Origin of the sequence: Corynebacterium sp. MSK047 (assembly GCF_030232285.1) — a bacterium.
GTDB classification, from domain to species: Bacteria; Actinomycetota; Actinomycetes; order Mycobacteriales; family Mycobacteriaceae; genus Corynebacterium; species Corynebacterium jeikeium_D.
Map to the genome: position 1 here is coordinate 57,672 of NZ_JASPJI010000010.1, position 40,495 is coordinate 98,166.

Below are 40,495 nucleotides of genomic sequence, written 5' to 3' on the forward strand. Positions count from 1 at the left end.
GCTGGCCACGGTCGGTGACGACAAGAAGTACTCGGATTTCGCAGACCCGACCGCCACTATCAAGGGCACAACTAACCGCGACATGGAGTGGCTCATCAAGGAGCTGCCGGAAAACCCGGAGCACTCGCTGATTCCCGGCAAGTAGTCACTAGGCCACGCTTCAGGACACGCCCCGAATCGACTTCACCGTCGGCGTCCCTTTCCCCGCCCGCCCGAACAACCGCGTAACGGTTCCCTTCGGTCGGGCGGTTTTTTGTTGCTTTTCGACGCCCGCCGCCACCTCCCTCTCCTTAACTTCGCGTGCTTTACGACGCTCCTCCAAACCCTGCAATTCTTTCTGTGCCCTCTGTATCGCCGTATCGAACTCCTGCCTAGTCATTGCAGCAGCGTCGTAATAGGCCTGCCCAATCCGGTCATATTTCGCGGCATGCTTACTCCCCATTACCACTCACCTGCCGTTGGCGAATTGACCGCGCCCACAAGCTCCTGGACGTTGGGCTGCTCAGGGGGCTCGGGCACAGCTGAAGCAGATTCCTGCACTGATGCTGCCGAATCCTGGGCTGGTGCTGGCTGCGGCTCTGCTTGTGGTTCTGGCTGCGGTTCCGCTCGCTGTTCTGCTTGCGGTTCCTGTGGCAGCTCGATTCCCAAGTGCTTTAGTTTCTCAGCTGGAGGAGGCGGTTCAGGAACATTTTCAGGTTCGGGCTCGGGTTCAGGTTCGGGCTCGGGTTCAGGTTCGGGCTTGGGTTCTGGTTCGGGCTTGGGTTCTGGTTCGGGCTTGGGTTCTGGTTCGGGTTCCGGCACACAGTCCTCCGGCGCAGGAGCTGGTGCTGGTGCTGGTGCTGGCGCAGGTGCCTGTTCGCACACTGGCTCTTCCGTCTCCGTGCACATGTCTAAGTTGAGCAGTGAGGACGCGACACTGCCTGCAACCCCGACAGCTCCCGCAATTCCAGCGATACTGGCCGCCCCGGCAGCGCCAATGGCACCTCCAACGGATATTCCAGCAGCAACGCCTGCCTCTATCCCAATATCAACGTTGGCAACGACCTCAATTCCACCAGCGGTAGCACCGTTGCCACCGGTTACAGTAGCTCCTTCGCCACTCCCAGACTCAGCCACCTCTGCACAGGCCGCCGAGGTAGCACCCGAACTGGCAGGGACAGTAGGAGGCTGCGGCGGGGTGGCGACCACCGCGGCCTCAGTGTCACACGCTGCCTGCTCAAGACACTGCTCGATGCAACTATTACGCGCATCGTAGAGCTGACCAGTGGAGTCGACGAGACTGTTACACACCTGCTGGGCGACTTGTGCGGCTTCGGCGCCGACCTCCGGATCGTCGACAAGCGCTTCGCACTGAGAGAGGACGCCGTCGGTTTGCTCAGCCATATCTTCGGCCTGCTTTTCGCAATCCTCCAGGACCTCGTCGACTTTCTTGCCGCACTCGCCGACGCTCTGCGCGCCATTGGCGGACTGCTCATCCTGATTCGCACAGTCCTGCGCGGCTTTATCACAGCGTTCCTTGGCGGCGTCGGCGGCATCGCCTTTCAAACCGCCCCAATCGAAAGCCATAGCAATAGTTATCGCGGAGGCTATCAACCCCACGGAGTTGGAGAACTTGGATAGGGCGCTACCTTTCCAGCCGTCAGCGCGTCGCACCTTATCCAAGACTTTGGGCAGATTCTTGCCGATGCCGCCGACCCCGCGCTTGGCTCCAATACGGCTTCCACGGCCAATAACACGCACCAATATCGGAAGAATTCGAGCTACCCATGGCATCAGTCCGCTACCTCAATTCCCCCGAGGTCCGCACTCCCGTCGCTGTCACAGCCTGCAAAGACACGCCACTGTTCCCGCACTGCCGGAGCATGATTGCCAAGTCCCGCGTACATCGATTGCCCGTGCTTACGCAGCCGCGCTGCCGCCTGCTGCAGACGACGCCCCTGGGCGGCAAAACCCTGGCCACAGTCTGCCGCGGAAATATCGGGAGCGCTTCCCCACCGCTCATGGCCGTCACGGCCGCGCTGCTCGATCTCTCGGGCAGCAGCTGTCACTGCATCTTCCGAAAAGTGCAGCAAGCCTCCGCCACTGCCTCCAGTAAAACGTGCGGACACGAAAAATCCCCTTCCCCGCGAAAAACAGTTCTTATTACTGTTAGGCGCGAAAAAAGGGGATTCGGTTCCGTTGTGGTACTAGCGCGGGTGCCCCCGGGGGCTAACGAGCGCGGTAGATGCGCTTACACCCCTCAACACCGGTGAAGCTGAATGGACCGGTGCCAATCAGAGCGTCGTCTCCCAGGTTGGAGTACTCACCCGGATCTTCATGCGTCACCTGAGCGTGGCGGTAGTAGGTCGGATCATCGAGCTTCACGCGTTCAGCCAGTTCACGCGCATTATCTGCGGCGCGCAGCTGGGACTCGTAGCCCTCGACCACATTGCCGGTGAGGAACTCAGCAACCGAGCCGGAACCGTAGGAGACAACAGCGACCTTTTTACCAGCCAGGTCCTTCTCGGTGTCCAGCAGCGAGAGCAGGCCGAAGTAGGCCGATGCTGTGTAGGAGTTACCGATGATGCGGTTGTACTCAGTGGTTGGGCCGAGCTGGCGGGCCTCGTCCTCCGCGGTGAGCTCCACACCGTTATTGGCCGAAAGCTGCCGGTGCGCCTTGTAGGCCATCTTGGTAAACGGCTGGTGGTAGCTGAAGTAGTCAATCTCGCTGAAGTCCACGCCGCCGCGGGCACGGTAGTCCTCGTAAGCGCCCTGAACAGCGTCGATGTAAGCGCTAATAGAGAGCTTGCCCTCCACCAACGCCTGGCTGCGGTGGTTCGGACGCCAGAAGTCCATAACTTCGCGGGTGAAGACGCCCGAAGCCGCATCGATAGCCAGGATGCGCGGATTAGCGGTCACCAGCATGGCTACAGCACCTGCACCCTGGGTCGGCTCCGCAGCGGAGTCCAGGTCATAGCGGGCAATGTCGGAGGCGACAACGATGACCTTCTCCTCCGGATTGCGGGCCACCAGAGCGCACGCGAACTGCAGCGCCGCGGTACCGGAGTAGCAGGCCTGCTTCAGCTCGACAGAGCGCGCATGCGGGTCAAGACCGACCAACTCATGCACATAGACAGCAGCGGCCTTCGACTGGTCAATACCGGTCTCAGTGGCGAACATGATGGTGCGCACGCCGTCGATACCGTGGCGGTCGACGAGCTTCTTCACCGCGGTCGCGGCCATCGTCACCGGATCTTCATCAGAGGCAACCACGCTGGAGCGTTCCTGCCCCAGGCCCTTGTGGTACTTTGCCGGTTCCGCTCCGAGTCGGGGCGCAATATCGGCGAGGTCAATGCAGTACGAACCCGTCGCAAAGGCGATGTCATCAATACCGATCGGGGTCACATTGCTTGTTGTCATCAAAACCGTGCCTTCACTACCTCTACAGATTTTTAAGAAATAACGGGCAACGAAACATCCCTATGTCATCAGAACGGCCATCAGAGCAGTCATCAGACCACGGGATATTTTGCCCACAAAATGTTAATTGCCTACTACAGAAATCTAGCGCGTTTACCTGAGATTTGTCTTAGGTTTTGCGAATTGTCGCAAACGACTATTCACAAAGCACTACTTCGCACGCTCGATAGAAACGTGCGCCTCCATCAGCTCACCCGGGTTCGTCTGTGCCGCGAGCAGGGAAAGCTCACCACACCAGACGATTGCCGCGCAGCACGCTGCTAGACGACGGGCATTCTCGCCCGGCTCACGGTCCTCCTTGCAGCCCAGCGCTGTGAGATTCTTCTCCACGAAGTCCAAGCCCTTGCCGTTGCCCACGGAACCGACGATCAAATGTGGCAGGGTGCAGCTAAAGCGCACGGAGCCGTCGTCAAGCGCCTCTACCTGCGTCAGCCCCTGCGAGCCTTCGACGATATTCGCAGCGTCCTGACCGGTAGCGAGGTAAAAGCCCAGCAGCATATTGGCGTAGTGCGCATTACCGCTGCGCAGTGAGCCCGCCATGATGGAGCCGACGAGGTTCTTGCGTTCGTTGAGCTCAGCCAGGCGCTTGGCGGTAGTGCGCAGACGCTCGCGGACAACCGGCTCCGGAATGACGGCCTCGGCGATCACGTACTTACCGCGGCCCAGAATGCCATTGACGGCGGAGGTCTTCTTATCGGTGCAGTAGTTGCCCGAGATGGAGCCATAGCCCAACTCTGGCATCTGCTCCATCAGGTAGGACATCAAACGCTCAGACGCCAGCGTGGCCATGTTGTGGCCCGAGGCGTCACCGGAGAAGAAGTCAAAGCGGACAAAGAGCAGACGCGATGCGATCTGGAAGTGAATATCTACCAGCTTGGCAAAACGCGAGGAGGACTCCACGACCTTCTTCAGCTCGTCATAACGAGACAGGATGTTGTCGCGCGCAACGACGGCATCAGCTGCCGAGTCGAGAGAGAAAACCACCGAGCGAGTCATCTTCTCGCCGACGAAAGTACAGGTAATACCACCTTCGATCATGCGGGAGACCTTCGCACCGCGACCACAAGACGGCCACAGCGGGGTCTCGTAAGTCGCCAGCGGAATCTTCACCTCGTCATTCATGACGTTGCCACTAATGCGCACCGGACCAATCCAGCTCAGTGGTACGTGTGCATATTCCAGGTCGTGCGAGCTCTTTTCAGCCATTGTCCTAAGCGACCCTTTCTAGCTGCATGCAGCTTCGGTTCCCAGCTTCTGTAAATTTCAGCTGTCTTAAATTCTACGGTCAAAAAACTGTGGTCAAAGTTGAGCGGCCAGCTTCAGCGGCAACGGCCGGATGCCAGCTGCTTGCCAGCGCGCGGTGATGTCCGCGGCAGTCTCCTCGGCATCGACACCATCTGAGACTCCCACCAGCGCGATTCCGCAGTCACCACCACCGGAGCCGCTGCTCTTGCCCGCGGCCCCCGCGCCATCGGCGATGTCGGCGAGCGCTTTCAGTTTCTCCGTCTCGATGCACACAGCACGCTCACGCTCATAGTCCTGCAGCAGCGTCCGATTCTCACGCAGGCAGGCAAACGCCGCGGTGTGGTCGCCGTCGGCAAGCGCCTGCCAGAGTCTTTCGCTTATCGACGAGACCCCGCGCACAAAATCACGGTCTGCGCCACCGGCCTTCTTCAACTGCGAGTCCGTCTTCACCGGACTGCCCGTCCAGCCGACCAACAGTTGTAGCCCACCGAGGTCGGCACGGGCGTCAATGCGAAGATTCGGCCACGGTGCCGCCACGGCAGCGACAGGATCAGCCGCCACGAGCTCTGCGAGCGCCGTCGGATTCGGCCGGCGATAGAGCACCACCCCGCCGTGCGCGGAGCACGCGATATCGCCGCCGGAACCAGCTGCACCAGCCAGAAGCGTGGCCACCATCGCAATCTTGTACACATCCAGCGAATCCAGCTCCAGACCTAGGTGCGTCCCCAGCGCACGAGTCACAGCCACAGCGACAGCCCCGGAGGACCCCAGGCCATACTTCGCACCGCTGTCGGCGTCATCGAGGTCTGATTCAATGACGATATTTATGGGACGCTCTGGGGTGTTTTCCAGCTCGCCCGCAGCAATGCGATAGACCAGGGAAATCGTATGGGTAGCGATGTCATCTGGTGCATCGATATCAATGACGCGCCCCTGCGGACCGTAATAGCTGGAGTACACGCGAGAGACCGGCTGCGATGGGTCGGCACCGTGGCACCGAACCGTCACATAGCGGTTAACTCCTGCGATGACGGCCAGCCCCTCGACATCCATCACCGCATACTCACCGGTGAGGTACAGCTTGCCGCAGCCACGGCCGATGGACCCACCTTCGATAGGTCCGCCTTTAGCGTTGCTCAACTACTCCCCCAGCTACACCAGGTATGCGCCAGGGCCGGAGCCGGAAACCAGCACGTCAATATCCTCGAACTCTGCGCGGAAACGATCCGCGATGGTCTCGGCATCGCCGCTGCGGCACAGCACCTTCACGTTCGGGCCGGCATCCATGGTCGCGTAGCACTCGGTGCCCTCGTCACGCAGCGTAGCGACGAGATCGAGAGCCGCCACCGAATCCGGATTCCAGTACCGCACCGGAGGAAGAGCCCCCAGCATAGTGGCGTGCATGCGCATGGCATTGGCCTCGGCAAGCTCGCCGACCGCAGTGAAGTCCGCAGCGGCAATGGCGGCCTTCATGTCCTCGATATCACGGGGCACCTGCTCCACCCAGGCCGGGAAGAACGGTGATGTCTCGACCGTGCGACGCATGGCGGCACGGCTGTCAATCTTCTTGCGCCCCGGGGCCAAAACCGCCACGACCAGGGAGAGGTCCAGGCCGGAATCCGGCAGAGCCACTGCGTGGCTGGAAGCATCGTCATCGCCGGGCAGCCACTCAACGAGGCCGCCGAAAATAGAGCGACAGGCCGAGCCCGAACCGCGACGGGCCAGAGCCGAGAGCTGTTCCGGGGTGTAGTCCAGGCCGTAGGCCTTCGCCGCGGCCAGCGCGAGAGCGCCAAAACCCGACGCGGACGAAGCCAGACCCGCACCCGTCGGAATCTCGTTGGTGCTGGTCACCTCTGCGAAGCTAGTGCTGCCCGCACGCTCGCGGACCAAATCCAAAAACTTCTGGACACGGGAGAGGTCCTTGCCCACCATCTCCTGGCCGTTCAGAGTGCCCGAGTCGGCGGTGACGCTGGGATCGTCGATAAGCGACACCGTGGTCGTCGTCGGAGCGATGCCCAGAGTAAGGGACAGCGAACCTGTGGCCGGTAGCTGCACGGCCTCATCGCGCTTGCCCCAGTATTTAATCAGGGCGATGTTGGGATGAGCGACGGCGGTAGCGGTCGTGGTCACGAGGGATTTACCTCCACAGTCCAAGTAGCAACGGCATTGGCGCCCATCATGGCATGGCTAATCAGTTCCGCGTGATCGGCGGACTCTGCCAGCGCCATCACACAGCCACCGCAACCGGCACCAGTGAGCTTTGCCCCGTGGGCACCTGCCAGACGCGCGGCAGTGACGAGATCGGTGATGGACTCATGCCCAACACCTAGTTCCTCTAGCGCTTCCTGCGCCGAGTCCATGCGATGTCCCAGTCGGGCAAAATCGCCCTTGGCCAGGTTGTGCACCGCGCCATCGGCCAGCTGCCCCAAGTGGTCCAACAACTCTTGGCCGTGGACTCGATGGGAATCGACGAAACCACGCACGCGGGCAACGGCCAGCGACGTCGAACCACGCACACCGGTATCCCCCAGCACCAGCCACATCTTCTTGGCCACCTTCAGCGGATGGAACTCACCCTGCTTGAAGTAAACCGGACGCGATGCGCGGGCAACCGTGGCATCCAGGCCAGAGGGGTTACCGTGCGCCAGACGCTCAGCTTCCTGCACCAGGTCAAAGCGCTGACGCTCGGTCAGAGTGCCATCGGCGAGGTCACGCACTGCGTCGATAAGCGCATGTGCCACTGCGGCAGAACCACCCAGCCCTGCGGCGGGCGGGATACCAGAGCGGAGACGAACCAGCAGGTCGCGTTCGGGAATACCGAAGGTGCGCAGGCCAGCGCGGAGTGCAGCGGCGATAGAGGCAAAGCGCTCCGGCAGCTCATCGATGTCAATGACCTCGCCGTCCATGGAAAACAGGACTGGAGAATCCTCCACGCGGTCAATCCACGCCATCGTGCGCAGCGACGTCACCGGCAGTGCGATAGCCGGCTTGCCGTAGACGACAGAGTGCTCGCCCAACAAAATCGACTTGGCATGGCCTTCACCGAATGCGGCACCCTGTTCATTGGCCAGGGCATAGAACTCCCCGGTCTCCAATTCCTCGGACTTGTCGAGGCCGAAGTCGTCGACGCTGGCGTTTTCTACGCTGGTCACGAAGCTACACATCCTTTTCCGAAACCGACTGCGCGGCAGCCTGCGCCTCCGCTGGGCCATGGATACCCGGCACACCCGCAATGTCGAAACCGTACTTGGAGAACTTCTCCGCCCCAACACCCCAGACGTGGTTAAACCACTCCGTCATCGGTTCGTTCGCACGACGTTCTGCGAGTTCCTGCGGAGTCACGTACACCACTTCATCGACCTCATCGGGGTTGATATCCACCGACTTCGGATCGACGATGCCGGCGTACACGTGGTTGTACTCGTGCTCCGCCAGTCCCGAACGATCATCGATGACCTGGTAGATAACGATGCCGATTTCCTCCAACTGAGAGACATCCGCACCGAGCTCTTCCTTCGCACGACGCTCAACGGCATCGGCCACCGGCTCTCCCGGCAGCGGGTGCGAGCAGGTCGCATTCGTCAGCAGCAGTGGTGAGTGATACTTCGACTCCGCACGGCGCTGCAGCAGCATGCGTCCCTGCTCATCGAAGAGGAAAAGAGAAAAAGCACGGTGCAAAATTCCCGGTGGAACGTGTGCTTCAAGCTTGCCGACGGTACCGAGAACCCGACCGTCACGATCGACTACCTCTACCTGGATGTCGGCTTCACCCGGGGCAAAGCGGGCTTTAATGTCCTCTGGCGCATCATTCATTTCCACACTCCTGACTCTAGACTGCGGCCACAACCGCAGCTAACTCCCCGGCAATCTTGCGGGCCGATTCCGCATCGGCGGCCTCCACCATGACGCGGAAGAGCTCCTCGGTGCCGGACGGGCGCAACAACACGCGACCGGTGGAACCCAGCTTCTCCTCGGCTGCATCGATGGCGGCCTTGACCTCATCAGACTCCAGAATTGCGGCCTTGTTGGACACCGGCACGTTGATAAGAGTCTGCGGCAGCACCTTCATTACGGAGGCCAGCTCAGCCAGAGACTTACCGGTGCGTGCCATCCGCGCCATGAGGTACAGACCCGTGAGGGTGCCGTCACCAGTGGTGGCATGATCCGGAATAACCACGTGCCCCGACTGCTCACCGCCGAGCGAGTAACCGCCAGCGTTCAAATCAGCCAGCACATAGCGGTCGCCGACCTTGGTGGTACGCAGGGCGATATCGTTTTCCTCCATCGCCAGCTTGAGGCCGAGGTTACTCATCACAGTGGCCACCAGCGTGTTGTGGTGCAGTAGCCCCTCTTCCTTCATGGCGACGGCCAGGATGGCCATGATTTGGTCACCATCGACGATGTTGCCCTGCGAGTCCACAGCCAGGCAGCGGTCGGCATCGCCATCGTGAGCCAGACCCAGATCCGCGCCGTGCTCCAGCACTGCCGCGCGCAAAACCTCAATGTGGGTGGAACCGCAGTTGTCGTTGATGTTGTAGGAGTTCGGCTTGTCGTGAATAGCGACGACGTCGGCACCGGCGGCCGCGTACGCCATCGGGGCGGCCTGCGAAGCAGCACCATTTGCACAATCCACCACGACACGAATGCCGTCGAGCTTGGTGCTGACCGCACGGGAGAGGTGGAACAGGTAGCGGTCGAGCCCGTCTGGGGCCTCCTCGATGACACGACCCACTCCGGTGCCCGTGGGGCCGGTCTCCGGCAGGTTGTGGAGAGCGTGTTCGATTTCCTTCTCCACCGCGTCGTCAAGCTTGGTGCCGCCCGCGGCGAAGAACTTGATGCCGTTGTCCGGCATGGGGTTGTGAGAAGCCGAAATCATCACACCCATGTCGGCACCGTAGTCGTCGGTGAGGAAAGCGACAGCCGGAGTGGGCAGCACGCCGACACGCAAAACGTCGACGCCCTGGGAAGCCATGCCGGCAGACAGCGCTGCGGCGAGCATCTCACCGGAGACACGCGGATCGCGGCCAACAATGGCCAGGGGACGACGCCCCGACGGATTCGTACCGCTAGTCAGCACAGTGGCCGCAGCAGCACCCAGCCGCATTGCCAGCGGTGCGGTCAGAGTCTTATTCGCCAAACCGCGGACGCCATCAGTTCCGAAAAGACGTGCCATTGTTGCTAGACCACTCCTTGGGGGTTTTATGAGTTTTGGTATCGCGGACTATTGCATTGTCAATGCTGTATTACTTTAGCCGGTCGCGCAGGCGAATCCAGACTAGCCACAGGACACAATTGGCTGCGGGTCATAAACCGTAGTCTGAGTTTCACGCGAAATTTCCGCGCCCGAGAGGTCCCGAATGACGCGTGTATCGGAAGTGGTGAAGCCCTGCGCACCCGACGACGGCTGGCAAGAGCTGCCACTGACCTGCATACGCTGTGGTTGCGTGTATGCCCAACGGCCACCATTGATGGACTCAACGTTGACCTTCTTCACACCCTTGATGCGCACAGTGACGTCGGAACCAGTAGTAACGGCCTCGATGAGAATCGGAGTGTCGGAACTGTTCTTAAACGCTAGGTCGATTGCGCCCTCGTACACCGTCGCCTCACGGCCGGCCGGGTAACGCGAAATGTAGTAACTGTGCGGGGTGTGCGCGACATCCTCCATGCCCGCAAAGTACGAAGCATTGTACAAAGTGGTGGCGAACTGGCTAATGCCACCGCCGACAGCCTTATCCGCATGGCCGTTGAGGATGATGCCCGACTCGACAAAACCCTGCGCAGTACCGCGCGGACCCGTGTAGCCGTTCAGGCTGAATGTATCGCCCGGCGCCACGAATGCGCCGTTGACCATCTGCGACACCAGGGCAATGTTTGTGCCCGATGCCGAGCTGAAGCCACCGGTGGTGAACTCACCAATGACATCATCGAAGGTGGCACTTTCCGCTTGTTCGGTGGTGTAGGTGGCGGGCTTGTCCTCGTAGACCGCATCGAACTCGCGCTTATCCGTCGAAGTCACACGCTCGGCGAAGTCCTTCATAGTTTCATCCCACTTCACGGCTACGCCATCAACCGAGGGGACCACTTCACGCGAACCACCGCTGAAGCGTATCGACGCATTGCGCTTATCAACCTCGGAAGCAGCCAGCCCCTCCTCGAGGATCTCGCGTGCGCGGTCGACATTAATATCGGCGGCCAATCCACCGTCGCGCGGCACAAAGCTGATGATTTCAGCCATGCGCTCCGGCGGAATTACACCATCTTTGCCATCACGGCCCTTGGCAACAATGGGGCCCGACACCGCATCGGCTGCCTCTCCCTCAGCTGCCTCACGAACCTGATCCTCACCAATAGCCGGGTCGTGCGCGGTGGTCTCCACATCGATACCCTCCGGCGACAACCACTTAGCGGCCAAATCCCCGCTGACCGCATTGCGGTCGACATCTTGGCCGATGACCGGTGGAGTTGTTTCCACGCGGCCGTCGACAAGCTTGACCTCACCATCGACGGGAGCAATAGTCAGTTCGCCGACGAGACGGTCGACCTGCGGCTCGAACTTAGAGTTATCGACATCGCTGACCAAATCCAGCTCACGGGTAGTAAAGAAACTGCGCACCCAGGTAACTGGGTTTGCCGTCTGCTTGCCCGCCTGCGCGACAGTCTTCTCCCAGTCGATGCTCAGCCCCGCCTCCTCGGGCAGAACCTCCGCCGTGCGTTCGCCGGCACGAAACGCCACTGGATGAGTGGAAAGATCACCGAGCTGCTCTTCGAGCTTCGCCTCAGCGTGATTCGCGCTCAGCGTGCTGATGTCAATCCCCGCAACGGTAGACCCGCGCGGGACATGGTCCTTGTTCAGCACGTAATCGACAGCGTAAAACACACCGAAGAGCGCGAAGATACCGAGGACGATGCCGAGGAAAATCTTTAATCCACGGTGACTGGAGGAAGACTTTTGTTTGGCCACAGCCACTTACTTTACCGTGGAAACACTACTAACTAGATTTTTATTAGATTCCGCAGGTGTCCGGAATGCGTTTCTTGTTCTTCGCATACTGCTGGAAAGCATCGACCACGGCATTGGCATAGACCTCGGCGCCATCGGGGGTCGGGTGGATAAGGTCCGCGCGCAGCTTGGACAAATCATCACGCACACCATGGCACCAGTCAGCCACATAGACATTGTCGCGCTTCTTTGCCGCGTCGAGGACTTCCCTCTCCGACTGCGACATCCACACACGATCACCGTACGGGTTGATTAGGACAATGATGCGGTCTTCACCCAGCGAATCGAGGATCTCATCCAACAGGTGTTCGTCCGATGCCGCAGCCGACTGATTGATACCAAGACCCAGCACGACGAATGGATCGAGCGTACCCGCCGCCTTCATACTGGCGATAATCTCCGGCGCGGCCGGATAACCACGGGAAACTGCCGCATCGATGTAGATGCCGGGCAGCTTCTCCTCCAACGCGGACGCCGAGGCGAGCATCACAGAGTCGCCGATAGCAGTGATCTGGTCACCACGCGGCATAACGCGCTTGGCCAACTCGGCTTCCTCCGCCTTCTGTGCCTGTGCACGGCGCTCAGCTGCCTCCTGTAGCTGTGCCTCCAAACGCGTCATCTTCGGCGCCGTGGCCATCCCTGCCACTGCACCAACCACGACGACCAACGCCAGCACTGCTGCAACGCGCGGCTTCCAAGAACCGGCGTACTGCGTGCCCGAAAACTGCGACATCCAACGGCGGTAGCCCATCCGGCGAATTGGGGATTCCACATTCTTGTACGACCAGTTCGCCAAAAGCAGCGCCAGCGCAATACCTGCAAAGGCAGCGAGTTTCTCATACTGCATCGCCTCATTGCGCTCCAGCAGTTCACGGATGAGCACGATGACCGGCCAGTGCCACAGGTACAGCGAGAAAGAAATCTTTCCCAGCCAGCACAGTGGCTTGAACTCAAAAATCTGACGCACGGGTGAAACACCGCGAACGACAAGATAGAGAATCGCCGCCGACAGCAACGACGCGAACACCAACCCACCGCGGTAAGTCGCCGACGCGGTATCTGACATCATCAGCAAAACCAACGACAGGAAAATCAGCGGCAGCGAGGCCACTACGAAAGCCTGGGCAGAACTGCCAAAGAAATCCCGCAGCAAGGGTTCTGTGCGTGGCCAGGAGTCCGCCTCCGCGCGTGACGACGTCGACGTCAACCACAATGCGAGGGCCGCACCAAACAGGAGACCAAAGGCGTGAGTATCGGTGCCGTAGTAGACCCGCGTGGGGTCAACCTTCGGATCGTAGAGTGACACCATCCACACGAAAGAAGCAACCGCGCCAATGCCCGCCACTGCTGCCAGCTTGCGAGATGCCAGCTTCAGCGCGAGAAGAGCCACAAAGATTAGTGGCCAGAGCAAGTAGAACTGCTCCTCTACCGACAGTGACCAGTAGTGGGCTAGCAGCTGCACACCAGAATCCGCGAAATAGGACTGAGAGCCCGCAATCTGCGTCCAGTTATTGACGAAAAAGACCGTGCCGAGAAACTGCGTCGACAATCCAACAGCGGGATCCCCGCCGACCAGACCTGCGACGGCGATGGAAATAAACAACACAAACATCGCAGCCGGAGCGATGCGGCGCAGTCGACGGAGCCAGAAGTCCTTTAGATCGATGCGCCCAGTGACCGCGCGTTCGCGCACCAGAAGCGAGGTGATGAGAAATCCGGAGAGCACGAAGAAGATATCCACACCGATGTAGCCACCGGGCAGCACATTATCGAAGTAGTGGTAGATCACCACTGTGGCAACGGCCAGACCGCGCAGCCCATCAATGCCTGGTACGCGTCGAATGCGGAAGGGATGCTTCGCCACCGACGACGAGCTAGAGGAGCTCTTCGTGTCGGAGGTCTTGGTGGCTGTGGTGCTCACCGCCATACGATTTCCTTCTTCCCATCGCACTGCAATCGCACTTTCATCGCACTGCAATCGCACCGCGATAAACGATTCTCGTGGCAGTTTTTAACGGATAAAAGTCTAACGTACGGGGCTTGTCCCAAAAATGCAGCCATGCCTGGTCACTGCGGACTTTAACCAAAAAAGCACCTCGGCTTGCGTGTAATACGCAAACTGAGGTGCTTTTCGAAGCAGTAAAGCTTAACGCTTGGAGTACTGCGGTGCGCGACGGGCCTTGTGCAGACCAGCCTTCTTGCGCTCGACAGCACGAGCGTCGCGGGTGAGGAAGCCAGCCTTCTTGAGAACGCTGCGCTCCTCCGGGTTGAACTCGTTCAAGGCACGAGCGATAGCCAGGCGCAGAGCACCGGCCTGACCGGACGGGCCACCACCGTTGATGTTGGCCTTGATGTCGAACTGGCTCTCGCGCTCGACCAGGACCAACGGATCCTTGATCTCCTGCTGGTGCAGCTTGTTCGGGAAGTAATCCTCGAGCTCGCGGCCGTTGCAGACAATCTTGCCGGAACCAGCGGTCAGAACGACGCGGGCGACAGCGCGCTTACGACGACCGACAGTCTGAATCGGACGATCCAGGGTCAGCGGTGCAGCCGGAGCAGCCTCAGCCTCGGTCTCAGTAGCAACTGCGTCGCCGATGGAAGAGGTGAACTCTTCCGTGGCAGCAGCAGCGGCAGCCTGAACATCATCGTAGGAAGCCTCGGTGGCCTCTACGTTCTGGTTCTCATTGACGTCCTGTGGGTTGGTCACTGTGCCACCGCCTTGATCTCGTAGTTTTCAGGCTTCTGACCGGCGAACGGGTGCTCGGAACCGGCGAAGACGTGCAGCTTCTTGATGGACGCACGCGAAAGCTTGTTGTGCGGCATCATGCCCTCAATAGCCTCAGCGATAACACGCTCCGGGTGAACCTCGAGGGAACGACCCAGGGTCATCGACTTCAGGCCGCCCGGGAAGCCCGAGTGGCGGTAGCGCATCTCACGTTCCCGCTTGTTCGAGGAGACGTGCACCTTATCGGCGTTGATGATGATGACGTGGTCACCGCAGTCGACGTTAGGGGCGAAGTAAGCCTTGCCCTTACCGCGCAGCAAGTCTGCGGCGTGAGTAGCCAGACGGCCGAGAACAACGTCGGTAGCGTCGATGACGTACCACTTGCGCTCGATGTCACCGTCCTTCGGATGGAAAGTAGACAACATGACTCCTTTTAGGGTCCGTGTAGATTTGCCAGCCACCGTGCACACTGTTGTTATTCCCCGGCGGCCGGTGGAGACCCGAGGCAACATTCACGTGTGCGCACACAGTTTGACTACTCTACCTTGAGATGGCGCTAGAACAAAAAATGCCAAAGCCAGTCTCAGCCGCAAACTGCTGAGACTGGCCTTCCCCCCCCCTGGAGTGCTGCTAGCAAGAATACTTCAAAGGCAGATACCTAACTGAAGATCTCAATTGAGCAATGTCCTCCCCTCCCCCGGTTACATAGCTCAATCAAAAGTGCCTCAATCAGGAACCAAGCTATCCCCAGCTAGCTGCCGCGCGGCGGTTAATATCCGCCATTCGCTGGCTACCTGCGCTGACCGTATCCGCGATAGTCGTGAGAATCATATTGAGCTCCTCCGCTGCTGTGTCCCATTCACGCTGAGCCTCCTGGTAAGAATCCGACGATTCACCCTCCCACGTAGAGACCATCGGCGCGATGCGCTTCTTCAAATCTCCGAGCAGCCCGTTGATGGTGCCAGAAGTGGACCGAATGTCATCGGCAGCACCGTCGATGCCGCCAAAACTGTACCTAATTGGTTGCATTAAGAACCCTTTCCCCAAAAGGTGATGTGTGTTGTGTGATTCAGTGTTGTAATTGTGCGATCCGACAAAACGTTTAGAGGTTCAGCAACGACGCACCCGCTGCTGCCACCTGCTTGAACGACGACGCCCCCTCGTCCTCGCCCGCATCGAAGCTGCTGGAATTTGCGCGAATGTTGTCCGCGATATCCGTCAGCGCATTGGATAGACGCATAGCTGCGTCATCCCAACGAAGCATCAGATCATCGAAGCTGTCTTTAGCCTGGCCCTTCCATTCCCCCGCCAGACCGTCCACGACGCCTCGAATGCGACCCAGCTCGCCCTGTACTTCCGAGTTGACGCCATCGACGTCCCCCGCGGTAGTGGTCATTTGATCTGATTCGGCTGCAAATAGGTTTGCCACTGTTTCCCCCTTATTCGTGTTGAGTGACTGATTAACGACGGCATTTTTACCTCCCCGCGCGAGCCAGCCAGCTTCCCGCGTTAAAAACCCGTCATATTGTTTGGCGCGAAAAACCCCGATTCGGTTCCATTTTGGTTTTCCAACCTTTACCCCTGCCTACCCCCGTTACGGCACCGGCCGAGCGCTTACTACTGCCTGGTCGCATACGGGCCGTACCGGCGCAATAGTCCTTCCTCTGAACTGGCACCCCACACTGACTTGAGTTCCGTACATCACTTTGTGATGCCAGAGCACTATCGAATTACCTGACGGCAGCCGCTCCTCTACGACTACGACATCGGTGCCCAGTACTTGTCTGCGTTCCGGCGCGGACTTTGTCTCATCCCCGGCAACGGAGCTGCTCAAAGCGGCGGCTAGATGTTCAAGCGCCATGTCCTGCGAAAGCGGGCTAGCGAGCACCAAGACGCGCATATCTCCGCCATCCACCGCAATCAGACGGTCTAACGGACTTGCCGAGTCAAGCTCCCACCCGCCGGGAAACCGAGCTTCCACGCCCGCATTGGTCAGTTTGACTATTGGAGCAGAATCGGGAACTGGTTTCGATGTGGATGGAGGCGTAGTTACAGGAGGCGTAGTTACAGGAGGAGCCTGTGCGTGCGATGTCTCACGCTGCTTCTGTCTCCCTTCGTTCTCCCTAACTATGCCGCCACTAATGAGCCATGCAGCAATCCCAACAATCAGAACCACCACCGTCAACAAACCAACGGCAGCTACTGACACAACTGTGCTTTGATTCGACGCTGAGCTGACTTCTGCCCTGGCTGCAGGACGCCGCCCCGCGAAATCCTCCGACGGCTCCACTTCACCGGCTTCAGCGTCGCCGATGTTTTTCAACCAGGCCGGATTTACGCACTCCCCGAGCCGCGATGCTGGGCAGTCGAAGACTAAAAATCCACGGTCGCGCAGACGATCGACTAGTAGAGCTCGCCGCGGGTTCGCTAGCCCGGGTGGAACTTCGCCGACGATGAACTCAATATCCTCCTGCCAGCGGGGCGGATACTCAGTGATACCGCGCCCACCACTAACTTCCACATCATCGGGTATCCCCTGGGGCGCATCCGGATACATGGTCAGCTGATAAGCCAGCGCAATGACTGTTTCCACCAATGGTGCGCTGTCGTTCGCTCCGACCAAATGTGTCATCCGACTGGCAATGTGGCCCCCGCTCAGACGAGTGACACAGACACGCGTTTCCTCTACTTCCACCAACACGCTATGAGACACAGTTGCCTCATCGAGTTCCACAACGGCGTCGGCAAGCGTCAGGATGTACGGATTGAGTTCGGTAGCCAATAGCGCGGAGGCCAGCCGGCACTGTCGCACAGCACCCCAATAGCTGGGCACAATGACTGTTTGCATGCTCTCGAGAAGCGGTCTAGGGCCATGCACCGCCAGTTCTGCGGTGTCTGCAGGTGCCGCGAGTCCCCACAGGTGCCAGGTGCCGTGGCGCAGCGTCGGGGTCTGGGTGGTGGAAGAAGATTCGACCCGAATCATCAACTGTCCTCCTGGTCACCAGCGGTATCCAACCACCCCAACTGCACAACCTGAGGACTCTGGCCGTGCGCCACCCAATAGCCACGGCCCGGCGGCTGCTCGCAGGGCTTTACGCCGAGGATGGGGCCGTCGTCGCGTGTGCCGTCCATGACAAAGACGCTGGCACCCTGGTCCTTAACCGCACCCATGACCGGGTCGTGGAGGGATCGCAACGCCCCGCTGATTCGACGGGCAAAAAAGATATTGAGCCCAATGTCGGCGGCGTGAGCGATGACTTCTGCCAGCGGCTGCAAGGGGTTACCCCGCGAGCCGGCCACGAGGTCATAGTCGTCCACGATGACATTGATGGTTGGACCACTCCACCAATTTCGGGCCTTCAACTGCGCTGGGGTGATATCCGGTTGCGGGAGACGGGCCTTCAGTACCTCTGCCAGCTCTGCCAGCATGGGTGTCGCCACCGCAGCCGAGCCCGCATAGCCGGCCAGCCGCTCTTGGGGCACGGCCTCCATTAGCCCACGGCGGTAGTCAATTACGACGAATTTCGAGGACGACTGCGAGTACCGCAACTGGTGAACGATGCCCCTCAGCGCGGCGGTTCTGCCGCTGCCTGCCGAACCGAATATCAGTAGGTGACGATCCTTTTCTGGGTGGAATATCACCGCGCCCAGACCGGCTTCTTCGAGCCCCACTGCAATCGCACCTCTCGTCGCGGCCGCTGGTCGTGGCAAACGCGCAATATCAATCCGCCGCGGCAACAACTGGAGCTTTGGTGCCTGCTCACCGTGCGGCGCTGTCTCTGCAATCCGCTTAGCGTCTGCAACGCCGGTGAGAGCTACCAGCATCGCAAACCCGCCCGGCGCGACTCCGCGTCCTGGGCTCTCCGGCACCAGCTCTGCTGCCTTACGGTCAATCATTGAATCCATCGACTCCGCCTGCCGCAGCTCAATCCGCGTACCAATCAGGTCGCGAACGGCAGGTCTCATGTCCGTCCAGCGATAGGCCGTGAGCAGGACATGAATTCCCACCGCCAATCCATCTGCAACCAGCGCCTGCACATCGTCGCTCAGCGCCGGAAACTCCGTTTTGAACGCACCCCAGCCGTCAATGACCAACACCGAATCCGGCTGTCCTGCCGCCCGTGCTGCTTCCGGAGAGAGCCATCCATTAGTGCGAAAGAGCTGTTCCCGACGACTTACCTCACGACGCAAAAAACCAATCGTACGGCGAATAAGCTCCTCGTCTCCGCGGTGTGCAACCGACGCGACATGCGGCAACTCAGCCAGGTCGCTCAAGCCGCCCGCACCACAGTCGACGATATAAAAATGCAGGTCACGAGCGCTGATGCCGTCGGCAAGCGCGAGGATCGCTGTGCGTGCGGCAGTGGTCTTTCCTGACCGCGGCGCTCCGACGATTGCCACGTGCCCACCGGTCGTGCGCAGGTCAATACGCAGTGGGTCCTGACGCTGAAACAGCGGCTTGTCCACCAGTCCAATCACACCGGTCAACCGCTGTCGCGGCAGCTGCTCGTCGGGCTGGAGCTCGATGGCCTCCGGTAATGGTGGCAGCCACACGAGATGCGCACGTGTCGGTACGTGCGAGACCGCTGCCACCACGGCACCGAGCACCGTCTGCTCCGATGTCTGCACAGGCGGATCCACCATTCCACCATCGCTTGACGACGCACCGAAAGCCTCCCGCGTCCAATTTTCAGCGGTAAATTCAGCGACAGCGGCGACCTGGCCCTGCAGCCCCTGCTCTGCCCCAGCCGCCGCACCGTCAACAGGCTGCGGACGGACCACCGGGCCGGAAACATACGCCGACCGAAAACGCACCGGCTCGGCGGCAGCAGATTTGATATACCCAATGCCCGGGATGGCCGGCAGATGATAGGCGTCCGGAACACCTAGCACGCTGCGGGACTCCGCGACGGAAAAGGTCTTCAACCCAATACGATAGGAAAGATGGCTTTCCAACCCGCGCAAGCGGCCTTCCTCCAGACGCTGACTGGCCAGCAGCAAATGCATGTGCAAACTACGCCCCAACCGACCAATCGCAACGAAGAGCTCAGCAAACTCCGGGCGTGCGGAGAGCAGCTCCGAAAACTCATCCACCACAATCAGCAACGCAGGCATGGGTGGCGCATCTATCTGCCCAGCGCGTCGGGCTTGCTCATAATCGCTGACACCGGCAAAATTCCCCGCAGCGCGTAGCTGCTCTTGACGCCGCGTCATCTCACCCCGCAGTGCGTCTTCCATGCGGTTGACCAGGATAAGCTCCTGCTCCAAGTTGGTAATCACCGCCGAAACATGAGGCAATTGATCCAGGCCCAGAAACGTCGCCCCGCCCTTGAAGTCCACCAGCACAAAGTTCAACTGATCCGGACTGTGCGTGGCTGCGAGCCCTACCACGGTCGTTCGGAGGAATTCCGACTTACCCGATCCTGTGGCGCCAACGCACAAACCGTGTGGCCCCATGCCGCCCTCGGCACTCTCCTTAAAATCCAGATAGACCGGCGCGCCGCTGTCATCAGCCCCCACAGGAATTCGCAGACGCGCACTGCCGTAGCGCGGTCGGTAGCGCAGAGTTGTCGGAGGCGGATAGAGCCCGAGCTCCTCCATCACCGGATCTTCCGAGGTCTTAACGGAATCATCTGCGCTTGTTGGTACTTCAAAACGCGCCAAGCTCCGCCCAAGCACCTCCGCTTCTGCTGGACTCAGCTGATCAGGTACGCCAATCTCCTCCCGTCCGGACGCGGTTTCCGCATGCACAGCAGTAGTGGAAACAACCAGCGCGATGCCATGGTGAACCGCTGCCTCCCACAACGTTGACTGCGCTTCCACGACGGTCAGTAGTACTACCGAGGTCTCCGACCCCGCCGCGTCAAAAATCGGTGTCAGTTCAGTGACATCGTGCTGTCCGTTCGAATCCGCCAGCACAATCAGCACTGCAGCTGGCAGTGTGTCGATAGCCGTGAGCAGCTCAGTCAGCTGCACACACGTCGCCGCCCGCAACCGCGCTGGGCCACAGGCATCAGTAACTGCGGGGTGTCCGTGGTGTGGCGTCCATTTCAGCCATTCCCACTCATCTCCCACAACTGCAATCAGGCAATCCTCCGGATGATGCAGCGCAGCAGCTTGGGCGACCATCGCTCGAGCCAGCCCCTGCGCCGCGGTATCTCCAGTGAGCGCGATGATCTCAAAGGCTGACACATCTATGGCAAAGGGCACGCCCTCAACCTGACGAGCCGATCGAATAACTTCCCGCAGTGCTACGGCGGAAACCGGATCCAGTTTCTCCGGCGCCGGAATTGCCGGTGGTGTTACGGGCGTTGCGGGCTGCTGCGTTGCCACCCCGATGCGCAGCTGCAAGAAATCCGGGTCCCCCTTTCGGCGTTCGCACGCCCGCCCCATCGCCCCCAGCTGCCACAGAGTTCCAGGCCGAGGGTGGATAAACTGCGCCGATTCACGCTGCATCCTCGCTGCTTTCGCCACCGCGCGGCGAATACTGGACAAATGCCTCTGATAGTCCTTCCGCACCGGTGCCATGTCCTTATTTCCCGCCCCGCCCGACACCATCATGCCCACAGTGGAAAACACCATCATCAGCGGAAACATAAACGACATCGGGTTACGTCCCATCCCAGAGACAAACATCAACACCACCATGCCAACCACTGCCACGACCATGATTAACGGCATGAGTGCACGCATCAGCGGCACCGGCTGTGGCTCCGGCGCTTCCGGTGGCGCATCCGGCGCGATTGTGCCTGTCATAGGCTGCGGCCCCGCTTTTCGGGTAGCCGAAATCTCCGCCTGTGCACTAGTCACAAAAATCCCCCCGCTATGTGTCGCCCCTTGTGTTCACTCGACGGCCAATCCCCCGACCAATCGGTGTACGCATAGCTTAAAACACACTCCGGATTCTCGCAGCGCATGACCGAAACTGATAGCGGGGGCACGCGCAGTTACTACTCCGAGTAGCGCTCTAGCGAGTTGTACGACACTCTAGAGGGACTAAAGCATGCAGAATTCATGGGGGAAATACATGCTGGGGGAACTCATTCGCGTGCGCATTGATGCCGCACACATGCCCGAAGACACCAACCGAGCACACGCAGACCTTGCGTTACCGACCAACGTCGCAATCGCCGCACTTGTACCGGATATCCTGCAAATTTTCGATATCGACATTGCGGACTTCCCGCTGGCACAGTGGCAGCTACGGACCGCCACTGGCACGATTTTGCTTGCCGACGACACCCTGAACGATGCCGGTATTGCACCAGGCGAACGCCTGGTTGTTATCAACGACCCAGGTCCCGTGCCCAAACCTCGACTCTTCGATGCCGCCGATGCTATTACCGACACCACCTATACCGACGGTATCGGGACGGCTGATTTGGTTGTTGGCTGTACCGCCGCCCTCGTGGCCACGGCTTCAATCGCAGCTGCCTCACTGAGCTTGAGCAGTACCGATTCCACACTGGCCGCGGCAATCAGCTTCATCGCGCTGCTGGCAGTAGCGGGTGGACTGCGCCTGGCTCTGTTGCGTAGCGCAAAACCGGCGATTGTCATGTCCCTGGAGCTGCAAGTGCTCATTCTGGGCACCGCTTCGGGACTCTGCTTCGTTGGCCTCGACCTACACCGCATACTCACCGACTGGCCGCCGACTGCTGCGATTAGTGTCGCGCTTGCCGTCATCGGTTTGATTTTTCTCATTTCCAACACCGGCGACGGCGACAACCGCATCACCGTTACCCTGGGCGCGACGAGTCTCAGTGCTGCAGTTACCTTCGGTATTTACGCTGCGGCTGTCGCACTTTTCCACAACTCGGTTCAATCAGGAGCGCTCACCGCTACTAGTGCAGTCATCCTGATACTGCTGGCACCTTCCATCGCTATCAAGGCTGCCGGTATTCGCGTACCCAAAGTCCCTGCCGCCGGCGAGAGCTTCGATGACAGCGAAACTCCCGAAATATCCCACAACGCACCTAAGCGAGCGGGGTGGATTCTCGATGGCATCCTCTGCAGTGGCACCGGAAGTCTCAGCATCTTCACCCTGGTGGTACTTTTCTCCGGAGCCTATGCGAACAAGTGGTGGCCTCTAGGCATGGCTGCTGCTGTCATAGTCTTTTGTGCAATTCACTCCCGTGGCCAAGCCCGGAAAGTAGCTTCCACCTGTACTGCTTTAGCTGGTCTTGCCGTCATTGTGGCCGTCGCCTTTCAACAGTGGTTCGAGGGCAATTGGCCAGTCGCCGCTGGCCTGGTCGTCCCCATGCTTGCAGCCACCGCCTTAGCCGCATTTCCCGCGTCACGCATCTCACCTACAACGCGCCGCATAGCTGAGCTAACCGAGGCCTGCAGTATCGCCGTTATTTTGCCCATTGCGGCCATCATTGCCGAATTCCCTGAGTTCGTAAGTGGGTTCTTCCAGTGAAAAACCCACTTTTCATGAATGCCATAAAAACTCGTCTCACCGCCACGGCCGCACTTTCCACAGTGCTTATCTCGACGTTGACGGCGGCCACCGCAGTAGCACCGTCGGGCATCGCACCAATAGCGGCTGCCCAGAACAGCCAGGACTGCGTGGCCACGATGCTGTCGTCGGAAAGCGCACTGCATGAACCGACGGTGATCGAAAAAGCTCTTCGGTTTCGCCAAGCATGGCAACTGACGACGGGTGCGGGGATTACGGTGGCGGTAATCGATACCGGGGTCTCACCCAATGAGCGCCTGGGCGAGGTTCTCGACGGTGGCGATTTTGTCGACGGCAACAGCGGGTTCGTAGACTGCGACGGTCACGGAACTCTAGTAGCCGGCATTATTGCAGGTCGGCCCGGCGCCGATGGTTTCGCCGGACTGGCGCCCGACGCGCACGTGTTGTCGATAAGGCAAACGGCCGATGGCGAAGGCAATTTGGAGTCGCTGGCACAAGCTATCGACAGGGCCGTCGCGGAGGGCGCGCGGGTCATCAATATCTCGCTCACATCGTGTGCCCCGGCAGGCGTAATGCCCCAAGGTGCAACGGATGTTGCCGAGAGCGTCGCTCGCGCGGAAATCTCGGGCGCAGTAGTGGTCGCAGCGGCAGGCAATAAGGGCGATAGCTGTCAGGACGGATCCGTAGCGTGGCCCGCAGTCCTGCCGGAGGTAATCGCAGTATCAGCAGTACAGTTCGACGATGCTGGCCAAGCACAACCCGCGGAGTATGCAATCACAGGACAATGGGTCAATGTTTCCGCTCCCGGCGGCCCCGTACTCGGCCCCGATCCGCGCACCCCTACCGGTCTCATAGACCGCCACGTGTTCGGGTCCGGGGATAACACCCGAGCTCAACAGATTGCCGGCACCAGCTTTGCCACACCAGCCGTGTCGGGCACAGCTGCCCTACTGCTGGCACGAAACCCAGAGCTTTCCCCAGCACAGGTTCGCGACATCATCCTTAATTCCGCGAGCCCAATTAGTTCCGGGCTCGGCCTTGGTCGCGGCATCATTGCACCTTATGACGCTCTGATTTGGACCACGGTGGACACTGCCGCGCAGCACGACGCCAATCCCGCGGCCGCACCGGCTCCACCGGATCTGCTTTCTTCGCAGGAGCGCAATGCACCGCTCCGGGCGACTGGACTGCTCCTGATATGCGCACTGGGCCTAGGTGCCTGGCTGCTCTCGCGCCCCAGACAGCGGCCCTAGCGCCGCCTGCTTACTCAGCTCAGGGCCTCCGCGCAACGCGGCCAGCACTTCCCAGTCCACTGGTCGCGTGCCACCGCTATCGGCATTGGTTGATGCATTAAACCCGAGGGCGGCCAACGTCGTGCGATCGTGCACAGCAAAGCGCATCCCCTCTGGCGAAATGACGTGTACGGCCCCATTTACGCTTACTGCAATCGAGCTGCGCTCACGGCTGCGACCATCCACGAAACCGTCGACGGCCGCACCCGAACCGTCGGCATGCGGGTAATCCACGTGCCGCCCCTCCGGAGCATGCTGCGACCACTGCACGAGAGCTTGCGGCCGTCCTGCTATCCGGCCGGCACACAACCAGCCATCAGCATCGGCAAACGTCAGCGGCTTTTCAGGTAGCCCCGGGACTGCTGGCGCATTCGCAACGGGAACTGCCGCCAGCTGCCCCTCACTGGCCTGCAGAACTGGGCTATGCGCAGCTAATAGCTCTCCTAGCACCGGGGAGAGAACCGCGGCACCGTCGTCAAGCACGATAACGCGCCGCTGCCCGACCTCAACCACATTGCCGACTGTGTCGAATGGAGCGGCGAAGTGCGTGGGTGCGCCGCGGTTCGGGATTGCTGGCGCGGCCAGAATCGGAACCTCCGGAATCGTTCTGAGCAACGCAGGGCTGACAGGCCGGACTGCGGCGCGTTCCAACCCCAGCGCTCGAGAAACAGCGGCGTGCTCCGGGTGGTTGACATCCAGCCGCGAGCGGTAGCCCTGCGTAATCAGCCAGAGGTTTTGGCCATCGGCAACGACGGCACTGTCCGAGTGGGTTCGGGTAAGCTGCTGCGGTTCCCCCCGTACTTCTTCAAGACGCGCAAGTGACTCTGCAACAATCCACGGTTGCCCGAGGTCTTGGACCGTCCGCTCGCACAGAGACAGTGCCAACTCCGGCGCACCTGCACTGCCCCTCTTGGCAGCTCCCGAGGCACCAGAGCCTGCCGGCGCGGCCGGAACTGCTGGTGCGCCCTCAATCCCGACAGCAAAACTGATGTCCTCTTTGTCCAACTCACTACTGCGCACCCGTTTCGGCTCAACAGGATTGCCCAAAATTAACCGCGCCGACGCGAGATTCGCGACTGGATGCAATCGACCATTGACACGTACATGCAGGCCCTCCGACCCCGATACGACGATCAGCTGCTCATTGGAGCTAGAACCGCCCTGCGGCCGCACCAACGACAGCACCGCAGTGCCGGCGGCCAGTAAAACCACCAGCGCACAGCCGATAAACAGTGCTCGCGTTCGCGTGCGCAAAGGGTCGTGCAGCATTCGCGAATCCGCACGCACAAGCGCATGCTCAATCCGACGAATCAAGAATCGATGACCGCTGACCTGGCTAGGCGTAGTCGGCGTACGTGGCATGAGTTTCCCCCAAAACTATTCCCCCAAATAATCTCTACCCTGCAGAGTAAGCCAGGCCGCGCTACTGTGCGACCAGGGGAATTTTAGTGGGGAACATATTGGGGGGATTTTCACATGCCATTGTCATTGTGGCTGCTCATTACAGCAATAACCATCACTGCAGGCGCGCATGTCCCTGTGCGCGGCCGCAGCCTTCGCGACCGCCTGCGACGCACCGAACCAGGACAACTCATCGGGCTACGTCTCACGCCAGGCCTGCGCAGCCAGCTAAGCGCTGCGGATATCGTCTCGCTTGCCGACGACAGCCCAGTGACCCTGGATGCGCTGTGCTTTTATCACATTGCGCCGGAAGTCCGCGGAGAGCATGCGCACCGCTACTTCCGAGCAGCCGAGCGCTCCGGCACAGCCCCTGAACCCTGGACACATCTGGTGGCAACTCTTCCGGTGGAAGCCTCCGCTGACAAAGCCCTACGCTTCCTCATCCACCGGCTGGGAACCCTTGGTATTCGCGCACGGCGATTGACGGCACCGGAATGTGCTCTGACTGAGAGCTCTGCGGAGGTCGTGCAGCTACGCCGCACTGGACGCTCTCATCATGTGGCGGCGTTGGGACGCAAACCGCACCTGTGGTTAAGCCGACAACGTGACATCGCTATCACTAATGGTCCGGCGCAGGTCATAGGGGCCGGGAGCAGCGGACAAACCATCACAATGTGTCCCGCGAACCTCCCCCGATTGGAGGTCGACTGCGGCAATCAGGACATTTGTGAGCTGCTCATCGGAATGCTCTCGCTCGGCTATCGAGTCGGAATTCGCACGTCCCGTCCACATTTCTATACTGTGGCTCTTGATTTGGGCGCAGTACTTCTCGCTCGAGCTGGAGACGACACCGTCGATGTGGTTGTTGTCGAAGAGTATGAGCCCGACCTGTGTACTGGAATCGCCAGAATCATCGAGGTCAGTCGTGGAGGTTCCCCCACGGAAGCAGCGGAAATGCCAGCTTCGTGCCCTCGACTGGCGATGGGCGAATTCACCTGGACGCTATCTACCGCCCGCACTACCGATGAATTGCAGCCACTAGCTATGCGGGCAACTAGCGGTTCAGTCCCGGAATCAACGCACCCAAATCTGGCAGACCGCCCGGCGCCTGGGAGCCGTCAGGCTCACCCTGTTGCGCCGGGTCATTCGGAGCGCCATTTTCTTGGCCACCCGGCTGACCGCCTGCTGCAGGAGGCACATCCTCCTTCGGCATCTGTGCACCAGTGACATTGCCATTGTCGATAGTGGCAGCGCCCGCTGGTCCCGAGCACTCCAGAGTCGACGGGCCATAGGCCGCACAGTTGTAACCGAATGCGCTCAACTGAGAATTCGCTGGCAGCGTCTTCATCTCACCCGCCGGCGGGAACGTCAGGACCTCGTAAGTAACTCCCCCCGGGTTCCAGGACACAGCATTGGCGGGAACCTTGTTTCCCGTGCCGTCATCGACCATCGGAGGATTGGCAAGATTCACCTGGCAGGCCAAGTAGGCGTCACCGCTCAGATCGTTGAGGAAGCAACGTGTCGTGCCATCCTCCAACTGAAAGAGTCGAGTATTTGGGCCGTCCGCCGGGGTGTAATCCGCATCATTGACCTGGGTGATTGCAGGAGTTTCCGTCGGCGTCTCTGATTCTGTCGGTGTCGTCGACTCCTCAGTCGGCTTCGGCGGAGTCGAGGATTTAGTCTTTGCGGAAGAACTGACGGAGCGATTCGAGACTTCCGGCTTAGCCGGCTCGTCGTCTCCACATCCGGCCAGCGCGAAAGTCATCATCACACCGGCTGCGATCGTTGCCATAAATTTATTCATCCGCATGGTGTCCTAACCTACCCGACCATCGCTCCATCCCCTAGTAGCCGAGGGAGGAATTACTTCCGGAGAACTAGCTCGCATCTCGTCGATGCGTTCTGGCGTAATCACATCATTGAAGGCGAAGATAGTTACTTCCCTATCTCGATAAACAGGGGTTACCCCTGGAGCTACCCAGAGCCCTTCACCAGGAAACTCTAAATCCTCCTTGGAATCCCAAATACCCGGGGGTGACAAATAGATGAATCCCACATTCAGCTTTCGGGCTGAGCGATCGACATCGTTCACCCCATCCGGCCGGTCGGGGTCTGGAAAACCGAGGTAATCAGCGTGCCAATACAGCATTGAGGTGGCAGTCCACTTATTCGCCACAGGCCAGTCATAGTGCGGGAACACCACCGGCAAGTCATTGCGAGCGTACATCCAGCTGGACCCCTCCGGCGGATTGGTAAACGTGCGGTACTTATGTGCCTCCGGCTGCTCGGCCAACCAATCAAATGCCTTTAAGTCAGCCTTGGAAATGATTTGCCATTCCCGAGGGCTCTTGTAGGCGAAATCCGCAGCGCTAGCATTAGATGCCACTCCATAGACCACAAGTACAGCAGAGCTCACCGTCGCTAAGCTCAACCCCAGAACCCGCCCCGTCGATGGCACCTTTGATTCACTAATTCGAGCCGCCCACGCGCAGCCCCACGCAACGGCGATACCCGCAAACGCGGAATACAGGTACGCGGTGACCATCACCAACCGGTGAGGTGTCGAATAGTGAAGATCCGTATACAGCGCGAGAATATCGCCCGGCACGCCACCAAAATGATTGAGCGCGTGGGTCGTCATCAACACCGAAACAAACCAGGCCGGTACTACCCACACCCGTCGGCGCGAAGTATCTGCGAAAACCAAAAACGCCATCCCGATGAAACCAAGGATGATAATTGGCCAGAACGGCCGGAATTCCTCAGTGTGGCGAGTCAGCATTGTGGCGCCTCGATACCACGCATCGAAACGATCGAGGTCGTCTACTTCAGCACTAACCGCGCGCACATCCTCGGTCTGAGAAGTTCCCGTAAGCCACTGCGGCAGGAGAACTGCCACTGCTGGCACGAAGGCGGCTGCAATCACCGCGACGTCGTAAAGCCTGGCGCGAACCGCACCCAGTTCAGGATGCGCGGGACGCGGCAGGCGGTAGCACAACCACCAGATTGCACCGAGTATAACGACTGTAGGCACCGATGCCGGATGGAGCTCTCCGATACCGATTATCGAAAGCGCGGCGCTCAAGATGCGCTGAGGTGCGTGCGGGAGCGACGTAACAAAGGCAAAAACGGTAATCGCTAGTGCAATTGAGACCTGGTACGGCCAGGCCCCCACGAAGACCCCGACGGGCATCAATACCGGAAGCGCTGCGGAAACAAGCGCTGCAACCCCCGCGGCAACGGCGGTGGACAGCTTTCGGCGATCAATAATTCTCCAGGTGAGCGCCGCAGCCGCCGTGGGTATGGTCACGGCCGGAATGATAATGCCGAGGTAATTGACCGCCTCGGTGATTGGTAGACGGACAATCAATATCCAAAGCGCACCGAACGCATGCCATGCGGCGGGATAGTAGGACACCGCCTGAGTTTCCACATTCTGGATCTCGCCCATTCTAGTGGCCGAGGCCATGCCGTCTTCCGTAATCGAACGGAGCACACTTGCATGCCAGAGTGTGTCCCAGCCTTGCTGGATGGTCGCCATCCCCTCGGACATTGAAGCGATGCGGCCGATAGCGGTCCACGTGAGAACCGCCGCTGCGATGATGACTCCGATACTTGCGATTAGCCCATAGCCCAACTCGCGCCATCGACTTGCGGCGGGCGGCTGCGTCTCGGCCGACACTGAGCGATCGACACTACCGCGCCGCCGCCGAATCAAAGCGCTGCCGCCACTCCAGCAAAGCGCGAGAAGTAGTGTCACGGCCCAGCAGATAGACGCACTGACCAAGGTGAAGCGCACATCGATAGCGCCGAGCACCCACCCTGCAGTACCTGCGATACCAAACGTCACCGCAGGACCGAGGGCCAGAGCCCACGGAGTACGAACGCCGCTGGCTCGCACTACAACAGCGCCGGGGATTACGAGCAACGCAACCAAGCTAACAATTGCCCACACCACTACCGAACACTCCTCCTACGGTCACTTTCTTCAGGGAATATTACCGAGAGCTTGTACATTTAAGCCTCGTCCACATCTGTCCGGGCATCACGACGCTCGCGGGTCTGCTCCGCCCTAGCCGCCAAATCTGCATCGCCGGGGTAATCAACACCTACCAGGCTGAGTCCACGCGCCTCTGCCACCGGGACCAACGGGGAACGCTTCTCTTCACTCAACAACTGTTCAGTGAATCCAACCACACGTCGCCCCTCACCGACACTAAGGCAGGCCCCAACCAGTGAGCGCACCATAGACCAGCAGAACGCGTCGGCAGTCACATGGGCCTCGTACAGCTCTGGTTCTTCCCGCGTAGATACGTCGAACCACTGGAACTGCTGTAAATCTCTAGTGGTCGTCGCATGCGGCTTGTGTCGGCAAAAAGCGGCAAAGTCATTGAGCCCCAGTAGGGCATCAGCCGCCACCTGCATGCGGTTGATGTCCACTGACCGCCGCCAGTGGGCCGTATCGCGAGCACGGGTAGGAAGCGGGCCACTGACGCAACTAGTGACACGGTAGACATAGTGCCGACGTAACGCGGAAAAGCGGGCATCGAAACCCGGGGGCGCAAACGAGGTGCCCCGAAGCGTCACGTCCGCGGGCAATAGTCGCGCTACACGACGAACCAAATTACCCGGATCCCCTGCGATAGAACGTGTGTCTAAACAGGCGACAGGAACATCTGCGTGAGCCACCTGCGCGGAGGCATGGACACCAGCATCTGTACGACCGGCCACAGTCAGTTGCACTGGAGTGCGCAACACCTTCTCCAGAGTGGATTCCAACGTCGCCTGCACAGTCCGCACCGGTTCTCCCGTGGGCTTATCGCGCTGAGCAGCCCAACCGTGGAAATCTGTCCCGTCATAGGCAATGTCAAAACGCAACCGAACCAGGTCGGAGTCGGTGCTCCCCATAGCAGCACAATCGGGAGAATCGCACGGGGTATCCGGAGTCGTTGGAGTAAGTGATGTCACGGTTAACAGATTGTAGCCGGGACCCCGGATTAGAGAATCAGCAGTTTCCACCGCAGGGTCTCCGTATGGCTCTCAATGTTGGTGCGTAATCCGTCGGTGTAACCGGAGGCAGAACTGGGGACGGGCGCTATGCACCGTCGTTAAGCACAAAGAACCCCCGGGAGAGCGTTCAGATATGAACTGCTCAACGGGGGTTCAAAGCTGTGACGGCCAGAAGCCGTCGGCGAGGGGAATTACTCCTCCTCTGCAGCCTCAGCCTCAGTAGCCTCAGCCTCTTCGGCCTTTGCCTCTTCAGCCTGCTTGGAAGCAGCAGCGCGAGTTGCGCGAGTTGCCTCAGCAGTTGCGGTCTCTTCCTCAACCAGAGCGATCAGAGAGATCGGGGCATTGTCGCCCTTGCGGTTACCCAGCTTGATGATGCGGGTGTAGCCGCCGTCACGATCAGCGAACTGCGGACCGATCTCGTCGAACAGCTTCTTAACTGCGTAGTTGTCGTTAAGCAGCTTTGCAACGTTGCGGCGATCTGCGAGAGTGCCGCGCTTTGCCTTGGTGATCAGCTTCTCAACGTACGGACGCAGCAGCTTGGCCTTGGTGTCGGTGGTCTTAATCTTGCCGTGCTCGATGAGCTGCTTCGCGAGGTTGGCCAGAATCTTCTTCTGGTGCGAAGCGGAGCCGCCGAGACGGGAACCCTGCTTAGGGGTAGGCATAGGTATCTCCTCGTTTTAATGAAGTCGCGTCGGTGAACTACTCGTCGTAGCCAGCGCTTGCGCCATCAGTCCAGTCAGCGTCATCGCCCGAGGCAGCGTCCAAATCAGCGACAGCAGCCGGGTCGAAGTTGTTCGGGGAATCCTTCAGAGCGAGGCCAAGCTCAGCGAGCTTCTCCTTGACCTCATTGATGGACTTGTCACCGAAGTTGCGGATATCCAGCAGATCCGACTCGGTACGAGTAGCGAGCTCACCGACAGTGTGGATCTCCTCACGCTTGAGGCAGTTGTAGGAGCGCATAGAGAAGTCCAGATCCTCAATCGGAGTCTGGTACGCAGCGACATCCTCAGCCTCGCGCGGGCTCGGGCCAATCTCGATGCCCTCAGCAGCCTCGTTCAGCTCACGTGCCAGACCGAACAGCTCAACCAGAGTCTTGCCTGCCGACGCCATTGCGTCGCGGGCGGTGATCGAGTTCTTGGTCTCGACATCGATGATCAGCTTGTCAAAGTCGGTGCGCTGCTCAACACGAGTAGCCTCCACCTTGTAGCTGACCTTCAGAACTGGCGAGTAAATCTGGTCCATCGGAATGCGGCCGATTTCGCCACCGGAGTTCGGGGTCGCCGGCACGTAGCCACGACCACGCTCAACGATCATCTCAATATCCAAGCGACCGGAATCATTGAGAGTAGCGATGTGGTGGTCCGGGTTATGAATCTCCACACCTGCTGGGCACTCAATGTCTGCAGCGGTCACCGCGCCTGCACCTTCGCGACGCAGGTAAACGGTAGCCGGCTCATCGAACTCGCTCGAGAGCACCAGACCCTTGATGTTCAGGATGATGTCGGAGACATCTTCCTTCACGCCCGGGATAGTGGTGAACTCGTGCAGCACACCGTCGATGCGGATGCTGGTGACTGCAGCGCCCGGAATGGACGACAGCAACGTACGACGAAGAGAGTTACCGAGGGTGTAACCGAAACCCGGCTCCAGCGGCTCGATAACGAACCGGGAGCGAGAGGAATCAATGTAGTCCTCAGTCAGCGTTGGGCGCTGGGAAATGAGCATTTTCGAAAATCCTCCAGGTGGCGACCGCTATATGACGCCATAGGGAATGAATGGATGCAAGCGAAGTTGGTTATTACTTCGAGTAGAACTCGACGATCAGCTGTTCCTGAAGCGGAATGTCGATCTGTGCGCGTTCCGGGGTCTGGTGCACGAGGATGCGCAGGGACTCAGGAACAACCTGAAGCCATGCCGGGACGACAGCGTCGACCAGGTTCTCCTGTGCCTCTTCGAACCAAATCATCTTCTGCGACTTCGGGCGCACGTCGATGATGTCGTACTGGCTTACCTGGAAGGACGGCACGTTAATCTTCTTACCGTTAACGGTGAAGTGGCCGTGGGAAACCAGCTGACGAGCCTGGCGACGGGTACGAGCCAGACCAGCGCGGTAGACAACGTTGTCGAGACGCGACTCCAGCAGGACGACGAGGTTATCGCCAGTCTTGCCCGGACGACGGTGAGCCTCGGCGTAGTAGCGACGGAACTGCTTCTCCATCACGCCGTAGGTGAAACGTGCCTTCTGCTTCTCCTGGAGCTGGAGCAGGTACTCCGACTCCTTGATACGAGCGCGGCCAGCCTGCCCCGGAGGGTAGGGACGACGCTCAAAGTTCATGTCGCCACCGACGAGGTCGACGCGGAGACGACGGGACTTACGGGTTGCGGGACCGGTATAACGGGCCATTTCTGTTCTCTCCTTACCCTATTCCTAGACGCGACGACGCTTCGGCGGACGGCAGCCGTTGTGCGGCTGAGGGGTCACATCCGAGATCGAGGACACCTCAAGGCCAGCGGCCTGGAGGGAACGGATGGCGGTTTCGCGGCCCGAACCCGGACCCTTAACGAAAACGTCAACCTTCTTCATACCGTGCTCCATGGCCTTACGAGCAGCGTTCTCGGCGGCCATCTGAGCAGCGAACGGAGTGGACTTACGAGAGCCCTTGAAACCGACGTGACCAGAGGAGGCCCACGAGATAACAGCGCCCTTCGGGTCCGTGATGGACACGATGGTGTTGTTGAAGGTGGACTTGATGTATGCGTGGCCCTGAGCCACGTTCTTCTTTACAACGCGACGGCCGGTACGACGGCCGCGTGCGGACTTCGGAGCTGCCATGTTTTACTTCTTCTTTCCGGCGATCGTCTTCTTCGGACCCTTACGCGTACGAGCGTTGGTCTTGGTGCGCTGACCACGGACTGGCAGGCCACGACGGTGGCGCAGACCCTGGTAGGAACCAATCTCAATCTTGCGGCGGATATCAGCCTGAACCTGGCGGCGGAGGTCACCCTCGACCTTCCAGGTAGCTTCAATCACGTCACGCAGCGCAGCAACCTGCTCATCGGTGAGAGCGTCGGTGCGCAGATCCGGAGAGATGCCGGTCTTCTCCAGCAGCTCATTGGCACGGGCGGGGCCGATGCCATAGATGTAGGTAAGAGCGACCTCCATACGCTTGTTGCGTGGCAGGTCAACTCCAGCAAGGCGTGCCATACGGCAATTTCCTTCCGGTTGATGCGGTGGTTTACTCCACTGCCATCCTTCCCAGACCCGGCTTACTCGGTCGGACGCCGAGTCGCGCAAGTGTTATAGAAAGGCTCCAGCCACCGTTGCCGGAGGTATTCTCGCTTACTTCTGTGGAAAAGCTTTCATAAAGAACCGCCGCGCTAATCTGCTGAGACACCCGGTCTCAACATCACGCGGCCGTCACCAGAAGCAGCTAGGACGGTGGAGTTTCTGTCTCGTTAGTAAATAAGCCCATAACCACTACCAACAGTGGTCAGGTCGATTTACTTGTAGCGGTAGACGATTCGCCCACGCTCGAGATCGTACGGAGAAAGCTCCACTACGACTCGGTCTTCCGGGAGAATACGGATGTAGTGCTGGCGCATCTTGCCACTGATATGGGCGAGCACCTTGTGCCCGTTGTCCAGCTCCACTCGGAACATCGCGTTCGGCAAGGGTTCGACGACGCGACCCTCAACCTCAATTGCGCCTTCCTTTTTAGCCATGTCCTCCACGTCTCTCTGGCGGATACCCGGGACAATCCCGGCACCAGTTGGGAAATCTCTACTCTGCCTGGTGTTTTAGCAGTTCCGTGCAGGGATAATCATCACTGCAGCGACACTGCGCCCACACCATCGCCCAACTTTACACGCGACCTGCGTTTTTACCAAATACGACCACTATGGGACCGCCTGCAAGCGATGGCAGGCGGACTCTCTCTCCGCGTTCAGAATTCATCGCAGCCTTTATGGCGACATTCTGACCTTTCGCGTAGCCCCTCCCGCACTAGTTATTCATTTCGAGGAGTCAAAATACGGGGGCCGTCCGCTGTGGCGGCAACTGTGTGCTCCCAATGGGAGGCCGGCATTCTATCGGCGCTGACGACCGTCCAGCCGTCGTCAAGCTCATCACTACCCCACTCGCCGCCGAGAATGAGCATCGGTTCAATGGCCAATACGGAGCCTTCGACGATGCGGGGACCCTTTCCAGCTTTGCCTTCGTTGGGAAGGAAGGGGTCCATGTGCATCTCACGCCCAATACCGTGCCCGCCGTACCCATCGACGATGCCGAGTTCAATATCGTGGCGCAGTTCAGCCTCACGGGTGGCCATTTCAAGCGCATACGAAATATCGGTGAGGCGAGCGCCCGGCATCATGGCCTTAATACCTTCGGCGAGGACCTCTGATGTCGCAATGTTCAGTTTTTCGACATCGTCACTCAGCTTTCCGACGCCGAAAGTAAGTGCCGAATCGCCGTGCCAGCCATCCAGGATTGCGCCACAGTCAATTGAGACTAAATCACCATCGGCGAGAACCGTAGACGAAGACGGAATGCCGTGGACAATCACTTCGTTCACTGATGCGCAGACAGATGCCGGGAAGCCTTCATAGCCAAGGAAGGACGGCGTTGCGCCAGCATCGATAATGGCCTGGTGCGCAATCTCATTGAGATCTGCCGTGGTGGCCCCTGGCTTAGCGGCGTCTCGGCAGGCTAGCAATGCACGACCGACGATCTCGCCGGCCGCTTGCATCGCATCCAATTCTCCCTCGGTGCGGGCAGGAACTACTTTGCGGCGGCGTCGAAAACTCATCACGCTGGTTGAGTCTACTCTGCCCCAGAAGGGAACCACCGGCTAGCTGTGCCCCGCCACCTACGAGGGCGCCGCTCGGATCGCTGCCACTTCCGAGAAATTTACACCCAAAGATGAGCTGCCCTACGATAACTGGCATGCATTCACTGTTGAAGTCCGCGCAAACTGCGGGCGTTGTTATTGCTGCCAGCTCGCTTTTCCTGGTTGGCGCATGCTCAAGCAACCCCGAGCCGTCGCCGGCGCCGACTGTCCCCTCCACTTCCCCTGCCGCGGAATCGCCGGAGGCCCCTGGAAGCACCTCGGGTTTCATGGGCACCTCTGCACTGCCTGAGTCGCTCCAAAACTTCACACCTGATGCAATTAAGGAGGCGATTGGCAGCTGCGTCGAGTCGGATGACTCTAAACCCGTCATTTTTGGCAGCGAGAGCGTACATGGCTTCACCTGCGTAATGGCGGTTGGCGACGGTGGCACCGCAATGCTCAGTACTGCCGAGGACCCGGCCACTGTCGAGCGCATTAACGAAAAGGCTGAGTCCGTCGAGAGCTACACGCCATACGAGCTACCCGGCAAGCACGCATTTAGCGGCATCAGCAAGGGGTCCCCTTTCGTTATGGTTATCGACGAGGATAACCGCATCTACCAAGAGTTCGTTTTCGCGAATATTGGCGCCGAGGCTGCACAGCCACTTATCGACGAAATCATTCAAGACTTCCAGTAGCCCTCACTATCGGCTGCCCCCACCCCAGCCCCAACAGCCACACACAAAAGCCGCCCTTCCAAACCTCAACGGTTCGAAAGGGCGGCTTCAACAACCATCTACAACCGGCAAACCCATCGGCCCCAGCCAGCGAAAAAGCTAGAGCGTCTAGTTACCCGGTGTGCCAGGAGCCTAGTTCAGCTTCTCCAGCTTAGCCATCGTGCGCTCGTTAATCTCCTCAACGGATCCCTCAGCGGCAATCTTGATGATCTTCTCCGAGTAGTAATCCAGCAAAGGAGCGGTCTCATTGGTGTACACATGCATGCGGTTGCGGATGACCTCTTCAGTGTCGTCTGCGCGACCACGGGCCAGCATGCGCTCGACGACGACATCCTCAGAAACGTCGAACTGTACGACCGCATCCAGCTCAGTGCCGAGGTTGGACAGCAGACGCTTCAGCTCTTCTGCCTGACCAACAGTGCGCGGGAAGCCATCCAACAGGAACCCCTTGGCAGCGTCGTCCTCATTCAGACGGGACTCGACCATACGCACAGTCACGTCGTCCGGAACAAGGTTGCCGGCGTCGATGTAGGACTTCGCCTCAATGCCAAGCGGAGTGCCTTCACCGATGTTTGCGCGAAACAGGTCACCGGTGGAGATGTGCGGGACACCGAGCTTTTCCGAGAGGATAGCTGCCTGAGTGCCCTTGCCTGCACCGGGAGGACCTACAAGTACGAGTCGCATTACTTCAAGAACCCTTCGTAGTTACGTTGCATCATTTGGCTTTCAACCTGCTTGACCGTCGTCAGCGCAACACTGACCAGAATCAGCAGGGCTGTACCTCCAAACATACCGCCTGTACCGGAGTTCGCGTCGCCAAGCCCCATATCAAGAGCGACATTTGGCAGAACAGCAATCAGCGCCAGGTACAGCGAGCCGACAGTCAGCAGGCGAATCAGGACGTAGGACAGGTATTCAGCAGTCGGACGTCCCGGGCGGAAGCCCGGAATGAATCCACCGTATTTCTTCATGTTCTCCGCCTGCTCGTGCGGGTCGTACTGCACGGAGGTGTAGAAGAAGGAGAAGAAGATGATCATCAGGAAGAACAGCAGAATGTACTGCCAACTGGACGGCGCCAGCAGGTACTGAATGACATTGCGCTGCCACCAGTTGTCCATGTTCGGATTCGACTGACCGGACTGAACAATCTGGGTAATCAGAACCGGCACGTAAATCAGCGAGGACGCGAAGATGACAGGGATAACACCGGCCTGGTTCACCTTCAGCGGCAGGTAGGTGGAAGATCCGCCGTACTGGCGACGACCAACCATGCGCTTTGCGTACTGCACCGGAATACGGCGCTGTCCCTGCTCAATGAAAATAACGCCGATGATGAGAATCAGCACGGCAACAATCACGGTGGCGAACACGACACCGGTAGTGGAGCGCAGAATGTTCGCTCCCTGCGCCGGCATACCAGCGGCGATACCGGAGAAAATCAGCAGCGACATACCGTTGCCGACGCCTCGGTCAGTGATGAGCTCACCCATCCACATGACCAGCACGGCACCGGAGGTCATCACAACGACCATCACCACGAGGTCAAAGACACCCGCATCCTTAACCAGCAGCGACTGCGAGCCACCCAACAGGGCACCTCGGTCTGCCATGGCCACAATGCCTGCAGACTGCAGCAACGCCAACGCCACTGTGAGGTAGCGGGTGTACTGGGTCATCTTTGTCTGACCCGACTGCCCTTCCTTCTTCAACTGCTCGAAGTGTGGAATCACCACCGTGAGCAGCTGGACGATAATCGAGGCCGTAATGTACGGCATAATGCCGATGCCGAAAATCGCCATCTGCAGCAGAGCGCCACCTGAGAACAGGTTAATCAGCGAGTAAACGCTGGACTGATCTTTCGAAATCTGCTCGAGCTGCGCGTTGACCAACTGGTAGTCGATACCAGGGGTTGGAATCTGCGAGCCGATTCGGTACAGAATGATCATCGTCAGAGTGAAGAAGATCTTCTTACGCAAATCGGGATCGCGCAACGCCGCAATGAGACCGGAAGCCACGTGCATCCTCCCGAGGTCAAGAAATCCGCTTCTCCCACGCTTTTCCCGAAAGACTTACCCGCTTATCCGCCAGTAGTCTCCCGTTTTAGTCAAGCAACGCGGATGACGTATTCCTCAAACCTTTAATTGACAGTATTTGACGTAGTGAGTCTACCAGCGTTTCTCCACATCGTCGCAATACACCTCCATATCACCGTTAGTACAGCGCCCCGCCAATCACCTCTTTTCGCTTGACGACGACCCCAGCGCCCCCTCCCCTCTGAACCCACGCCCCTCACTGTGCTCCACCCAATTTTCCCAGACAAAACTTGAACAGTGTTAAAGTTTTGCTCTGTGAGTACCTACAGCATCCGCATGCGATCCAGCGCCGATGGCTGCCATATCTCCGGCGCTGAGCGTCTTGCACCGGCCGTCGAACTACCTCAGCTGGCTTCTGCAATGACTAGCCGTGCACTTCACCACGACAAGGGTCGAGCCGACACAATTCACATCACTGTGGACAAGGTTGAAGAGTCGACTATCGGCACCGTGTCCGCGTTGACTCCCTTTCTAGAGTCGAATCCCAGCCCTGAGGACGCACGCAATCTCATTGCTCAACGCCTACACGCTGCAGGCATACAGGCAGCCGACATCGCCGTCGAAATGGCCTATTCACTCACAGGTCTCCGCGGTGCCGCTCTCATCGATGCCTCCTCCGGTGAACGGCTCGACCCAAACCCTGCCCGTGGTGTACGGGTTTCCACTTTTGATGCCATCTCGCACCCCAGTAAGGACTGCACCAAGGATCATTTTCACGAGGCGCTTATCCTCGCATCTAAGGTTCACAGCGCCCCGGGTATCGTCGCAGAAATCTGCCTCTCCGATGACCCCTTTTACACGCGGGGATATCTGGCGCTGGACGGAATCTTTCACCGTATCCCCAATATCAAGGACCACGGCAGCACTCTTGGTACTCGCATCTTCATCGTTGAACCCGGCACCGATATCCCTGAGCTAATCGATTACCTGGAGAACGCGCCGGTCTACGTCGAGCTCCCAGCCGACGCCAGTTCCTCGCCGGACGTGACCGCCCCCAACAGCGACCTCTCAGCAATCGCCGCCCAAAGGAACACTGCCTGGGCCGCTGAAGGGCTTGCCCGCACACTGCGCACTTTCGAAACCGGACAACTGCCACACAGCCGAATTGACGGAACCGACTATCTACTGTTTTCTTCTTCGGACTACCTCGGCCTGTCCACGCACCCTGAGCTCATCTCAGCTGCCACCGAAGCAATTGGACATTTCGGCACCGGGTCCGGCGGCTCTCGCCTGACCACCGGCACTAGCATCCACAGCGCACTAGAGAATGAACTCGCGCGGTTCTTCGGTTTCGACGATGCCGTTCTCTTTGCTACTGGCTACCAGGCGAACCACTCAACCATCGCTGCCATCGCCACCGCCGACGTGGAAATCTTCTCCGACGCCGCCAACCATGCTTCCATCATTGACGGATGCAGCAATGCCCGAGCTAAAGTTACGGTCTTTCCACACGCTGACTACCAGACACTCGACCGTCTCCTCGCAGCATCGAGCGCCCGCCACAAGCTTGTCATCTCCGACTCCGTGTTCTCTATGTCAGGCGAGGTCATCGACGGCCCCGCACTCGAGCGCACCTGTCGCCGTCACAACGCATGGCTGATGCTTGACGACGCCCACGGCGTCGGCGTTATCGGAGAGCAAGGCCGTGGCACCGCATCGCACCTGGGCATTCACCCGGACATTGTGGTCGGCACCGCGAGCAAGGCTCTCGGTGTCGAAGGAGGATACGTTCTCTGCTCGGCACCAGTTGGCGAACTGCTACGCAATCAAGCCCGCAGTTTTGTGTACTCAACGTCCATGAACCCCGGTTCTGTCGCAGCTATCCGCGCCGCGTTGAAGCAGTTGGAGGCTGGGGACGTCGTCAAGCGATTGCAGCGTAATATTGCGCGCGTCCGCTCCCTGGTTGACGCAAAGTCAGACCCCGCATCTGCAATCATCCCACTGCCCGTTGGCGACGAGGCCGAAGCGATGGACGCCTCAGCACGGTTGGCGGAGCTCGACGTGTACATACCTGCGATTCGCTACCCGACGGTTCCCCGTGGTGAGGCAATGTTGCGATTGACCATTACCGCGCTCCATACGGACGCTGACATCGACCGACTGGAGCAGGCTCTGCGCAACACCGGCCTGCTGTAAGCGGGCGGTTTGCGCTGCCCTCCCCTCCCCTTTCCTCCCCCTCAATACAAAAAGAGCTCTTAACCACTTTGAACTAGCCCCCGAAAGTTGGACTGGTTTAACTCTAGGCGGTTAGGGCTTCAAGGGTCTGATTCCGATATTGCATC

Annotated in this window: 36 protein-coding genes and 1 pseudogene (1 of these 37 running past the window's edge); 7 read left to right on the forward strand and 30 right to left on the reverse strand. The window is 59.4% G+C overall.

All coding sequences use genetic code 11. From position 1 onward, the window contains the following. Positions 1 to 145, forward strand: partial view of a dienelactone hydrolase family protein gene (locus QP981_RS05575; protein WP_049169967.1) — the 3' portion only. 707 nt of this gene lie to the left of the window's left edge; the window shows 145 of its 852 coding nt (coding positions 708-852); its start codon lies beyond the left edge, outside the window; the stop codon is at positions 143 to 145. A 15-nt stretch (positions 146 to 160) separates the two neighbouring features. Here QP981_RS05575 and QP981_RS05580 read toward each other — a convergent pair whose 3' ends face one another. The 18 genes from QP981_RS05580 to eccCa form a co-directional block, all read right to left on the reverse strand. After that, positions 161 to 442, reverse strand: coding sequence for a hypothetical protein (locus QP981_RS05580; RefSeq protein ID WP_048731509.1), 282 nt, complete (start codon positions 440 to 442; stop codon positions 161 to 163). Further along, the gene (locus QP981_RS05585) at positions 442 to 1,773 is read right to left on the reverse strand and encodes a hypothetical protein (protein WP_284857607.1); all 1,332 of its coding nucleotides are present in this window, start codon (positions 1,771 to 1,773) and stop codon (positions 442 to 444) included. The genes QP981_RS05580 and QP981_RS05585 overlap by 1 nt, the downstream gene beginning before the upstream one ends. Beyond that, on the reverse strand, positions 1,773 to 2,108 hold the full coding sequence (locus QP981_RS05590; protein WP_069359410.1) for a hypothetical protein: 336 nt from the start codon (positions 2,106 to 2,108) through the stop codon (positions 1,773 to 1,775). The genes QP981_RS05585 and QP981_RS05590 overlap by 1 nt, the downstream gene beginning before the upstream one ends. A gap of 100 nt (positions 2,109 to 2,208) precedes the next feature. Next, positions 2,209 to 3,399 carry a hydroxymethylglutaryl-CoA synthase gene (locus QP981_RS05595; RefSeq protein ID WP_284857606.1) on the reverse strand — a complete coding sequence of 397 codons (1,191 nt, stop codon included), beginning with the start codon at positions 3,397 to 3,399 and terminating at the stop codon, positions 2,209 to 2,211. 210 nt (positions 3,400 to 3,609) lie between these two features. Continuing rightward, entirely contained in the window at positions 3,610 to 4,665 is a 1,056-nt protein-coding gene (locus QP981_RS05600; RefSeq protein WP_284857605.1) for a hydroxymethylglutaryl-coenzyme A reductase family protein, read from the reverse strand. 93 nt (positions 4,666 to 4,758) lie between these two features. Next, entirely contained in the window at positions 4,759 to 5,844 is a 1,086-nt protein-coding gene (locus QP981_RS05605) for a phosphomevalonate kinase (protein ID WP_284857604.1), read from the reverse strand. A 12-nt stretch (positions 5,845 to 5,856) separates the two neighbouring features. Then, entirely contained in the window at positions 5,857 to 6,834 is a 978-nt protein-coding gene (mvaD, locus tag QP981_RS05610; RefSeq protein ID WP_048731502.1) for a diphosphomevalonate decarboxylase, read from the reverse strand. Next, the gene (gene mvk, locus QP981_RS05615; RefSeq protein WP_101687816.1) at positions 6,831 to 7,856 is read right to left on the reverse strand and encodes a mevalonate kinase; all 1,026 of its coding nucleotides are present in this window, start codon (positions 7,854 to 7,856) and stop codon (positions 6,831 to 6,833) included. The genes mvaD and mvk overlap by 4 nt, the downstream gene beginning before the upstream one ends. A 4-nt stretch (positions 7,857 to 7,860) precedes the next feature. Then, the gene (gene idi / locus QP981_RS05620; RefSeq protein WP_016422095.1) at positions 7,861 to 8,517 is read right to left on the reverse strand and encodes an isopentenyl-diphosphate Delta-isomerase; all 657 of its coding nucleotides are present in this window, start codon (positions 8,515 to 8,517) and stop codon (positions 7,861 to 7,863) included. 16 nt (positions 8,518 to 8,533) lie between these two features. Beyond that, the gene (glmM, locus tag QP981_RS05625) at positions 8,534 to 9,877 is read right to left on the reverse strand and encodes a phosphoglucosamine mutase (protein WP_016422094.1); all 1,344 of its coding nucleotides are present in this window, start codon (positions 9,875 to 9,877) and stop codon (positions 8,534 to 8,536) included. Positions 9,878 to 9,979: 102 nt separating this feature from the next. Next, positions 9,980 to 11,668, reverse strand: coding sequence for a VanW family protein (locus QP981_RS05630; protein ID WP_284857603.1), 1,689 nt, complete (start codon positions 11,666 to 11,668; stop codon positions 9,980 to 9,982). 43 nt (positions 11,669 to 11,711) lie between these two features. Then, positions 11,712 to 13,634, reverse strand: coding sequence for an acyltransferase family protein (locus QP981_RS05635; RefSeq protein ID WP_284857602.1), 1,923 nt, complete (start codon positions 13,632 to 13,634; stop codon positions 11,712 to 11,714). A gap of 219 nt (positions 13,635 to 13,853) precedes the next feature. Continuing rightward, positions 13,854 to 14,414 (reverse strand): 30S ribosomal protein S9, encoded by a 561-nt coding sequence (rpsI, locus tag QP981_RS05640; RefSeq protein WP_016422091.1) that lies wholly within the window; start codon positions 14,412 to 14,414, stop codon positions 13,854 to 13,856. Then, positions 14,411 to 14,854, reverse strand: a complete 444-nt coding sequence (gene rplM, locus QP981_RS05645) for a 50S ribosomal protein L13 (RefSeq protein ID WP_005509852.1) — start codon at positions 14,852 to 14,854, stop codon at positions 14,411 to 14,413. Before rplM ends, rpsI begins: the two co-directional genes overlap by 4 nt. A 319-nt stretch (positions 14,855 to 15,173) precedes the next feature. Next, the gene (locus QP981_RS05650; RefSeq protein WP_005509924.1) at positions 15,174 to 15,461 is read right to left on the reverse strand and encodes a WXG100 family type VII secretion target; all 288 of its coding nucleotides are present in this window, start codon (positions 15,459 to 15,461) and stop codon (positions 15,174 to 15,176) included. 73 nt (positions 15,462 to 15,534) lie between these two features. Further along, positions 15,535 to 15,861 (reverse strand): WXG100 family type VII secretion target, encoded by a 327-nt coding sequence (locus QP981_RS05655; RefSeq protein WP_005510029.1) that lies wholly within the window; start codon positions 15,859 to 15,861, stop codon positions 15,535 to 15,537. A 165-nt stretch (positions 15,862 to 16,026) separates the two neighbouring features. Further along, positions 16,027 to 17,415, reverse strand: a complete 1,389-nt coding sequence (locus QP981_RS05660) for a type VII secretion-associated protein (protein ID WP_070858119.1) — start codon at positions 17,413 to 17,415, stop codon at positions 16,027 to 16,029. After that, positions 17,415 to 21,242 carry a type VII secretion protein EccCa gene (gene eccCa / locus QP981_RS05665; RefSeq protein WP_284857601.1) on the reverse strand — a complete coding sequence of 1,276 codons (3,828 nt, stop codon included), beginning with the start codon at positions 21,240 to 21,242 and terminating at the stop codon, positions 17,415 to 17,417. The genes QP981_RS05660 and eccCa overlap by 1 nt, the downstream gene beginning before the upstream one ends. A 193-nt stretch (positions 21,243 to 21,435) precedes the next feature. On the opposite strand from eccCa, the gene eccD reads away from it, so the two are divergent. Together eccD and mycP are read left to right on the forward strand one after the other, a co-directional pair. Then, positions 21,436 to 22,851: a type VII secretion integral membrane protein EccD gene (gene eccD, locus QP981_RS05670; protein ID WP_240593293.1), complete on the forward strand. Its 1,416-nt coding sequence runs from the start codon at positions 21,436 to 21,438 to the stop codon at positions 22,849 to 22,851. Further along, a complete protein-coding gene (gene mycP / locus QP981_RS05675) occupies positions 22,848 to 24,104 on the forward strand; it encodes a type VII secretion-associated serine protease mycosin (RefSeq protein ID WP_070827583.1) in 1,257 nt (418 codons plus the stop codon). The genes eccD and mycP overlap by 4 nt, the downstream gene beginning before the upstream one ends. Here mycP and eccB read toward each other — a convergent pair. Further along, complete coding sequence (gene eccB, locus QP981_RS05680; protein ID WP_284857600.1) at positions 24,063 to 25,505, reverse strand: type VII secretion protein EccB; 1,443 nt, start codon at positions 25,503 to 25,505, stop codon at positions 24,063 to 24,065. The two genes, mycP and eccB, sit on opposite strands and share 42 nt — an antisense overlap. 114 nt (positions 25,506 to 25,619) lie before the next feature. Here eccB and QP981_RS05685 point away from each other — a divergent pair, with 114 nt between their 5' ends. Next, positions 25,620 to 26,771, forward strand: coding sequence for a hypothetical protein (locus QP981_RS05685; RefSeq protein WP_284857599.1), 1,152 nt, complete (start codon positions 25,620 to 25,622; stop codon positions 26,769 to 26,771). Between the two features lie 589 nt (positions 26,772 to 27,360). Here QP981_RS05685 and QP981_RS05690 read toward each other — a convergent pair. The 9 genes from QP981_RS05690 to map form a co-directional block, all read right to left on the reverse strand. Then, the gene (locus tag QP981_RS05690) at positions 27,361 to 29,502 is read right to left on the reverse strand and encodes a DUF6541 family protein (protein ID WP_284857598.1); all 2,142 of its coding nucleotides are present in this window, start codon (positions 29,500 to 29,502) and stop codon (positions 27,361 to 27,363) included. A gap of 59 nt (positions 29,503 to 29,561) precedes the next feature. Further along, complete coding sequence (locus tag QP981_RS05695) at positions 29,562 to 30,452, reverse strand: tRNA pseudouridine synthase A (protein WP_284857620.1); 891 nt, start codon at positions 30,450 to 30,452, stop codon at positions 29,562 to 29,564. A gap of 293 nt (positions 30,453 to 30,745) precedes the next feature. Next, positions 30,746 to 31,216, reverse strand: a complete 471-nt coding sequence (gene rplQ, locus QP981_RS05700) for a 50S ribosomal protein L17 (protein WP_016422080.1) — start codon at positions 31,214 to 31,216, stop codon at positions 30,746 to 30,748. A gap of 37 nt (positions 31,217 to 31,253) precedes the next feature. Next, positions 31,254 to 32,279, reverse strand: a complete 1,026-nt coding sequence (locus tag QP981_RS05705) for a DNA-directed RNA polymerase subunit alpha (RefSeq protein ID WP_284857597.1) — start codon at positions 32,277 to 32,279, stop codon at positions 31,254 to 31,256. Positions 32,280 to 32,352: 73 nt separating this feature from the next. Beyond that, positions 32,353 to 32,958 (reverse strand): 30S ribosomal protein S4, encoded by a 606-nt coding sequence (gene rpsD / locus QP981_RS05710; RefSeq protein ID WP_005509964.1) that lies wholly within the window; start codon positions 32,956 to 32,958, stop codon positions 32,353 to 32,355. A 24-nt stretch (positions 32,959 to 32,982) separates the two neighbouring features. Further along, positions 32,983 to 33,387, reverse strand: a complete 405-nt coding sequence (rpsK, locus tag QP981_RS05715; RefSeq protein WP_016422078.1) for a 30S ribosomal protein S11 — start codon at positions 33,385 to 33,387, stop codon at positions 32,983 to 32,985. A 3-nt stretch (positions 33,388 to 33,390) separates the two neighbouring features. Continuing rightward, positions 33,391 to 33,759 carry a 30S ribosomal protein S13 gene (gene rpsM / locus QP981_RS05720; RefSeq protein ID WP_005509836.1) on the reverse strand — a complete coding sequence of 123 codons (369 nt, stop codon included), beginning with the start codon at positions 33,757 to 33,759 and terminating at the stop codon, positions 33,391 to 33,393. Positions 33,760 to 34,055: 296 nt separating this feature from the next. Next, entirely contained in the window at positions 34,056 to 34,277 is a 222-nt protein-coding gene (infA, locus tag QP981_RS05725) for a translation initiation factor IF-1 (protein ID WP_016422077.1), read from the reverse strand. A gap of 284 nt (positions 34,278 to 34,561) precedes the next feature. After that, entirely contained in the window at positions 34,562 to 35,362 is an 801-nt protein-coding gene (gene map, locus QP981_RS05730; protein ID WP_284857619.1) for a type I methionyl aminopeptidase, read from the reverse strand. 137 nt (positions 35,363 to 35,499) lie between these two features. On the opposite strand from map, the gene QP981_RS05735 reads away from it, so the two are divergent. Continuing rightward, entirely contained in the window at positions 35,500 to 36,081 is a 582-nt protein-coding gene (locus QP981_RS05735) for a hypothetical protein (RefSeq protein WP_070545638.1), read from the forward strand. Positions 36,082 to 36,252: 171 nt separating this feature from the next. On the opposite strand, the gene QP981_RS05740 is transcribed toward QP981_RS05735, so the two are convergent. Both QP981_RS05740 and secY read right to left on the reverse strand, forming a co-directional pair. Beyond that, positions 36,253 to 36,804, reverse strand: coding sequence for an adenylate kinase (locus QP981_RS05740; RefSeq protein ID WP_284857596.1), 552 nt, complete (start codon positions 36,802 to 36,804; stop codon positions 36,253 to 36,255). Next, positions 36,804 to 38,135 (reverse strand): preprotein translocase subunit SecY, encoded by a 1,332-nt coding sequence (gene secY, locus QP981_RS05745; RefSeq protein ID WP_088611995.1) that lies wholly within the window; start codon positions 38,133 to 38,135, stop codon positions 36,804 to 36,806. Before secY ends, QP981_RS05740 begins: the two co-directional genes overlap by 1 nt. Before the next feature lie 354 nt (positions 38,136 to 38,489). Between secY and QP981_RS11295 the strand changes: the two are divergent. Both QP981_RS11295 and QP981_RS11300 read left to right on the forward strand, forming a co-directional pair. Further along, a pseudogene (locus QP981_RS11295) lies at positions 38,490 to 39,149 on the forward strand (6-carboxyhexanoate--CoA ligase); the annotation flags it as partial. Positions 39,150 to 39,197: 48 nt separating this feature from the next. After that, a complete protein-coding gene (locus tag QP981_RS11300; RefSeq protein ID WP_502869552.1) occupies positions 39,198 to 40,349 on the forward strand; it encodes an aminotransferase class I/II-fold pyridoxal phosphate-dependent enzyme in 1,152 nt (383 codons plus the stop codon). Positions 40,350 to 40,495: the final 146 nt, after the last annotated feature.

Bases quoted from the DNA above. Each gene is read 5' to 3' on its own strand.
- QP981_RS05580 (WP_048731509.1), bottom strand. From the start codon at position 442: ATGGGGAGTAAGCATGCCGCGAAATATGACCGGATTGGGCAGGCCTAT.
- QP981_RS05585 (WP_284857607.1), bottom strand. From the start codon at position 1,773: ATGCCATGGGTAGCTCGAATTCTTCCGATATTGGTGCGTGTTATTGGC.
- QP981_RS05595 (WP_284857606.1), bottom strand. From the start codon at position 3,399: ATGACAACAAGCAATGTGACCCCGATCGGTATTGATGACATCGCCTTT.
- QP981_RS05600 (WP_284857605.1), bottom strand. From the start codon at position 4,665: ATGGCTGAAAAGAGCTCGCACGACCTGGAATATGCACACGTACCACTG.
- idi (WP_016422095.1), bottom strand. From the start codon at position 8,517: ATGAATGATGCGCCAGAGGACATTAAAGCCCGCTTTGCCCCGGGTGAA.
- glmM (WP_016422094.1), bottom strand. From the start codon at position 9,877: ATGGCACGTCTTTTCGGAACTGATGGCGTCCGCGGTTTGGCGAATAAG.
- QP981_RS05635 (WP_284857602.1), bottom strand. From the start codon at position 13,634: ATGGCGGTGAGCACCACAGCCACCAAGACCTCCGACACGAAGAGCTCC.
- QP981_RS05650 (WP_005509924.1), bottom strand. From the start codon at position 15,461: ATGCAACCAATTAGGTACAGTTTTGGCGGCATCGACGGTGCTGCCGAT.
- QP981_RS05660 (WP_070858119.1), bottom strand. From the start codon at position 17,415: ATGATTCGGGTCGAATCTTCTTCCACCACCCAGACCCCGACGCTGCGC.
- eccD (WP_240593293.1), top strand. From the start codon at position 21,436: ATGCAGAATTCATGGGGGAAATACATGCTGGGGGAACTCATTCGCGTG.
- eccB (WP_284857600.1), bottom strand. From the start codon at position 25,505: ATGCCACGTACGCCGACTACGCCTAGCCAGGTCAGCGGTCATCGATTC.
- QP981_RS05685 (WP_284857599.1), top strand. From the start codon at position 25,620: ATGCCATTGTCATTGTGGCTGCTCATTACAGCAATAACCATCACTGCA.
- QP981_RS05695 (WP_284857620.1), bottom strand. From the start codon at position 30,452: ATGGGGAGCACCGACTCCGACCTGGTTCGGTTGCGTTTTGACATTGCC.
- rplQ (WP_016422080.1), bottom strand. From the start codon at position 31,216: ATGCCTACCCCTAAGCAGGGTTCCCGTCTCGGCGGCTCCGCTTCGCAC.
- QP981_RS05705 (WP_284857597.1), bottom strand. From the start codon at position 32,279: ATGCTCATTTCCCAGCGCCCAACGCTGACTGAGGACTACATTGATTCC.
- rpsD (WP_005509964.1), bottom strand. From the start codon at position 32,958: ATGGCCCGTTATACCGGTCCCGCAACCCGTAAGTCCCGTCGTCTCCGC.
- rpsK (WP_016422078.1), bottom strand. From the start codon at position 33,387: ATGGCAGCTCCGAAGTCCGCACGCGGCCGTCGTACCGGCCGTCGCGTT.
- rpsM (WP_005509836.1), bottom strand. From the start codon at position 33,759: ATGGCACGCCTTGCTGGAGTTGACCTGCCACGCAACAAGCGTATGGAG.
- infA (WP_016422077.1), bottom strand. From the start codon at position 34,277: ATGGCTAAAAAGGAAGGCGCAATTGAGGTTGAGGGTCGCGTCGTCGAA.
- map (WP_284857619.1), bottom strand. From the start codon at position 35,362: ATGAGTTTTCGACGCCGCCGCAAAGTAGTTCCTGCCCGCACCGAGGGA.
- QP981_RS05735 (WP_070545638.1), top strand. From the start codon at position 35,500: ATGCATTCACTGTTGAAGTCCGCGCAAACTGCGGGCGTTGTTATTGCT.
- QP981_RS05740 (WP_284857596.1), bottom strand. From the start codon at position 36,804: ATGCGACTCGTACTTGTAGGTCCTCCCGGTGCAGGCAAGGGCACTCAG.